The following is a 56470-nucleotide window of genomic DNA, read 5'->3' as shown; positions in this document are numbered from 1 at the left end:
GCGGTCAGGCGCAGTACATCGAACGGCCGGTGATCAACGCCGACACGGACGCATCCGTGGCCGAGGTCCTGGCCTGGGCCCTGACCTGCCTGGACCAGCCGCTGACCTTGGAGGACCTGGCCGCCCGGGCCACGATGAGCCGCCGCAACTTCGTCCGGCGTTTCCGCGAGGCCACCGGCACCACCCCGGCCCGCTGGGTCACCGATCGCCGTCTCGACGAGGCCCGTCTGCTGCTGGAGACCACCGACTGGGGAGTCGACCGGATCGCCCAGGCGTGTGGATTCGGCAGCCCGGTGACCCTGCGGCAGAATTTCGCCGCCCGCTTCGCAACGTCACCGGCCGGCTACCGCCGCTCGTTCCGCGCCCAAGCAGGTGTTTGACCACATCAAAGGTCCGGACATTTTTCGGCGCCCCGCGGGCGTTACTCTCTCGAACGTTTCACAGTCCCTCGACAGGATGTGCCATCCTGACCATCTCTGTCGATTAGGAAGGGTTTGTCCGATGACCAGCAAGAGGTTCCTGTCCGTCTCCGCGGCCGCACTCATGGCGCTGAGCCTGGCCGCCTGCGGCGGTGACAGCGACGCGGACGGCGCTTCCGGCTCGGGCGGCAGCAAGGAGCCGCTGAAGGTCGGCACCGAGGGCACCTACTCGCCGTTCACCTTCCACGAGACGGGCTCGAACGAGCTCACCGGCTACGACGTCGAGGTGGTCGAGGCGGTCGCCGAGAAGCTGGGCCGCGAGGTCGAGTTCTCCGAGACCAACTGGGACTCGATCTTCGCCGGGCTGGAGGCCAAGCGCTACGACGTGGTGGCCAACCAGGTCACGATCAACCCCGAGCGTGAGGCCAAGTACACCTTCTCCACGCCGTACACCTACTCGCAGGGCGTGATCGTCACCGCCGCGAGCGACACCTCGATCACCGACGAGGCCGGCCTGAAGGGCAAGACCGCGGCCCAGTCGGCGACCAGCAACTGGGGCGAGGCGGCCAAGGCGGCGGGCGCCAAGATCGAGGCCGTCGAGGGCCTGACCCAGTCGGTCGCCCTGCTCAAGCAGAAGCGCGTCGATGTCACCCTGAACGACAACCTGGCGGTGCTGGAGTACCTGAAGACCAGCGGCGACACCGACATCAAGATCTCCGGCACGGTCGGCGAGGTCAACCAGCAGGCGTTCGCCTTCCGCCAGGACAGCAGCGAGCTGGCCGGCGAGTTCGACACCGCGCTGAAGGAGCTGGCCGCCGACGGCACGCTGGCCAAGATCTCCGAGAAGTACTTCGGCACGGACGTCTCGGTCGAGTCCTCCGCCGAGAGCGGCTCCGGCGAGGCTTCCGAGGCCGCTACCCCGAGCCCGTCCGAGAGCTGAGCACGTAAGTGGACGAGTCGACCGTCGAGCTGATCAAGAGCTCGCTGGGCCCCCTGACCGAGGGGATGATCAAGGGCACGCTCCCGCTCACCGCGATCAGCTTCGTGCTGGGCCTGGCCCTGGCGCTGGTGGTGGCGCTGATGCGGCTCTCGCCGTTCTGGCCGGTCTCGGCGATCGCCCGGGCCTTCGTCTCGGTGATCCGGGGAACGCCGCTGCTGGTGCAGCTTTTCATCATCTTCTACGGCCTGCCCTCGCTCGGCGCGACGATCGACCCGTACCCCAGCGCGTGCATCGCCTTCACCCTGAACGTGGGTGGTTACGCCGCGGAGATCATCCGGGCGGCCATCCTGTCGGTGCCGCGCGGACAGTGGGAGGCGGCCTCCACGGTCGGGATGGACTACCCGACCACGATGCGGCGGATCGTCCTGCCGCAGGCCAGCCGGGTGGCCGTCCCCCCGCTGTCGAACACCCTGATCTCACTGGTCAAGGACACCTCGCTGGCCTCGACCATCCTGGTCTCCGAAACCATGCGCAAAGCCGCGGAACTGGCCGCCCCCACCTTCGAGTTCTTCACTCTGTACATGGTGGCGGCGGTGTACTACTGGGTGGTCTGCCTGGTGCTCTCGTTCGCCCAGACCCGGCTGGAAACCCGACTGGACAGGTACGTGGCGTCATGACCGATCTTCTCGAAGTCGCTGGACTGCACAAGTCGTTCGGCGCCAACCACGTGCTGCGCGGGATCGATCTGACGGTCCCGGCCGGATCGGTCACGGTGCTGGTCGGGCCGTCCGGCTCGGGCAAGACCACGGTGCTGCGTTCCCTCAACGCGCTGGAGATCGCTGACCAGGGCACAGTGCGAATCGGGGACGTCAGTGTGGACTTCGGCACGAAGCCGGACCGTCGCGCGCTGCGGACTCTGCGGGCACAGAGCGGCATGGTGTTCCAGAGCCACAACCTGTTCCCGCACCTGAGCGTACTGCGCAACGTCATGGAAGGCCCGCTCGTGGTGCAGAAGCGCCCGGCCGCCGAGGTGCGGGCCGAGGCGCTGACGCTGCTGGAACGGGTGGGTCTGGCCGACAAGGCCGAGCAGTACCCGTACCAGCTCTCGGGCGGTCAGCAGCAGCGGGTGGGAATCGCCCGGGCGCTGGCCATCAAGCCCCGGCTCATGTTGTTCGACGAGCCCACCTCGGCCCTGGACCCGGAACTGGTGGGCGAGGTGCTGGCGGTGATGAAGGATCTGGCCGCCGAGGGCTGGACCATGGTGGTGGTCACCCACGAGATGCGTTTCGCGCGGCGGGTGGCCGACCAGGTTCTGTTCATGGACGGCGGGGTGGTGGTCGAGCACGGCACTCCGGCTCAGGTGCTGGACCAGCCGGAGCAGGAGCGCACGCAGCGCTTCCTGCACCGGCTGAACGACCCGATCTAGTGCTCCAGCGGGCGGTCAGTGCTCAAGTGAAGGAACTCGCTCGGTCTGCTCCGGTTCCGGATCGTCCAGATCGAATCCCGGCGGCAACTGCACGTCGGGTCTGAGCGGTGATGGTTCGACCCGCAGGATCTTGGCCACCGGCGCCGGCAGCCACCAGTTGTACTTGCCCAGGATCGACACCACGGCGGGTACCAGCAACGCCCGGACCAGGGTGGCGTCCAGCAGGATGCCGGCGCCGAGCGCCGTGGCCAGCACCTTGATGTCGGTCTGCGGGGTCTGGGCCAGCGAGGCGAAGGCGAAGAACAGGATCAGCGCGGCCGAGGTGACCAGCCGCCCGGTCCGGCCCAGGCCGTGCTCGACCGCGTAGTTCGTCGAGCCGGTGCGGTCGTACTCCTCGCGCATCCGGGCCAGGATGAACACCTCGTAGTCCATCGACAGCCCGAACAGGAACGCGAAGATCATCACCGGCAGCCAGAACGTGATCGCGCCGGTGGCCTGGATGTCGAACAGCGCTTCGGAACCGTGCCCCTGCTGCCAGAAGAACACCGTGATGCCGAACACTGCGGCCACGCTGATCAGGTTGAAGAGCACCGCCTTGAGCGGCAGCAGGATCGAGCGGAACTCGCGCATCAGCAGGACGAAGACCACCGCGGCGATCAGCACCAGCACGAACGGGAAGATCTTGTAGACGGCGTTCTGCCAGTCCAGGGCCCCGGCGCCGAGACCGGTGATGCCGATGTACCCCGGCTCGTCCTTCACCGCTTCCCGCACGTCGGTCACGGTCTGGATGCTGGTGCTGTCGACGGTCTCCCGGACCGGTACCACCACGACCTCGGTGATCCCGTTCTCAGCCGGCGCGACCGCGGTGGCCGAGCGGACACCGTCCACCGATTCGGCCTTCTCCACGAAAGCCGCGGCGTCGGTGCCAGGTTCGAGCAGCATGATCATCGGAGTCAGCACGCCGTCGGCAATTCCGTTGTCCCGCAGGCTGTGCAACGTTTCGGCGGCCTCTCCCTTGGTGGCGAGCGAATCTGCGCCGGGCTGGCCGATCTGCACGCCGAAGGCCGGAATGACAGCCACCGCGAGCGCGGCCAGGCCGGTGACCGCGGCGATCCAGCGGAACCGGATAACGCCCCGGGTCCAGGCGGCCCAGCCCTTGGCGATGTGGTTCTCCTTGCGCAGGCGCGGCCAGTCCATCCGCGGGCCGATCAGGCTCAGCAGGGCGGGCAGCAGGGTGAGCACGACCAGTGTGCTGATCAGCGGGATCACCATGCCGCCGAGGCCCATGCTGCGGACCGCGGGCACGTTCACCACCACCAGCGCGCACAGGCTGATCGCCACGGTGACGCCCGAGGCGTACACCGCATGCCCGGCCGTGCGAATCGCGGTGGTCACGGCCTCGTCGTTGGCTACCCCTCGGTTGCGTTCCTCCCGCCAGCGGGTCACCACCAGCAGGGAGTAGTCGATCGCCACGCCCAGGCCGATCAGTGCGATCAGGAACTCGACGATGAACGAGACGTCGGTGACAGCGGTCATCGCGAGCACGGCCAGGAACGACGACAGGATTGAGACGGCCGCGATGACCAGGGGGACGAAGGCCAGGAAGGAGGCGAAGACGAAGAGCAGCACGACCAGCGCGCCCAACGCCCCGAGCAGTGTCTCGGTGAGAATGCTGCCCTCCTCCTCGGCCCCGGTGGCGGTGTTGCCCTCCGACAACTGGTTCATCCCGGTGACGCCGACCTCGAAGCCGTTGGCCTCGCCCGCCTCCACCAGAGCAGTTTCGACGTTTTCGGCCGAGCCGCCGAAACCGTTGCCCTCCGGGCCGTACACCAACATGTAGGTGCTGCGGCCGTCGTCGGTCAGGAACGCCTTGTCACCGGTGCTGGCGTAGTCGATGACCTGCACGCCCTCGGCGCGGATCTGGTCGGCGACCGCGGCCACCGACTTCTTGGTGATCTCGCCGGTGTAGACCGGCAGATACCCAAGCTCCGAGGAGATCCCGTACGACTCGGCCAGTTCGGCCTGGGTGTCCGAGCCTTCCTGCCCGGGCAGGGCGAAGTCGGCCGACAACTGATCGGCCACTCTGCCGGCGCTGAGCCCGCCACCGATCAGGGCGGCCACCCAGAAGGCGATCACCCACCAGCGGTGCTTGAGGACGAACTTTGCGATCTGATCCATGAGGCTCAACCCTGTTCGGGCCGGGCGCTGGTCCACCATCCGCTCAGGGATGTCAAAGCGGCCTGGTCCTGTGGGGGTAACGACGGCCGGGGTACTACTGCCCCAGGACGATGCGGTGCCGACTGGAGCACACCTACGATCGCTTCATGAACGACGAGCGCTGGTCAGCGGTGGTGACTGCGCTCCGCCGGCACCCGCTGATCGGTGATGCGGCGCTGGCCCTGGTGGTGGCGCTGGTCGGACTGGTGCTCCTGCTGGGTGATGCCGGGGTTCGCCAGGACGGGGTCGGGCTTCCTCCCGAGTCCTTCCTGGGTCCCTCCGACCTGGTCGGATTCACCTGGGCCCTGATCGCGATCACATCGCGGCGGCATTACACCGGGCCGGTGCTGGTGCTCAGTGTCGGCCTGGTGATCGTGATGTTCGCGATCACCGGAGAAGACTCCCCCGCACTCACGCTGGCCATGCTGCTGCTGATGTACACCTACGCCGACCGCACCGATCGGATGCAGGCGTGGGCTGCGGCAGGGGTGATTTCGGTGGTCCTGGTGGGTTCCGGGGCGCTGATCGGAATGGCCGACGCGGCGGTCTTCGGGATTGCGTGGGTACTGGTCGGGGCCGCGCTCGGCGATGCGACCCGGAATCGCCGGGCCTACGTGACCGAGGTGGAGGAGCGGGCGCGCCAGGCCGAGCAGTCCCGCGAGGAGGAGGCCCGGTTGCGGGTCGCCGAGGAGCGGATGCGGATCGCCCGGGAGTTGCACGACGTGGTCGCGCACCACATCGCGGCGGTGAAGGTGCAGGCCAGCGGGGCCAGGCACATCATGGCCCACCGGCCCGAGCAGGTCGGCCCGGCGCTGGAGCAGATCAGCCGGCTGTCCGACTCGGTGCTGCGGGAGATGTCGTCCATGGTGGGCCTGCTGCGGCACTCCGCTGCGGAGGGGAACGAACCGAGTACCGAGCCCACGCCGGGTCTGGATCGGTTGCCGGAGCTGCTGCGCAATTTCGGCCTGACCGGGCTGAAAGTGCAGCACCAGCAGACCGGTTCCGCCCGCGAGCTCACGGTGCTGACCGATCTGGCTGCCTACCGGATCATTCAGGAGGGTCTGACGAACGCACAGAAGTACGGCGATGGCACCGCACACCTTGAGATCGCCTACACGGCTGATGCCCTCACCATCGAGATCACGAATCCGATGAGAGCAGAGCAACGGACATCCGTGGGCACCGGGCACGGTCTGGTCGGGATGGGCGAGCGGGTGGCTTCCAACGGGGGGACGTTCGCGGCGGGTCCCACTCCCGAGGGCACCTTTGTGGTGCGGGCCAGGCTGGCATGAGCGTGCGGTTGTTACTGGCCGACGACCAGACCCTGATCCGCGCCGGTTTCCGGATGTTCGTGGATCCGGAGCCCGACATCGAGGTGGTGGCCGAGGCCGCGAACGGCCGGGAGGCGGTCGAGCTGGCCCGTTCGGAACTGATCGACGTCGTCCTGATGGACCTGCGGATGCCGGAGATGGACGGGCTCGAGGCCACCCGGCAGATCTCCCAGGCGAAAGACCTGAACGGGGTGAAGGTGCTGGTCCTGACCACGTTCGAGGACGACGACAACGTGCTGCGGGCGTTGCGGGCCGGGGCCAGCGGCTTCCTCGGCAAGCACGTCGAGCCGGCCGAACTGCTGCATGCGATCCGGGTGGTCGCAGCCGGTGAATCGCTGCTGTCCCCGGCCGCCACCAAGGGCTTGATCAGCCACTTCCTGAATCAGCCGGTGGCCGGAACGTTGCCGCCCGCCCCGGAGCTCAACGGCCTGACCGCCCGGGAACGTGAGGTGCTCGTGCTGGTGGCGCAGGGTCTGTCCAACGACGAGATCGCCGGCCGGCTGTACCTTTCGCCGCTGACGGTGAAGTCGCACCTGGCCCGGGTCATGTCCAAGATCGGCGCCCGCGACCGGGCCCAGCTGGTGGTGATCGCCTATCAGAGCGGGCTGGTCACGGTGTCGTGAGAAAGCTGTTCTACGGTAAGGGTTTTCGCGGCCGATCACGTTGTCACCCTGGACGAGTTGCTGTTCGCAGCGGTGGGCCGGGCGGGACATCGGGCGGCAACCGCTCCTCGACGCGATCGTGCCTTATCCACCGGCATCGCGATCCGCCGTCTAGCATCGCTCAGGAGAACACTTTTCGCTCCACGCGGAGCAGAAAGCAGGATCGAGAGCTACAAATAGGGCGTCTCGCCGCGGCGTCCGGTCACGATCATCCGGAGCGCGCATGCCAGAGCTCAACGACGAGCAGCCCGACGACTCGCAGCTTGAAGATGCCCGGTTCGACGAGGACAGCCCGGGCGCGTTCGACGATCTACCGCTGGGGTATGTGCTGGCGCGGCTGGCCTGGTGCGGGGCGGCGGTCCTACTCGTGGCGGTGATCGTGGCCCTGCTGACCAGGCTGAGCGGTTGAGAGGTTCCGACATGCCTGCCGACAGCATCCGGCCGGGGACCCTCTACGAGAAAGTCCCAGGCCAACGTTCTGACCTGGGACTTGATGGGTGGGCGATACTGGGTTCGAACCAGTGACCCCTGCCGTGTGAAGGCAGTGCTCTACCGCTGAGCTAATCGCCCGAATCTTGCCCGGTTCCTCCGCGAGCGGCTGACCGAACGAGAAGAACTGTACCGAACTTTCCCCCGAACCTCCCAATCGGCTCTCCGGCCGGCTTCCGAGTGCCGGTCCGGAGTGCGAGGGGGCACCTGATCACCCGTTGGACTTCAGCCCGGTCCACCCCGGGATCCACTCGGCCGGGAACCAGCCGGGGACTCCGATGATCAGGAAGGCGATCCAGAAGAAGCCGACGACGAGCGCGGCGGTGCCGGCGGCGACCAGGCCGCGGACGTAGATCGGCTGGGCCATGACCCACTTCGTCCAGGCCGAAACCTGTTTCCGGGCGAATTGCTCCAATCGGGCAGCCCAGGTGAATTCGGTGGCAAGGACCGCCAATCCGACGAAAACGATCACCCAGCCCGGTCCGGGCAAGGGCACCAGGACCAGTCCGACGACAACAATCAGGCCGCCGAGGAAGCCAACTCCTAGGCGATACATACGGTTAGTGGAGGGCCTGCGGCGCAGCGATGCCCGCCAGGCCTTGAAACGACCCACCCAGACCCGTGGATCGAGCTCTACCTCGTCCTCTTCTCGCTGGTCATGTCGGACTTCGGCAGCTTCGTCACTGGCCTTCAGCGATGCGTCACCCGGAGGTCTCACGACTCTTGCTCCCTTGACTGAGATCGAAGCTTTGACTGCGGAGGGTCACCAAAACCCCCTGTGGTATCAAGATCGGCGAACACTTATTGAGATCACCACCCGGTTGGCTGGTTTCAGTTGAGGCCCGGCAGGGAAAGATGCCGCTGTAAGCCACCTGTGTGCCCCCCGAAACGGTGACGCGCTACTTAGAGTTCCGCGTAACCCCCGGGGCGAAGATGAGGGAGATCGATGCAGCCGCAAGTAGACGTTGAGGCGTCCGTTCAGCTGCGTCTTGTGGTCGCAGACGCCGATGCCGTGCCCCTGCCGGTCAGCCTGCGGTACGGCGCGTCCGACCCGTACGCAGTGCGGGCCGTGTTCTCCGGTGACGGCATGGAGGTCGAGTGGGTCTTCGCCCGCGACCTGCTGCGCACCGGCCTCACCACGCCGATCGGCGACGGTGACGTTCACGTCTGGCCTTCCTGGGGCACCGGCCGTGAACTGGTGATGATCAGCCTGACCTCGCCCGACGGTCAGGCCGTGCTGGAGGCCGGGGCGGACGACGTCCGCACCTTCCTGGACCGGACCGCAGCCGTGGTGCCGGACGGCGAGGAGAGCCTCTACCTGGACCTCGACGCCGCCGTGGCCCGGCTGCTGACCTGATCCACACCTACGCTCCGCCCGAACCACCTGCACTACCCCGCACCTCCCAGTTCTGTCGGTCCCATCGGTTCCACCGGGGTCCCTGCCCCGAAGAACGCTGATCCGTCTTGGCCTGATCCGTTTTCCCGGCCGGCGGTCCGGCAGCCTCTCCCCGTTGAGGCCGTCGGACCGCTCCGGTGACGACGATTTCTGCTGTTCTCGATCGTAGGAACGGACCAGGCGCCTGGCTGCCTCCTGGAGGATGACTCTGCGGGCACTCGCCTACGGCTTTGGTAGTACTCCGGAGAGATCTCGCCGGAAGTTCACCCGCCGATCCGCTGGGCGCCGGGATGTTCACGGCTCGGACGTATCCGGTTGGACTTCGCGGCGGGCGGTCGGTTACCTTACTCAGGCACCGAACGACAGGGGCGGCTCCGGCCGGACCGAGTTGCCCGGCGCATGCGGACGTGGCTCAGTTGGTAGAGCATCACCTTGCCAAGGTGAGGGTCGCGAGTTCGAATCTCGTCGTCCGCTCGGTAGTGGTACATCCCTCCGGTACTAACGCAGTTCCATGGCACGAAGCAGTTCCATGGTGGAGTGGCCGAGAGGCGAGGCAACGGACTGCAAATCCGTCTACACGGGTTCAAATCCCGTCTCCACCTCCAGCACTCCGGTGCTTTGAGGGCGATTAGCTCAGTGGGAGAGCGCTTCCTTGACACGGAAGAGGTCACTGGTTCAATCCCAGTATCGCCCACCAGACAGAGCCAGGTCAGACTTCGCGTCTGACCTGGCTCTTCTCATGTCCGGACCTTTTCCGGTTACCCGCCGGGTGCACTAACTTCTTCCTGAGCGACTGCTCAAGATGAAGGACGTGATGTGAGCACCACCGCACCGCAACTGACCACCAGCCTGTCGCAGCACTTCGTGCTCCGGCTGGCGATCGCCACCGCGATGACCGCCTTCTCCGGTGGCACCACCACGGCGTGCATGTTCATCGCCATGGGAGAGAACGACGGCAACCCGGTGCGGTCGGCCTTCGGGGTCGTGCCCGCGCTGCTGGTCCTGGTCACGGTGCTGTGGTGGCTGGTGGCCGCGCACAGCCGGCAGTTGCGCACCCCCTCCAACCGGCAGTTCGCGATGGTCGCCCTGGCCGGGGCCGCGGTGGCCCTGATCAGTCAGGTCTGGTCGGAGCTGCGACTGGCCGAGGGCGGCTTCACCATGCACAACATCGGGATCCTGATGCTGCTGATGATCATCGGCTCGTTCCTGGCCCTGGTGCCGGCCGCGATCTGCCTGGTGGTGCTGGCCGGGGCGGTGCTCGGGATGCGATCGGCCGGGCGCCGGATCGGCACCCGCAACGTGCAGGTGCTGGCCACCCTGCTCGCCATGGTCGTCACCGCCGGGTACACGTTGCTGCTGGTGCGGGCCCTGCCTGGTTACAGCCCCAACGAGCTCCTCCTGATCACCGGGCTGTCCACGCTGCTGGCCGGGGCCTGCGCCGCGATCGCGGTGCGCTGGTCGCTGAGCTACCGCCGGGTGTGAGCGAGCACGTCGATCAGCAGGGTGGTCAGAAGTCCTCTCAGAGTTTGCTAGATTAGTGGTGCACCGCGAGGGAGGGCCTGGCCCGAACTACTTGGTCTTCCTTGCTTGTGGCGCATGCGGACGTGGCTCAGTTGGTAGAGCATCACCTTGCCAAGGTGAGGGTCGCGAGTTCGAATCTCGTCGTCCGCTCAGTTCAGTAGTTCTTGTCATGCAGCTAGCCGCCCTTCGGGGCGGCTTTCTTGTTTTGTCTGGTCTCGGCCGGATCGAACCGAGCGCTATCGGGAGAGTCACCACTTCTTGAGTCGCCGATCAGCAATGCCCTAGGTTCCCCCTTGAGCGCATGCTCACCTGGGGAGGGACAGCACCATGACCAGCACCACATCAAGCCCGGAAAGCGCCAGAAGCGATACCCGGCAGCCGTTCTGGCGCAAGCCGCTGCGCCTGACCCTCGCCGCGCTCGCCACCGCGGTCGTCGGTGGCTCCGGCAGCGCCAGCATGTACCTGCTCACCACCGACCTCGACACCGACGGCAACCAGCCCGCCCTGCTGGCGCTGCTCGTCGTCCCGGCCCTGGTCCTGCTTCCGGTGCTGCTGCGCCAGCTGCACGACCACGAGGTGATCGACAGCGGCGTCTCCACCCGGGCGTCCGCCGCCCTGATCGGGCTCGGCTTCGCACCCCTGGCCCTGGCCCCGCTCTGGTCGTTCCTGAACAACGGCAACGCGACCATCGCCTCCGACCTGGTGACGGTCTACGTCGGGCTGGGCCTGGCCGGATCCGTCGTCGGGCTGGTGGCGGCCGTGGTGACCCTGACCGTCCTGGCCCTCGTGCTGTGGCGGCTGCGGGCCGCCGGCCGGGCCGCCGACGACGTCACCGCGGCCAGCGTGGCCCTGGCGATCGGCGCCCTGGTGACCGGGGCAGTCTTCTCGATCGGCTTCTTCGAGGACCTCACCGGCAACCCAGTGTGGTTCCTGCTGCCCGCCCTGGCGGCGATGTCCTTCGGCGGCAGTTGTGCCTGCGTGGGCGTGCGCTGGGCATTCCGGCAAAGGTGAGCCGGCTGACCTTGAGGGTGGTCAGGACCGCCCTCAAGGTCTGCTAAGTTTATGGGGCACCGAACGGGAGGCAGGGCCGCAAGGCCGGGCCGAACGACCGGGGCAGGCGGACGTGGCTCAGTTGGTAGAGCATCACCTTGCCAAGGTGAGGGTCGCGAGTTCGAATCTCGTCGTCCGCTCGACAGTAAGCAAGCCTCACGGTACTTAGGCAGCACACCTGGTGGAGTGGCCGAGAGGCGAGGCAACGGACTGCAAATCCGTGTACACGGGTTCAAATCCCGTCTCCACCTCCAGCACTCAGGTGCTTGAGGGCGATTAGCTCAGTGGGAGAGCGCTTCCTTGACACGGAAGAGGTCACTGGTTCAATCCCAGTATCGCCCACCATCTCCTTGATGGATCAGCTCCGGAAGAATCCTTCCGGAGCTTTCGTCTTTTGCCGTTTCGGACCGGCATCGACCAGTACCGACCGATGCCGCGTGAGGAGCCCGGCCGGCTGTCAAGGCTCCCGTCATCTGAGGGTTTCCGGGACCTACCCGCGAGGCGCTGGTTCGCTCCAGCAGCCAGCCGTCGTCGGACTCTTCCGGGAGAGAACATGTCTTTCAACGATTTCAAAGGACCCCAGCTTTCCAGGCGTTCGGCCTTTCGCCTCGGGGCAGCCAGCGCAACCGCGGCGGGACTAGCTGTCGGTAGCGCGTCGTCCGCTACTGCTTCGGCCCCCGCCGCCAGGGTTCCCGCGGCAGCCTCAGCCACTCCCGCCGATCTGTACTTCATCAAGACCCAGAACACCGCTGGCACCATCGAGGTTCACCGGGCACCCGGCAGCAACTACCGAACCATCAACCTCAACTCTGGTTCGGTTTTCAAGAATGCCGCCGCCGGGGACGGCACCTGGACCATCGACGCCGGGAACCTGTACTACATCAAGACCAGGAACACGGCCGGCACGATCGAGGTGCACCGCGCGCCGGCCGGAAACTACATGCGTACCGACGTGAACCAGGCCTCTTTGTTCAAGAACGCCGACGCCGGGAACGGGGTCTGGCGCATCCAGGGCGGCAACCTCTGGTTCATCAAGACTCGCAACACCGCCGGCACCGTCGAAGTGCACCAGGCCAATGCCTCGGACAACTTCAAGGTGGGTTACCACTACCCCACGGCCTTCCCGGTCTCCGACGGGCCTCTTGGCACCTGGGTTCTGGACAAGGGGGATCTTTACTTCATCAAGACCGACACCATCGGGAGCAAGATCGAACTGCACCGGGCCAGCGGCGCCTCCGCCTTCCGGACCTTCACCCTCCAGACGGTCACCGCCTTCAGCGCCGCCGACGCCGGCAACGGCACCTGGACGGTCAAGAACGGTGATCTGTACTTCGTCAAGACGCAGAACACCGCCGGCACCATCGAGGTGCACCGGGCCCCGTCCTCCGACTACAAGAAGACCGACCTCAACCAGGTCTCGGCGTTCAAGAACTCCGACGCCGGCAACGGAACCTGGGTCATCTGAGAACCGTGAACGCGGCCGGGAACAGATCCTGCTCCCGGCCGCGCCTAGGTGGAGCCCTAGTTGCCGATGTTCGCCTGCGGCCCGGCGTACGTCTTCACCAGCGCCGGAACGTCCTTCGCGGCGTCCAGCGTGTAGGCGTAGAAGTCCGCGGGCTTGAACGTGGTGCCCACGGTCTGCTTCTTGCCCGTGCAGCTGACGCACACGCTGCCGCTCTGGCTGACCGCCGCGGTCGAGTCACCGGCGAAGTACGGGTCCTTCACCTTCTCGAAGTAGCTGTTCTCCACCACCATCTTGGTCTTGCCCCGGGCGTTGTTGCCGTAGGACTTCACGTTCTGCAGGTAGTTGTTGTAGAGGTGGGCGTACTTCACGTTGTCCACGCTGGGGTTGCGCTGGTTCACGTCGAACATCCAGTTGTGGTGGGCCGTGATCTTCGCGGTGACGTTCTCGGTCCAGCCGATGCCGAAGTTCTTGTTGTGGCCGCCCATCTTGTTCCACGACACGGTCAGGTTGGTGGTGTCCTTACGGCTGTCGATCGTGCCGTCGTTGACCTTCGTGATGTCGTTGTGGTCGATCCAGATGTGGTTCGCGGTGTCCATCTGGATGCCGTCGTAGTCGAACTCCTTGTCGTCCGGGTCGTCCTCGGCCATCTCGGTCTCGCCGATGGTGAGGTTGCGGATGATCACGTTCTTCACGCCGGCCTTGAGGATGATCCCGCCGTTCAGGATCTTTCCCTTGGTGCCGACCCCGAGCAGGGTCTTGTTCGAGGTGATCGGGATCTCGTAGCCGTAGTTCGGCACCTTGATCGTGCCGGCGACCTTGACCACGTAGGGCTCGGCGGCGGTGCCGTACTTCACCAGATCGGCGTACGTGCTCACGGTCACGGTCTGACCTGCTGCGCCACCGGTGGTGCCGCCGTCGGTCGAGGCGAACCCGTCGGCCTTGTCCGACCAAGTACGTCCAGCAGAGGACGTTGTGCTCGCCCCGGTCGCGGAGGTCGCCGAAGCGGTGGGAACCGTTGCGCCCACGGGCTTCCAGTTGTCGGAGCCGGCCAGGTACTTCTGCGGGGTGTACTCGGCGGCCTGCGAGTCGCTCAACTGCGGACGATTGCTGCCGGTACCAGCGCCCGCGCCGGTGTTCTTGTACTCGTGGAAGCGGGCGTTCTTCCAGGAGTTGCTGGACATGTCGGTCCAGGGCTGAGAGGTCTTGACGGTCGCCGAAAGGTTCGACTCACGAACCAGGACCTGACCGGCCGGGCCCCACGGACGTCCCAAGGTGGTGGTGTTGTTCTTCGCGCCGGTGATGTTCGACTTGTGGATCAGGAAGCCGTACTTGGTCCCGGCGTCCGTCTTCGCAGCGGTGAGCGGGCCTCCGGTGGAACGCTTCTCGTAGATGTCCGAGGAGTCGAACACGGCCGTGCCGCCGCCGAAGATGAAGTCGACGGTGCCCTCGACGTAGGACTTGGTGAAGTACGAACGGCCCGCGTTGATCAGCAGAGTGTCCTGGTCGCCGAGCACCCGGACGTTGCTGAACGCGGCGCGGTCGCCCCCGACGTTCAGCGCGACGGCCTGGTGCCCGTCGGCGGTCGAGGTCTCGTCGAAGTCGTTGGAGACGGTCAGGTTCGAGGCGGTGAAGTCGGCGCCGTTGACGAACATGCTGGCGCTGCCGCTGGTGCCGTACGCGCCGGCGTGGCGGTTGTTGACGATCAGCACGTCCTTGGCCGACGCGCCGGTCCCGGCCAGCGAGATGAACGGCTTGTCCTTGGGCACGGTGACGATCTCGCGGTAGGTGCCCGGCTTGATCGTGATGGTGACCCGGCTCTTGTTGCCGCTGCCCACCGCATCGATCGCGGCCTGCACGGTCTTGTACTTGCCGGTGCCGTCCTTGGCCACGGTCGCCGAACCGCCTGTCGAAGGTGCCGAGGTGGTGGTGCCCGGGTTCGGCGTGCTGCCGCCGCCCGAGGCCGGGTTCAGCTTCCACTGCATGCGGTTGTTCGTGGTGCAGGTGTCCTGGACCACCGCGCCGCCGGAGGACATCGAGCCGTCCTTGACGCTGATGCAGAGTCCGGAAGCAACGCTGAGGAGCTGATGTCCATCGCCGCTGGTCTTCGTGGTCCACAGCTGGTTGGTCTGCCCGGGAGCACACCCCCACTGCTGAAGCCGCAGGTTCGCGGTCTTGGCCCCGCCCGGCACGTCGACGCACTGGCCGCTGTTGGCGTTCTGCAGCCAGTACTGACCGGAGCCGCGATCAACCAGCTTGAACTGCTGCCAGCTGTCCTTGCTGCACCCCCACTGCTGAAGCTGCGCGCCGTTGGTCCGGGATGCCCCGGGCACATCCACGCACATCGAGCTCTTGGCGTTGACCAGCTCATACGTGGATCCGGCGACGGGGTTGGCGGCGCTGGAGGGCAGCATCTGGCTGCCGATCAGCACGGCGGCACCGGCCGCGGCCAGCCCTGCGGTCAGGACCGTATGACGTTTGCGCAGCCGCTTCAGGGGTTGCAGGAGTGCGGGCATGACAGGGAATGTCCTCTCACCGTGAGGCCGGGCTGATTCCGTCCGGCGTAGAGGTAGTCGTGCCTGGTGGCGGGCGATAACAGAAACTCGGTAGATACTTTGCGCGACTATGGACCGACGTGGGGTGGTTTGCTCCGCGTGGACGGCCTGTGTCAGGATCAGCGCCCGCCGAAAGGGCCGGTCGAAGGGCGCGAATCATGGATGGCGCGGGTGGCACTGGTCTCAGCCCGGCTCAGAGCCCTGAACCGACTCACAGCCCTGAACTGGCTCACAGCCCTGAACCGGCTCGGCAGGCCCAGCTGGTCCGCGAGGCCCAGGCCGGTGACCGGGCGGCGCTGGAACAGCTCGTCGAGGCGTGCCTTCCGCTGATCTACAACATCGTGGGCCGGTCCCTGAAGGGCAGCAGCGATGTGGACGACCTGGTGCAGGACACCATGGTCGGCATCATCCACGGCCTGCCGGAGCTGCGGGAGGCGGGGCGGTTCCGGTCCTGGGCGGTGACCATCGCCTACCGCCGTCTGCAGGAGCACTACCGGCGGCGCTACCGCAATCTGCTGCGGCTGCCCGGCCCGCGCGAGCCCGACTTCACCGACGTGGCCGATCCGGGCGCCGACTTCGCCGAGCGCACGGTGACCGAGCTGGCGCTGAAGGGGCAGCGGCGCGAACTGGCCGAGGCGGCGCGCTGGCTGGAACCGAACGATCGGCAGATCTTTTCGCTGTGGTGGCAGGAAGTGGCCGGGGAGCTCAGCCGGGCCGAGCTGGCCGCCGCGCTGGAGACCTCGCCGCAGCACGCCGCCGTGCGTCTGCAGCGGATGCGGGAACGTCTGGACGGCAGCCGGGCGGTGCTACGAGCGCTCTCGGCCGTGCCTCGCTGCCCGGATCTGGGCAAGCTGGTGAAGGGCTGGGACGGGCAGGTTGATTCCCGTTGGCGTAAGCGCCTGGCCCGGCACACCCGGGACTGTACTCAGTGCCGCCAGTACTCTCGCGATCTGGTTCGGCCGGAGGCGTTGCTGCAGGGTGTCGCGCTGATCACCGTTCCTGCGGCACTGCTGGCCAAGCTCAGCGGCATGCTGCAGACCGGCACCGAAGCTACTCCCCTGGGACCGGTTTCGGCGGTGATGCAGAGCTTGACCGGGAAGGCGGTTGTCGTCGGCGGCGCGGCAGTCATCACCCTGGGCGGCATCACCTACCCCCTTTGGACAGGTTCCGCTCCCCCGCCACCAGCCCAAAGCATCGCCCCGCTGCCCACGGCGCCACCCCCGTCCATCATTCGAAGTCCTACCCCTGAAGCCGTTTCTCTCTCCGTGCCCCCGACTTCCACAACGAAACCTCCTGCATCGCGCAGTTACGTCGGCGTGGCAGCAGCCGACTTCTACGTTGCCCCGAACGGTTCGGACGATGCGGCCGGCACGCGCAGCGACCCGTTCGCCAGCTTGAACAAGGCTGCCGCAGAAATAGAACCAGGGCAGACGATTGCGATGCGGGGTGGAACCTACCGTCCTTCGGAGCCGATCGAGATCAGGACGTCGGGCACCGAGAGGCAGCGAATCACTCTCAGCGCCTATCGCGACGAGATCCCGGTGATCGATTTCGGCGGAATCCCGTCGGAAGAATGGGGAATCACGCAGACCGGGGATTTCTGGACGGTGCGCTCACTGGAGTTCCGCAACGCGCCGAGCCATGCCTATGTGTGCGATTCCTGCAACGACAACGACTTCCGGCGCCTGGTGGCCCGGAACAATGCCGGCCTGGGTCTGCTGCTGCGCGGCGAAGGAACGTCGCGCAACGAGGTGGTGGACAGCGATTTCTCGGGCGGCCACGGCGGCCTGGGCATCATGTACGGCGACGGCCTGGGTAATCAGGTTCGGGGCGTGCGCACCTACGACAACGACAAGGACGGCGTGGATCTCGGCGGATTCACCAGTCCGGTTGCGGTGCGGGAGAGTTGGTCGTTCCGCAACGGTAACGGTTTCACCCTCGGCGGTGGGGGTACCGAACTGAAGGTCGCGCACGTGCTGAGCGGCAATTCAGCCTGGGACAATTCCGGGATCGGGTTCAACGAAGAAGGCAATTCCGGCAGTCCCGAACTCACCGGGAACACCGCCTTCGGCAATGACGTCACCGGCTTCTACCTACCCACCGCCTCGGCCGTGCTGAGCCGGAACATCGCCGTGGCGAACAAGGACGATGCCGCCCTCTCCCCCACCGCTCAGGAGACCGAAAACATTTGGGACGCGGGGACGTCCGTTTTCGTTTCGGTCGACCCGAGCGGTGCGGAAGGTGAGCGTCGAAAGAACGGCCGCCTACCCGTCACCCATTTTCTCGAGAGGTTCTGATCGCGATCTCCAGGATGTCGAGACCGGCCTGCAAGTCGCTTTCGGCGATGGTCAGCGGCGGCGCGATCCGGAAGATCCCGCCCATGCCCGGCAGTTGCACGATGTTCATGTGCAGACCACCCTCCAGGCAGGCCTGGGTGACCCTCGCGCCCAACTCGTCGCTGACGAGTTCGACGCCCTGCAGCAGCCCCCGGCCGCGCACGTCGGCCACCTCTTCGTAACGCTCGCGCAGGTCCAGAAGCCTTTCCCGGAGCAGCTTCCCAAGTTCCGCCGAGCGCTGCACCAGGCCGTCGCGCTCGATCACGTTCATCACCGTGAGCGCCACGGTCGCGGCCAGCGGGTCGGACACGTGCGTGGTGTAGAACAGGAAACCGTTCTCGTGGCAGGCCTCTTCGATGGCAGCGGAAGTCACCACCGCGGCCACGGGCAGACCGGCGCCGAGGGTCTTGGACAGCGTGATGATGTCCGGGGTCACGCCGTCACGCTCGAAGGCGTACATCGTGCCGGTGCGTCCCAGCCCGGTCTGGGCCTCGTCGAGGATCAGCAGCATCCCGCGCTCGGCGCAGTACTGCTTCAGCCGGGCCAGATAGCCCAGGGGCAGCTCGATGATCCCGCCGGAAGACAGGATCGGCTCGAGGATGCAGGCCGCGAGCGCGCCGGAGCTCTGCTGGTCGATCAGGCCGAAACCGTAGGCCAGCTCGGCCTCCCAGTCGTACGTGCCGTCGGCGTTGCGGAAGGGTGAGCGGTAGGCGTTGGGGGTGGGCAGGGTCAGACTGCCCGGAATCGTCGGGCCGTAACCCCGGCGGCCGGCCGAGAAGGTGGCGGCTGCGGCGCCGGACGTCATCCCGTGCCAGGACCGGTCGAACGCCACCACCTCGTAGCGGCCGGTGGCGAGCTTGGCCATCTTGATCGCGGCCTCGTTCGACTCCGCGCCGGTGGTCAGCAGCAGAACGCGTTCCAGCGGGTCGGGCAGTGAGGCAGCGAGCCGGGCGCCGAACTCCACGACCGGGCGGCTGAGCATGCCCGAGTAGAGGTGCGCCAGGTTGCCGACCGACTCCGAGACCGCCCGGACCACGTCCGGATGGCTGTGCCCGAGAACGGCGCTCATCTGCCCGGAGGTGAAGTCGAGGATGCGCCGGCCCTCGGAGTCCCAGACGTAGGAACCGGCCGCGCGCTCGATGATGCGTGGGGTGAAGGTGCCGCCGTAGCGGATCAGGTGCCGCCCGGCCAGATCCCAGAACTGCTCTTCGCGGTTAGCCACGTGCTCAGCGTGGCACCTAGCCGACCGGTTCGGCCCGCACCGCGTCGTGCATCACACCGCGGCAGCGCTGATAGGTCTCCAGCAGGTCCACCGGATGGCCCGCCTCGTGGGCCTCGGCCCAGCTGTCGAGGGCGACCCGGACCGTGGCGCCGACGGTCTCGACCAGCACCCGGGCGTCGAGCTCGTCGTCGTGGCCGGTGAGCCGGGTCAGCCGGGCGACCAGGGCTTCCAGGCGCTCGGCGTCCAGGCTGTTCGCGGTGGTGCGCAGGGTGGGCTCGGTGCGCATCAGCCGGCGCACCCGCAGCAGCTGGCGGCCGGGTTCGCTACGGCCGTTGTCGAAGGCGGTGAGCACCTCCACCCAGACGGCCTCCAGCTGGGGCAGCAGCGACCCGTGCGGGTGCATGGTCGCGACCATGCTCTCGACCCGGTCCTCCAGGTCACGGTGCTGCACCAGGGCGGCGCGCTCCTTGGTGGCGAAGTAGCGGAAGAAGGTGCGCGGCGAGACCCCGGCCAGCCGGGCGATCTCGTCCACGGTGGTGCCGTCGATGCCCTGTTTCTCGAACAGGGTGAGCGCGACCTCGCCGATCTCCTGCTCGGTCTGGGCCCGCCGGCGGTCGCGCAGTGGTGGTGTTTCCCCGTTGTCGTTCGACACGGCGAACACTCTAGAGGAATGGGTTCACCCTGTGCCGCGTTGGCAGCCACTGCCATACTGGCTCACAGCCGCACGGGGACAACACGAAGGGTCCGGGATTGAGCACCGAGTCGACGATCAACACTTCAGCAGGCGCCGGCGAGGTGAACAGCGTGGCGGGCGTGCGCACCGGCCCGCTGATCGCGCTGCTGACCGGCGCCGCGTTCGTGGTGATCCTGAACGAGACGATCATGGGCGTCGCGCTGCCCGACCTGATGAAGGAGTTCAGCGTCCAGGCCACCACCGCGCAGTGGCTGACCACGGCGTTCCTGCTGACCATGGCGATCGTGATCCCGGTCAGCGGCTGGCTGCTGACCCGGCTGCCGTTGCGTGCGGTGTTCGTGCTGGCGATGGGCAGCTTCACGGTGGGCACGCTGATCTGTGCGCTGGCCCCGGTGTTCGGGGTGCTGGTGGCCGGCCGGGTGGTCCAGGCGGTGGGTACCGCGCTGATGATGCCGCTGCTGATGACCACGATCCTGAACATCGTGGCACCGCAGAAGCGGGGCCAGATGATGGGTGTGGTCTCGATCGTGATCTCGGTCGCCCCGGCGATCGGCCCGACCATCTCCGGCGTGGTGCTGGACCAGCTGACCTGGCGCTGGATGTTCTGGCTGGTGATGCCGATCGCGCTGATCGCGCTGGTGACCGGCGCGGCGATGGTGCGCAACGTGACCGATCCGAAGGCCTCGCCGCTGGACGTGCTCTCGGTGGTGCTCTCGGCGCTCGCCTTCGGTGGGCTGATCTACGGTCTGAGCAGCATCGGTGAGTCGGCCTCGGGCCACACCCCGGTGCCGGTCTGGATCCCGCTGGTGATCGGGGCGGCGGCGCTGACGGTGTTCATCGCCCGGCAGCTCAGCCTGAAGAGCCGGGCGCTGCTGGACCTGCGGGCCTTCGCCACGCCGACCTTCTCGATGGCGGTGCTGCTGGTCGCGGTGAGCATGATGGCGCTGTTCGGCACGCTGATCCTGCTGCCGATCTACCTGCAGACCGCACTGGGCCTGTCCACCCTGGTCACCGGCCTGATGCTGCTGCCGGGCGGGCTGACCATGGGTCTGCTGGCCCCGCTGGTCGGCGGGCTGTTCGACAAGTACGGCCCGCAGCCGCTGGTGGCGCCGGGCGCCCTGGTGGCCAGCATCGCGCTGTGGGGCATGACCACGTTCGACATCAACACCGGCCGGGGCACCGTGATCGCCGCCCACGTAGTGCTGAGCGTGGGCCTGGCCTTCATGTTCACCCCGTTGCTGACCAGCGCCCTGGGCTCGCTGCCGCACGCGCTGTACTCGCACGGCAGCGCGATCGTGGGCACGGTGCAGCAGGTGGCGGGCGCGGCCGGCACGGCGCTGTTCGTGACGGTGATGACCCGCACCTCCACGGCCTCGCTGAACGACGGGGTGGACCCGCTGACCAGCGTGGCCGACGGGGTGCACGCGGCGCTGCTGTGGGGCGGGATCATCTCGGCCGCGGCGGTGGTGCTGGCGCTGTTCGTGCGCAGGCCCAAGGCCGTGGTGGTCGAGGCCGAACTGGTCGAGCAGGCCTGACCCAGTCCAGAGAACTACCGGCCTCGCTCCCCTTTCGACGGGGAGCGAGGCCGGGTCTTTGCCGGGCTCAGGCTGCGGCTTTGGCTCTGGCCTCCCACAGACTGGCGAAGGCTTCGGCCTCCGAGCGGGCGTAGGCGGTGAGCATCGGCAGGTCCCGCGTGCGGTTCAGGGCGAAACCCACCGAACCGGAACGGACATCGACGATCCGCGGCACTGCGTCGCAGCCCACCGAGCGCATCGCCTCACCCATGATGACCAGCGCGCCGTCGGCCGTGGACTGACTGAGCCGGGTGGCCTTCAGGTGCAGGAACCAGACCTCCTGCACCCCGCCGCGCCGTTCGACCAGCAGATGCGGCGTGACGCCGACCCGTAGATCCCGGTGCCGCCAGACTCCCGACGGAGCACCGAAAACCCGCAGCGGGCCGACCCTACGGCGAACCTTGAGCATGCCCGCAGCGATTTCGGCGTAGTGCACCGATTGCCCGCGGCAGCGCCGGTCCGACTCCTCGCGCTCCTGCGAGCGGACCACGGCCAGGTCGAGTTCGGTACGCAGCCGCTCGATCTTCTGCCGTTCGGCGGGCAGTTCGCCGGTGCGCAGACCTTTGACGACGGCCGTCACGATCGGGTCGTAGTAACGCCAGGGGTGCCGGGTGGGGTCTTCGTACATCGCGCGCAACTGCGCCGGCACTCGCCCCCGCTGCGCGCCCGGGGTGCTGATGAACTGGATGATCGACGGAAGCGAGGTCTTGATCTCGGACATCTACGACTCCTGCCGCTAGAGCGCCACGACCTGCTCTCATTCTACGCCAGATCGAACACACGTTCGAACGATTTGCCGCATTTTCCGCACCCCGGACGCCAGCGATCTCACCGGCGGTCCGGCACTGGGCACAATCCGTCGCCACTACGCTCGGATGGCCGATCAGCTACTCACGGTGTCCGCCGAGAAACATCTCAGAGCGTTACCACGCAGCCGGACCGATCGGCTGGGCGTCCCGAGACCCGGGACGTCTCTCCTGCTCCACCAGCGCCACCGCGGCCGGAAGGAAGACACGTTGTCCAACATCGACACCGTTCTCAAGGAAGCCATGCAGATCGACGGCGCCGTCGGCGTCGCGCTCGTGGACCACACCAGCGGCATGACCCTCGGCCAGGCCGGCGGCAACACCCTGAACCTCGAGGTTGCCGCGGCCGGTAACACCGAGGTGGTCCGGGCCAAGCTGCGCACCATGGACGCCCTGCGCCTGCGCGAGAACATCGAGGACATCCTGATCACGCTGGACACCCAGTACCACCTGATCCGCCTGATCACCGACAAGTCGGGGGCCGGCCTGTTCCTGTACCTGGCGCTGGACAAGCAGCGCTCGAACCTGGCGATGGCCCGGCACAAGCTGGCCAACCTGGAGCGCAACCTGGAGATCTGAGCCGGTCCGTCGATCCCGCGCTGTCCGGTCTGATCAGATCGAACGCAGGTCTGGTCAGATCGAACGCAGCGCGGGGACGACGTCCTGGGTGAACTGGGTCAGGAACCGGGACTGGTCCTGGCCCGGGCCGTGGAACACCAGATGGGTGAACCCGGCGTCGACGTAGTTCTTCACCGCGGAGACCACCTGCTCCGGTTCCGAGGCCACGATCCAGCGCTTGGCCACCTGCTCGATCGGCAGTTCGTCGGCCAGCCGGGCCATCTCGACCGGGTCGTGCACCGAGGCCTTCTGCTCCGGGGAGAGCGACAGCGGGGCCCAGAACCGGGTGTTCTCCAGCGCCCGGGCCGGGTCCTCGTCGAACGACAGCTTGATCTCGATGGTCTTGTCGATGTCCGCCTCGGTCCGCTGCGAGGCCTCCAGACCCTCGCGCAGGGCCGGCAGCAGCGTCTCGGAGTACAGGTCCATGCCCTTGCCCGAGGTGCAGATGTAGCCGTCCCCCGCCCGCCCGGCGTACTTGGTCACGCCCGGGCCACCGCCGGCGATGTAGATCGGCACCCGCTGCTCCGGACGGTCGTACACGGTTGCGTCGTGGAGTCGGTAGTAGTCCCCCTCGAAGGTGACGCGCTCCTCGTCCCAAAGCAGCTTGATCAGCCGCACCGCCTCGCGAAGGCGGGCGAAGCGCTCCTTGGGCTCGGGAAAGTTCACTCCCACAGCACTTTCGTTCAGCGCCTCACCAGTGCCGATGCCCAGGATCGCCCGCCCGGGCGCCAGACAGCCCAGGGTGGCGAACGCCTGGGCGATCACCGCCGGGTTGTAGCGCAGGGTCGGGGTGAGCACGCTGGTGCCGAGCTGGACCCGGGAGGTGCGGGCGGCCACCCAGGGCAGCCACACCAACGCTGACGGGGCGTGCCCGTCCACGTGCCGCCAAGGCTGGAAATGGTCCGAGATCCACACCGAGTCCAGTCCCTGGTCCTCGGCCTGAACAGCGAAATCCGCCAGTTCAGCCGGTGCGAACTGCTCCGCCGACGCCTTGTACCCCAGCTTCACGATCGACCTCACTCTTCCTCTAGGCACCCGCTAGCAACCTAGATCGCGATGTGAAGGCCTTCAACTCGCAGGGGATGCCCGTTCTTCCGGCGTGCCACCCGGTGCTAGTTCTTGCGACGCCACCAGGCCTGCTCGGGCTCGCTGACCGGGACCCGCGAACTGCCGCTCCCGCTGCGCTGCATCAGCCGTGGCTCCCCCGGTGCGAAGATCAGCTGGGAGATCTGCTGGTAGTGCAGGTCGGAGTCGGGGATGTAGTTGATCGTGCTGAGCGCCTGGTCCTGACCGGCCGACTCCATCACGAACTTGCCGTAGCCGAAGATCTGCCCGGTCACCGTGCGGTCGTAGCGCATGTCGGTGACCTTGGACATCGGCATGATGTCGACCTGGCGGGTGATGATGCCGTGCACCAGCATCAGCCGTTTGTCGGTGGCCACCACCAGCTCCAGCCACCATTCCCAGGCCACGATGATCAGCCGGCACAGCAGCAGCAGCCACAGCACGGTCAGGATGGTCTCGAAGGTGTCCTCCACCCGGGCGCTGACCACCGCCAGCAGCACCAGCCCGAGCATCGTGGTGATGAAGGGCTCGGCGAGGACCACCCAGTGCCTGCGCAGCAGGAACACGATCTGCTCGCTCGGAACCAGGTACCGGTCCAGCTCTTTCGGGACCCCCGGACCATGCCGTTCGGAATGCCCAGCCATGGGGTGGACCCTAGGTTGCCCACGGCAATAAGACACCCCCGGTTGCCATGTGAGTACAGTGCCCCCAGGAGAGCGGGTGCTCTTAGGAGAGCATGGGTTCTCAGGAGAACGCGGTGCTGAGCAAGGTCAGGCCCCCGAGCACGGCGATCCCCAGGGTCACCCGCCGCACCAGCCCGGCGGAGACCCGGTGGATGAAGGGCAGCGAGACGGCCAGCCCGGCCACCAGTCCCACCGCAGCCCAGCCCATCTCGCCCCATTCGGAAGCGCTCGGCAGCCCGACCGCAGCCAGCGTGAGCAGGTTCAACGGCAGCGAGAAGGCCTGCAGCGTGGCGCTCATCTCGGTCGGGGGCCAGCGGCGGCTCATCGCGAAAAGGGCCACCGGCGGGCCCGAGGCCCCGGCCAGCACGTTCAGCGAACCGCTCACTCCCCCGGCGATGATCGCCCCACCCCGGCGCTCGTAGAACGGCAAGGGCCGGCCCGCCGCGCTCGCCGCCGTGGCGGCCAGAATCGACAGGCCGGCCACCACGTTCAGCGTGGCACCCCGCAACAGGTCGCTGACCAGCATCATCGGCGCGATCACGAGCGCGGCCGGGAGCAGCAGGGCCAGGGCGTCACGCGGGCGGACCTGGTTCGGCATCCGGGCGATCACCGACAGGTTGAGCACCGCGGAAAGGATCAGCACCGTCCGCAGCCCGGCCTCGTGGCCCAGGGTCACCATCACCAGCGGTGAGACGACCAGGGCGAAGCCGGTGCCGGAGAGCACCTGGCAGACCGCGCCGAGAGCAACGACGAGGGCGACCACCACCTGCTCAGGCGCCCTCGGACCACTCCGGCAGTTCGCCCTTACGGACGCGCTCGTCCAGCGACTTCAGCACCCGGCTGAGCTCGGGGCCGGCCAGCCGGTCCACGTAGAGCAGGCCGTTCAGGTGGTCGGTCTCGTGCTGCAGGCAGCGGGCCAGCACACCGTCGCCGCGCACCCGCAGCGGCTTGCCGTTGATGTCCTGCCCCTCGACCTCGGCCACCCCGGCCCGGGCCAGCGGCGCGTACTCCCCGGGCACCGACAGGCAACCCTCCTCGTCCTCCACCGGGGGACGCAGGGCCTGCCCGGGCACCGGCCGCAGCACCGGGTTGACGATCGCGCCGGTCTGGAACTCGTCGTTCGCGTCCGGGCAGTGGTACACGAACACCCGCTGGCCGACGCCGATCTGGTTGGCGGCCAGGCCCACCCCGTTGGCGGACTCCATGCTGGCGAACATGTCGGCCACCAGCTGATGCAGGTCGGCGCCGAACTCGGTGATCTCCTGGCAGGGGGCGTGCAGCACCGGGTTGCCGCGCATGGTCACCTTGCGCACCGTGCCCTGGGGCAGGCCGGCCTGCTTCAGCCAGGCCTGGATGTCCGGATCGACCTCAGCGTGCTCATTCACCGGAGTATTCTCGCAGCATCTCGGGCAGCTCGTTCATGCTGGTGAAGATCTCCCGGGCACCGGCCTCGAGCAGCCATTCCGGTTTGCTGTGGGAGAGGCTGTCGGGCGGGCAGTACCCGAACACCGTGGCCCCGGCCGCCACCCCGGCCTGGGTACCGGAGATCGTGTCCTCGATCACCGCCGAGCGGGCCGGATCCACCTCCAGGGCTGCTGCGGCCGCCAGGTACACGTCGGGCGCGGGCTTGCTGCGGGGCATCTCCTCACCGCTGAAGACCTTGCCGGCGAACAGGTCGAGCAGCTCCACCCGGGCCAGCTGCATCTCGACCTTGCCCCGGTCGGCCCCGCTGGCGCAGGCCACCTTGCCCTCGAGGACGGCCGACAGCTCGCGGGCGGCGGCCCCGGCCCCTGGGATCTCCTCCAGGCTGATCGCCAGCTCGGCGTCGCGACGGCGGCGGAACTCGGCGAGCCAGTCCAGGTCGGGCCGGAACCCGGTGTTCTCCTCGATCACGCCGAACTCGTCCTTGAGCGAACGGCCGACGAACCGGCCGAAACACTCCACCGCGCTGATCGGCCAGCCCAGCTCGTGCAGCATCTGCCGGAGCACGCCGTTGGTGATCTGCTCCGAATCGACCAGCACGCCGTCGCAGTCGAAGAGCACGGCCTGAAAGGGGAAGGTCTGCAGCACGGGCCCGACGCTAGCAGCCTGTGACAGGCTGACCGGTATGACCGTTGACGAGATCACCGCATTCATCGAGGCGCTCGGCGGCGTCCAGACCCTGCGGCCCAGCGAGGGCGACGGCACTCCGGAGATCGCCTGGGGCGACCGCTTCTTCACCTACGCACCGGACGGCTCGGACGGTGCAGCCGCCCAGCCGTTCACCACGATCGTCACCAAGGACTACCCGGACGAGCCGCCCTCAGGCCTGGACCGGCCCGAGGCGTTCCGGGTGAACCTGCACGTGGGAACGGAAGAGTTCGTCGCCCGGATCGGCAGGGACCCGAAAGCTGCGCCTGGCGATCTGGAGCCGCTGAGCGCCACCGACGACGTGTTCTTCGCCCACCCCAGCTACGGCACCCTGGGCTGGATCGCGGTCAAGAACCCGAGCGCCGGCACCGAGCTGGCACTGCAGGAGCTGATCACCAAGGCGCACGCCCAGGCCAAGCACCGGCACGACCGCCGGGCCGGCGCCTGATCTCTTCTGTTCCTACCCGATCGGGGTGAACCGCAGGATGCGATCGTCGGCGTCCTGGACGTCCCCACGTCCGTCGGTGTTCGAGGTAGTCAGCCACAACGCACCGTCCGGGGCCACCTCAACCGTGCGCAGCCGTCCGTAGTTTCCCTCGAACTGCGCGACCGGCTCGCCGGTTTCCCCGTCCGCGAGCGGAACCGTCCACAGTCGTTCACCGCGCAACGCCGCCACGTACAAGGTGTTCCCGGCGATCGCGATACCGGACGGCGAGGCCTGATCGGTCGGCCAGGTGACCAGCGGATTGGTGAAACGTCCGTCCTCGGTGTCGCCTTCGCCCTCGACCTCGGGCCAGCCGTAGTTCTTGCCTGGCTCGATCAGGTTGATCTCGTCCAGCTCGTTCTGCCCGAACTCGGCCGCGAACAGCCGGTCTTCGCTGTCCCAGGCCAGGCCCTGAACGTTACGATGGCCAGAACTGTAGACAGGTGAATCGTTCTCCGGATTGCCCGGCGCCGGATCACCGTCCGGAGTCAGCCGAAGAATCTTGCCGTTGACGCTATCCTGGTTCTGCGAGGTGGAAGTGTCACCGGCATCACCGGTTCCGACGTAGAGCAGGCCGTCCGGGCCGAAGGCAATGCGCCCGCCGTTGTGGTACGAGTTCTTCGCGATGCCTTCGAAGATCACCTCGGGCCTGCCGCCGTCCAGCTGGAAACGCACGATGCGGTTGTCGTCGGCGGCCGTATAGTACGCGTACACCGTTTCGTCCGAGGCATAATCGGGCGAGACCGCAAGACCGAGCAGCCCGCCTTCACCGGCCGCGTCGACTCCGGGGACTTCGTAGACCGGCTCCGAGCCGGTGCCGTTCGCGGGAATCTGCAGGATCCGCGCCGAGTCCCGTTCCGCTACCAGCGCGGTACCGTCCGGCAAGAACGCGACGCCCCAAGGGACTTCGATGCCAGTAGCGATCTCTTCCGGACTTCCCAAGTCGATCTCAGAACCAGAGGACGGTGTGGTCGCCTCAGCTCCCTGGGTTGCCTGAGTCTCCTGGGGCGAATCGGTAGCAGCCGGTTCCTGGTCGGCGTTCTCGGATCCGCATCCGGATACGCCGAGGACCAGGAGACCGGCCGCGAGCCGTCGGGACCAGGGTTTCACTCGGGAGTCAGCCACCCCTGTACTCAATCAGACAACTGCGAAAGTACAAGGAAAGGCTGTGCCGCTTTACAGGATCATGGTGTTACAGCGTGCTGGTGTCGATCACGAACCGGTAGCGGACGTCGGAGGCCAGCACCCGCTCGTAGGCCTCGTTGATCTTCCCGGCCGGGATCACCTCGATCTCGGAGCCGAGCCGGTGCTCGGCGCAGAAGTCGAGCATCTCCTGGGTCTCGGCGATCCCACCGATGTTCGAGCCGGCCCAGGAGCGGCGGCCCGTGATCAGCGCGAAGGCGTTCAGCTCGAGCGGTTCGTCCGGCGCCCCGACGTTGACCAGCGTGCCGTCGACCTTGAGCAGGGCCAGGTAGGCGCCCATGTCCAGCTTCGCGCTGACCGTGTTGACGATCAGGTCGAACGTGGAACCCAGCTGCTGGAACGTCTCCGGGTCGGAGGTGGCGTAGTAGTGCGTGGCGCCCAGCTTCAGGCCGTCCTCCTGCTTCTTCAGCGACTGCGAGAGCACTGTGACCTCGGCCCCCATCGCGTGCGCCAGCTGGACCGCCATGTGGCCGAGACCGCCCAGGCCGATCACCGCGACCTTCTTGCCCGGGCCCGCGTTCCAGTGCCGCAACGGCGAGTAGCTGGTGATCCCGGCGCACAGCAGCGGCGCCGCTACGTCCAGCTCCAGACTGTCCGGAATGCGCAGGACGAAATCCTCGGTGACCACGATCGCCTGGGCGTAGCCGCCCTGGGTGACCTTGCCCTCAGCGTCGATGCTGTTGTAGGTGCCGGTGTTTCCCTTGCTGCAGTACTGCTCGTTGCCGGCCCGGCAGCTCTCGCACTCGCGGCAGGAGTCGACCATGCAGCCGACACCGACCCGGTCGCCCACCGCGAACTTGGTCACCCCAGAACCGACTTCGGCGACAACTCCGGCGATTTCGTGCCCGACCACCACCGGATAGTTCGAGGCACCCCATTCGCTGCGGGCCGTGTGGATGTCGGAGTGGCAGATACCGGAGAATTTGATGTCGATCCGGACATCGAGCTCGCCGACGTCCCGGCGCTCGACCTGGTACGGCGCGAGCGGCTCGGTCGCGGACCGGGCGGCGTAGGCGGAAACCGTGAAGGGCATTGTTCTCCCATTGATCTGTGCAGGTTGATCCGTCAGGGGCGACGAGGTACCTGCACAGTCTTACTCAATGGGAGACGATCCCGCTCACCGGATCGGGCCGCTCGGCCGGGGTGGTGATCGGGAGGGTCCGGCCTTCCTGGGCGGCCAGCAGCAGGGTCTCCATCACGTCGAGCACATGCAGCGCCAGTCCTCCAGAAACCCGCTGGGCACCACCCGAGGCCAGGGCCTGGGCCAGATCGGCGATCCCGATCCCCCGGCCGCCGTCCGCGTACCCGGCGCTCGGCTCGACCTTCTGCCACTCCGGGCTCTCCGACGTGAAAATCTCCACATCGCCGGAGAAGTTGTTCGGGTCCGGCACCGACAGGCTGCCCGAAGAACCGTAGACCTCGATCCGCGGAAGCTGAGCCGCCCAGATGTCGAAGCTCATCATCAGAGTGGACACCGCACCCGACGCGTGCACGAGCAGCCCGGTGACGTGGGTGTCCACCTCCACGTCGAAACCCGTTCCCGCACGCGGGCCGCTACCGATCACCCGAGACGAGGTAGGCCGGGCGGACACCCCGGTCACGCTCGCCACCGGACCCAGCAGATGCACCAGCGACGTCAGGTAGTAGGGCCCCATGTCGAACAGTGGACCGCCACCCGGCCGGTAAAGGAACTCCGGGTCCGGGTGCCAGCGCTCGTGGCCCGGCGTCGTCATGAAAGCCGTTGCCGCGACCGGCGCTCCGATCCGGCCGGCGTCGAGCAGAGCACGAGCCGTCTGGATACCCGTGCCCAGCACTGTGTCCGGCGCGCATCCGACCAGGACCCCAGCGTCCTGTGCTGAAGTGATCACCGCCCGGCCTTCTTCCACGGTGAGGGCCAGCGGCTTCTCGCCGTAAACGTGCTTACCCGCTCGCGTGGCCGCCAGGGCGATTTCGCCGTGCACCGCCGGAATGGTGAGGTTCAGAACCAGATCCACGTCATCGGCTTCCAGCAGGCGCTGCAGGCTGTCGACCCGGGCGCCCGGATGCTGACCGGCCAGAGCCCGGGCCCGGTCCGGATTCAGGTCGGCGACGGCGGTCACCGGCAAATGCGCAAGCCGCAGCAGCGTGCGCGAATACTGGCCGCTGATCGCTCCGGCCCCGATCACCCCGATCCGCAGGTCCTTCACCGGCTCGCCCACTGCATGCCCCTCTCGACGATGGTCTTGACCTGCGGAGTCCGAAGCACGTCGGGCGAATGACCGGGCGTGGCCACGAACACCCGGCCGGCCCCCCATTGCCGAGTCCAGACGGCCGGGCTGGTGATCGGGCTGGACCACTCGTTCCAGGACTGGGCTGCCACCGTGGTCGTGGCCAGCACCTGGTTGTAGGAGTCGGTCATCACCCAGTACTGCTCGGTGACCAGGTCGAACGACTTCAGGCCGGTGGTCACGGGATGCTCGGTGGCGAGAATGTCGATGCGGTGCGGGATGAAGTTGTCGGTCTCCCCGCCGACCCTGCTTTCCGGCTCCTTACCTGGATGACAGGCGAAGAGCCCGCCGACCAACTGCACGTAGTCGGCCGAGCCGCGGTAGGAATCGGCGATCCCGCCGTGCCAGCCGGCCAGGCCGGTGCCCGCCGCCACCGCCTTCCGCAGGCCCTGCACCTCGTCCCGCTCGATGGACGCCATGGTGACGCACTGCAGCACCAGATCGATGCTGCTCATGGTGTCCTCGTCGGCGTAGACGGCCGGCTTGTCCTCGATCTGGACGTGGTAGCCGGACGATTCGAGGAAAGGGATGAAGAGGTCGGTGGCGGCGACGGGCTGATGGCCTTCCCAGCCGCCCCGGACGATCAGTGCACGCTTCGTCGCATTCACGCGACAAATTGTTACATCTTGCGGTGTTGGTGACTAGATGGCCTGCTCGATCTACTGGGCTTGAGCCTGCTGGGCTTGGGTCTGCTGGGCTTGAGTCTGCTGGGCCTGGGCAGCCTGGACAAAGGGCAGCCGGTCGAAGGCGTAGCGGGCCACGGTGATCAGGCCGTCCTGGACGGTCAGGTACTCCGCGGCCAGCGCGCCCTGGGAGGCGTCGGTGTCGCTCTCGTAGAACAGCACCGCGCTCTCGTCGTCCGCGACGAGCTTCAGCAGTTCGATCCGGGTGATGCGCGAGGTGAAGTTGCCGACGAACCCACGGAATGCCTCGGCGCCCTCGATCCGGCCGTTCGGCGTGAGGGCCAGCACGTCGGGGGCGACGTACTTCAGCGCGGTGTCGACGTCGCCGGTGGTCCAGGCCTCGAAGTAGGCGGTGGCTGTGCTCTCGGTACGGGCGTTGCTGCTGGCAGGGACAGTGCTCATCATGCTCTCCTCAGGAGGTTTTCGGTTCTTCCGGTGAGCAGCCTCCCTCTGGTACATGACACCTTCTGTCATATTCAGTTCAGGTACTGCCGAGAAGTTTCCTGAGCTCGCCGGCCCAGCAGTTCCCGGAGCTCGGGCGGCGACAGCACCTCCACGTCGGGCCCGAACGCCAGCAGCATGTTCCCCGCGTGCAGGCCACGCAGGGCGAGCGTGGCCCGCACGTGCTCCGCGCCGTCCTCCTCCAGCTCGGTGTCCGGCGCCCGATCGGTCTCGTGAAGGCGCAGGAACAACGGTAGGACAGCACGTTTCACCCGGACCTCAACCCGTACGGGAGCCGGCGCATCGTCGATCTCCCGGCGTAAACCGTCCCAGATCTGGGGTAGAAGCCGACCGTCCGCCCGCCTCACATCCTGGTCGAGAACCCGCGCCTCACGCACCCGATCAGCCCGGAAAAGCCTGGCCTGTGAGCGATGTTCGGCAACGAGATACCAGGTTCCGGCCTTGCTGACCAGGCCGTGCGGATCCACCGTGTAGCTGCCCTCGACGTGGTCACCGCCGTGCCGGTAGCGCAACCACAGACGTTTGTCGGCGAACACTGCCTGTTGCAGCGTCTCCAATTCGACGGCCGGCTGGGCCCCGGCCCCGCGCCATCGCGAAGGGTCGACCAGGATGCGACGGCTGACCAGATCCGCGTCGGGCCGATGCACCGAGGGCAGCGCGGCCATCACCTTGCGCAGCGCCGAGGTGATCGCCTCGCCGAGCCCAAGATCGCTGTGCACCTCGCCGCTGAGCAGTACGAACAGCGCACGGGACTCGTCAGCGGTGAGGCCCGTGACGTCAGTGCGGTAGCCCGGCAGCAGCGCAATTCCGCCGTGCGGCCCGCGCAGCGAGTACACCGGCACCCCCGAGGCCGAGAGCGCCTCCACGTCCCGCATGATCGTGCGCGTAGACACCTCCAGCCGCTCGGCCAGGGTGCCTGCGCTCAGCTGCCCATGTGTCTGGAGGAGCAGCATGATCGACAGGAGACGCTCCGACCTCATCACTTACTCCTTGGTGCGGTGAACCTTGTGCTGAGCGGCCTGGGCGCGGGGACGCAGGACCAGCAGATCCACGTTGACGTGCCGCGGCCGGGTGATCGACCAGACGATGGTGTCGGCCACGTCGTCGGCGGTCAGGGGCTCGGCCACACCGGCGTACACCGCATCGGCCTTGGCCTGGTCACCGCCGAAACGATTGAGCGAGAACTCGGGCGTGGCAACCATTCCCGGCTGGATCTCGATCACCCGGATCGGCTCGCCGCACAGCTCCAGCCGCAGCGTCCCGGCCAGGGCATGCTCACCGTGCTTGGCCGCGGTGTACCCGCCGCCGCCCTCGTAGAGCACATCGGCCGCGGTGGAGGTGAGCACCACGATCACGCCGTCGTCGGTGTGCTTCATCTTCGGCGCCAGGGCCTGGGTCAGCTGCAGCGGACCGATCACGTTGACCTCGTACATCGCCCGCCAGTCGGCCGGGTCGGCGCTCAGGACCGGGTCGGCGCCGACCGCACCGCCGGCGTTGTTGACCAGCACGTCACACCGCTCGACGGTCTGTGCGAAGGCCTTGACCGCCTCGGCATCGGTCACGTCCAGCACGTGGTCGCTGGCCTGCTCACCGATCTGCGCGCACAGCTCCTTGAGGCGCTCTTCCCGGCGGGCCAGGAGCACCACGTCGTAGCCGGCCCGGGCCAGCCCTCGCGCGGTGGCCGCGCCGATCCCGCTGCTGGCCCCACTGATCACCGCAACTTTCGTCATCTGGCCACGGTACTCCCAGCGCAGGTTGCTCCAGCGTGCCCACTGCGGTGGTGGGTCGATCAGAAGTCGGGTTCGCCGAGTTCTGGGTAGATGCCGGTTGCTTCGCCCCAGGGGGCATGCGGTGGCCTGGGGACGGGTGGGAGGGGCGGATGAGGTTTAGCTGAGCGCTCATTCTGACTCTGTTTCGGGTGGTTGAGGTATCGCTGAAGTTCGCGTTCCCAGCGGCGGGTGCGGCGGGCGGTGCGGTCGGCTGAAGGCATGCGGTCTGCGGCGGATTGGCGGTCAGAAGCTGTTCCGCGGTCGGTGGCTGAACATGCTGCGGTTTGAGGCTGTTGCGGGATGGCGTTCAGGCTCCATCCGGGCATGCCGGGGAGGCAGGGCGGCGGGTTGTGGTGGTCGGTACCGTCGGGAGTGGTCCAGACGATGGTGCCCGGCGGATACGGCTCGTCCGGGTGGGCCGATCGAGCTTGCCAGGCGCCGAAGGTCTTCAGGCGATGATGCCCGCGGCATGCCGGATGCATGTTGCACACGCACGAATAACCGCCCTGTTGAAAGGGTTTCATGTGGTCGAAGTCGCAGCGCTCGGCGGCGACGGTACATCCTGGGAAGGTGCACTCGCGGTATCGGGAGACGATCTGCCGAGCCAGAGCCGGCCCAGGACGGTAGCGGCGGGCCTGGGGTAGGTCATGGTCCAGGCCTGCCGGACAAGTGCTGGGCCGGACAAGGTTGCTGGGCTGGGCAAGGTTGCTGGGCTGGGCATGGTTGCTGTCGGTACCGGTGTGGACCATGGAGTCGGGGTGTGCGCAGGCTCCGGGTAGGACGATCACGGTGATCCGCTCGGGGTGGGCGGCCAGTTGCCGGGCGTGCCCGGCGCTGATCACGCCGTACCGGTGGAGCAGAGCGGGGATGTTGTCCTGCCTGAACAGGGTGGTGTCGGTGATGGCCACTTCCAGATGCACCTTGCCGGTCTTGGCCTTGAGTGGGTTCTGTAGCTGCCACCAGGCCGGGATCATCCCTTCGGGCACGGGTGGAAAACCGAGGCTGGTGAACACCTGCTGCCGATGGGCTTCCATCTCGTCCAGATCTGCTTCGTGCTCACGGCGAAAGGCATCGGGAACCGAAACGGATGAACTTGCTGGATCGGAGCTCTCGTCTTCTTCGGATGCTTCCCTGCGTTGAGGCTCGTTGCCCTGGTCAGCTGTGCCTTCGTGGTCCGGTTCGGCCTGGGACTCGTGGCGGGGATCGGGAACCAGCGGGATGGCCACGCCGTCGGTCAAGGCCAGGAGCAGCGCGGCCAGCACATCGGCCCGGCGCTGGGAATGGGTGCGCTCGTCAGGTACACCGTCGGCCTCGGCCTGATCGCGAGCGGCGTCGGCAGCTGCATCCAGAAACCCGTCCAGCAACTGACCGGCCTCGGCCGAGACCAGTCCGGTGATCAGGGCCATGCCGTGGGGTGCGGCTTCCACCTTGATGTGACGGCCGCGCATCTCCTGGGCATGAGCCGCGTCGCCGCCGTCTGGAAGCAGTTGGAGCAGCAGTCGCTTGATGAGCCGCTTCAGCGCGCCGTAGGTCAGGGCCGGAGCCTGCGCCGCCAGGGTGGCTTCCAGCAGAATCCATTCGTCGCTACCTGGTTCCAGCTGAGGAAGGTCGTCGCAGGCCTGACGCAGGGCGCGGGCGATCAGGTCGGCTCGGGGCTGGTCCAGACGCCCTTGGTCGAACAGGGCCATGATCCGGGGCAGGTCGTGCACCAGGCACAGCGCTACGGCCACGTCGCCCGCGGCGGTCAGTGGATGGCGGGTGAACTCGGGGGCCAGACGCGAGGCCACGAGCTTCTGCGACGAGATCGAGCCTGCTCCGGCATTGTCGAGATCAACTTCACGCTCGGCACTGGCATCTCCATCACTCCGGGTATTGGCGCTGACATCGGCGGGAGGCATGGCGCCGTCCCGGGCCCTTGGAGCCTGCGGGAACGCGCGGTACTTCGAAGACCCGTTGTGGAATGGCTTTTTCGCCACGCTTCGCCGAGCCTCGGGCACCTCCTCGACCGCCCGGGCCAGCGAACGGGCTTGGTCCGCCTGCAGACACCGGATCAGAAGCTCGCGGGCGAGCGTTTCATCCACCCACCCGTACATGTCGGCTGCTTTGGACGCCGATTCGAGTCGCGCTCCGCCCGGGTCTCCAGCTATCGCGCCGTGAGATTGCGAGGAAGGCGCGCACAACGTCTCTAATTGGTGTCGTAGTTGCTCGAACATCCCGACGACCCGCTCCGGGACGGAGTGCCTCAGACGCCCTTCAGCCAGTGCCCCCACGCTGAACACCCCCACCTCAAGGTACTTTTCGCGGCCCCCACCGCGACACCATTGATACTAGACGACACCACCGACAGAACCGCAAAGTCGCTGGAAGCGAGCAGAATACGTGGACCAGCGGCCGATTAACCTCTCCAAGAGGAGAGCCTTTCATGGGCGAGCGCCCCCGGTAAGCGGTTGGGCTGCAGCCCTTCACCGCTCGGAAGTCGTGAGATAATCAGACCGGCCCCGGCGATCTCGCCGGCCAGGAGGATGACCAGGGCCTCGTCGATGGCCACCGTGCGGTATTAGGAGCCTGCCCAGGAATCGGCCCAGCCGCGCCCCCTGTGCACACGATCACCACCACGCCATCAGCGCCCCGCGCGCCACTTGGGCGAGCAGCACACGCAGGCGCTGGCCCCGGGAATCCGCTGTGGGTGAGCAACCCTGCTCACGTGCCGCCGATCGTGGGCTCAGGGACCTGCGATCAGGGGCGTAACAGGCGATGCACCGCGTCGATGAGCATGGCCCGTTCGGCGACCGGGTCGAACCGGGCGGCGCTCGCTGTCCTGCTGATGTACCCGTCGAGCAGGACCGCGACCCAGACTGCGAGGCGCTCGGGACTCTGGTCGGTGCGAACCTCGCCGCGCTCGGCCGCGGACCGGATGAGCGGCTCCAGACCCTGTTGAATGGCGTTCTCGTCGCGCTCGAGGGCAGCTGCGACGTCTTCGTCGTTCATCACCGCACCGACCGAGCGGACGAAGCCCGGTAGCCGCGGGTCGTCGCACTGGTCGGCGTGGTGATGTGCGTATTCGACGATGATTTCGCCCGGCTCGGTACTGCCCAGCCGGGCTGCGAACCACTCCTCGGTCTCGCCGGTGCCGAGCTCCAGTACCGCCAGCAGCACGTCCCGCTTGGTGGGGAAGTAGTGGAAGAACGTGCCGGAGCCGATACCCGCCGTCTTGCAGATCGCCGTGGTGGTGGCACGGTCGAAACCGTCCTCGCTGAACCTGGTGATGGCGGCGTCGATGATCTGCAGCCGGCGGGCCTGGTAGCGGGCCGGATCGACGGTGCGGGCCATGGGATCCCTCTCGCGGCGGGTCGGATCCGACGGGTGACGGATGACGTGGGCGCTTCTGGCGTCTATATTAATGGAGTAGCCACTCCACTAATAGCCCCGACCTTACGGATGAGCGCCGATGTCGAAGGAACCGGAACGCTGGCACCTGACCCAGGACGGTCACGAGCACACGGTCGAGATCTCGAGCAAGGGCGTGGGGTGGGTGCTGCGCTGGACGAGCGACGGCACCGAGGTGGCCACGCAGAAGACGTCCGAGAGCACGGTGGTGCTGGACGGCAAGGAACACGGTGCGGTGCGGTTGAAGCTGCCTTCGGTGAGCGGGCCGGCCCGGCGGGTGACGCTGTACCTGGGTGAGGCCGATACGGCGGGCAGTGCTGGCGCTGATGCGGGTACGGATGACGGCGCGGGTACGGTGGACGGCTCCAGTTCGGTGGACGGTCGCGGTTCGGTGGACGGCCCAGGTTCGGGTGGGAAGGCTTCTTCCAAGGGCAAGAAGAGCGGCAAGAAGGCGCGTAAGGACGTCGGTGAGCAGGTGGGTGCGGCGGGTCAGGCCCATCTGGGTATGGGCGGGACCGACTTCGTACCCGAAGAGGGCAGCAAGGCGGCCAAGCGGGAGGCCTGGATCCGTGAGCACCCGCATCAGTACGCGGCCCGGCGTACCGTCACCGCGCTCGCCGGGATGCTCGTACCGATCGGGCTGATCTGGCTGCTGCGGCAGATCACCTGGCGGCCGGACATCAACTGGCCGGACATCGATCTGCCGCAGATCAACTTGCCGCGGATTCCCTGGCCGGACATCCCGTGGCCGGACATCCCCTGGCCCGAGTTCAACATCAAGCTTCCGGACATCGATCTGCCGGACCTGCCGGGCTGGGTGCAGTACGTGTGGCCGGTGCTGATCGCCTTCGTGCTGGCTCAGTCCGAGCTGCGGCGGCGGAAACAGCAGGACGAGAAACGCAAGGCCGCCGAGGCCGCCCGGGAGGCCGAGTTGGCCCGCGAGGCGGAGTTGAAGGCGGCCAACGAGAAGAAGCCGCTACGGAGCAAGATCGCGGATGCGCTGCCGGGCCGGCCGAAGGAGGACGGCTCGAAACAGGGCCTGGGCACGCGCCGGGAGGAACCGGAGAAGGACGAGAAGACGACGCAGGCCTGCCGGACGACAGAGGCTGTCACGGCGGAGGCAGTCACGGCGGCCAAAGCAGTGAAAGCCAAGGCGGTGAAGGCCAAGAGCTCTTGAACGGGAGGTCTTTGGGAAACGAGGCGCTCAGCCGAAGGGCTTGTCGGCCATCCAGTAGAACTGGGAGAACTGGTGGGCCCGGTCCAGGTTCAGCTGGTTCTTCAGGACCGGGCGGAGGTTCTTGATCAGGCCTCGTTCGCCTGCGGCCCAGGCGAAGAGGTTCTGCTCTTGGGCAAGCTCTTGGGCCCGCTCCTGGGCAAGCTCTTGAGCCAGGCCTGCTACTGCTTCGGCCAAGGCTTCGCCGGGGGTGTTGCCGGGGGCGATCCATTCCCAGGTCAGGTTGGGGTGTGCCGCTCGGGGCAGGCTGCTTTGCTCGGGGTGTCCGTCTTCGATGAGGACCGTCACCGATGTCGTGGGAGGCAAAGCCGCCAGCCAGGTGTTCACCGCAGGTAGAGCAGTGACATCGCCGACCAGCAGCATGGAACCTACCTGGGTCGGCAGTTTCACCCGGGCCGGAGTCATGGCGATCTCCAGCCCGTCTCCGGGCTGCGCCTGCCTGGCCCAGTCGCCGGCCGGGCCGCCGGCCTCGTGCAGCACGAACTCGACGGTGAACGTGCCTGCCGTCTTGTCCGCCTCGACGATCGTGTAGGCGCGCTGGGCCAGCTTCCCGCCAGCCTGATTACCGCCGGCCGGTACCCAGAGGCGGACCCACAGGGTCGGGAAGAGCTCGAGGTCGGCGACGAAAGCCGGTGCCGTGAAGACGATCCGGCGGTACCAGGGCGTGATGTCCACAACCTGATCCACCTTCACCGGGTGGTTCGCGATGCCCATCAGGCGCATCACACCGCGCTGCCAGTTCCCGGCCATGACCTTACCCTCCACGTGATTAATTAGGTAAGGCTTACCAAACTTAATCCTGTGAGGTCAACGCCCGGGTCGCCGCCAGGCTGCCGAGCAGCCGCAGGGCCTGGGCATCGGCGGAGCCCGGCTCGGCGTGGTAGATCACCAGTTCCTGGCCGGGGGCGCCGCGCACCGCGAAAGTCTGCATGGTCAGCGTGAGCAGGCCGGCCTGAACATGGTGGAAACGCTTCCGGTCCAGTGACTTCCCGCGCACGTCGTACCGGCTCCACAGATCGGCGAAGGCCTTCTCCCGCAACAGCCTGGTCAGGGTCTGGCGCACCCGGGGATCGTCCGGCGCCTCGCCGTGCGTCAGCCGGAAACCGGCCACGGAGTTGCGCGCGACCTCGGCCCAGTCCACGTAGAACGAGCGGGCGTCCGGGGCGCAGAAGACGAACTCCAGCAGGTTGCGCGTCGGCTCCCAGTGGGAGAACAGCTCGTCGGCGACCAGGTTCGCGGCCAGCACGTCGTAGGCCCGGTTGTAGACGATGGCCGGATTGTCCGGCCAGGTGTCCATCAGCTGCCGCAGGCTGGGATGCACGCGATCGGTACCCACAGCACCTGATTCAGAACCAGCACCTGATTCAGAACCAGCACCCGATTCAGAGCCCGAACCGGAGGACCCAGCGCCCGAACCCGGCCCGGCAACCCCGGCGAGCCGAAAGAGATAGCCGCGGGCATCGTCCTCAAGCAGGAGAGCCGCCGCGAGCGCCCCGATGACCTGTGCGGACGGATGCCGCTCGCGTCCCTGCTCCAGTCTCACGTAGTAGTCGACGCTGACTCCGGCCAGGGCTGCCACCTCCTCGCGGCGCAGGCCCGGGACCCGGCGCAGTCCGTCGGTGGGCAGGTTCACATCAGCCGGTTTGACCTGGGCGCGGCGGCTGGTGAGGAAGTCCCCGATCGGTGAGCTGGCCATGGGTCCGATGGTATTTCTGATCAACCGCCGGTGCCTGGGTGCAGCACTCCCACCTGACTCCCGCTTGGCTGGGGCACCGGTAGCGCCGTGATCAAATAGGGCAATGACGACCGCCCAGTCCGTCCCGCTCCCCCGCAGCACGCCCTCCGCCCTGGGGGTGAGCGCATCCGGTATCGCGGCCTTCGTCGAAGCTGCGGCCAAGCGCAGTGGCGTCGAACTGCACAGCCTGATGGTGGTGAAGTCGGGGCACGTCGTCGCTGAGGGCTGGCTGGCGCCGTACACCGCGCCGCGTCCGCACCTGGTCTACTCGGTGAGCAAGAGCTTCACCGCCACCGCGCTGGGCCTGGCGGTCGGCGAGGGTCTGGTGGATCTGGACGCCCCGGTGCTTTCGTACTTCCCCGAGCTCGATGCGGACGTCACCGATCCGCGCTCGCGGTCGATGAAGGTGCGGCACGTGGCGGCGATGGCCAGCGGTCACCAGGAGGAGACGTACGGCGCGGCCGAACTGGACGAGACCGGCAACATCATGCGGGGTTTCCTGCGGCTCCCGCCGGACCAGGAGCCGGGCACGGTCTTCGCCTACAACCAGCCCTGCTCCATGGCGCTGGCGCAGATCGTGCAGCGCACCTCCGGCCAGGGGCTGCTGGAGTACCTGCGGCCGCGGCTGTTCGAGCCGCTCGGCGTGCACGACGACGCACTGGGCTGGATCAAGGACGAGCAGGGCCGGGAAATCGGTTTCTCCGGGTTCCACGCGCCCACCGAGGTGCTGGCCAAGCTGGGGCTGCTGTACCTGCAGGACGGCGTCTGGGAGGGCCGGCGGGTGCTGCCGGAGGGCTGGGTCGCACTGGCCACCCGTGAGCACATCTCCAACGCCGACCCGGACGAGGACAAGCCGGACTGGACGCTGGGTTACGGCTTCCAGTTCTGGCGCAGCCGGCACGGCTACCGGGCCGACGGCGCGTTCGGCCAGCTGATCATGGTGCTGCCGAAGCAGGACGCGGTGGTCACGATCACCTCGCAGTCGCCCGAGCAGCAGGCCCTGGTGGACCTGGTGTGGGAGCACCTGCTGCCCTCGCTCACCGCCGGCGCGGAGGGCGAAGAGGCAGATCGGGCGCTGGCCGGGCAGTTGGCCGGGCTGAGTCTGCCGGTGGTCACCGAGCTCGGTGAGGCCCGTTTCGGGGCAGCCCGTTTCGAGGCGGTGGACGTGGCCCAGGTCTCCAGCGTGTATGCGGTGGTCGGCGCCACCGAGGCCCGGGCGGTCTTCGACGTGGAGATCCGTGAGGGTGGGCCGACCGGCTGGGAGGTCCTGATCGGGGACGGCGGTGAGGACGTGGTGGCCTCGCTGGCACCTTCGGACTGGGTGACGACCGGCGCGGTGGCCACCCAGACCACGCCGGCCAGGAACCGTGAGGGCCTGCGGGTGGACGTGGTGTTCCTGGACACGCCGCACGGTCTGGTGCTGGAACTGGACACGGCCGCGCAGAAGTTCGGTGCGGTCTGGGAGACCGAACCGCTGCACATGCTGCCCCTGGCCGAACTGCGGGTGCCTCAGGGGTAACTTGGGCGGGCCATGCCTGAATCAACACAGCCTGAATCAACACCGAAGTCTTTTGTCCCGGCCGCGGCCGGGGTGTTCCTGCTGGCGGTCTGTCTGCGCCCGGCCATCACCTCGGTGGGGCCGGTGCTCGAGCGGATCGGGCTGGAGGAGAACCTCGGCGAGGGCGCCCAGGGCGTGCTCGGGGCGATCCCGTTGCTCGCGTTCGCGGCTATCTCGCCGTTCGTGCACCGACTGGCCGGGCGTACCGGCATGGAGCGCACCGTCGTCCTCTCCCTGGTCGTTCTGGGATTGGGGACGCTGGTGCGCTCCTGGTCGGGGCCCGGCCAGATGACGTTGTGGTTGGGGACGGCGGTGGTCGGCGCGGCCATCGCGGTCGGGAACGTGCTCGGGCCGGCTCTGGTGAAACGCGACTACGCCGGACGGGTGTCCGGCGCGATGGGCGTGTACACCGCCTTCATCACCGGGGCCGCGGCAACCGCGAGCCTGGTCGCGGTGCCGCTCGCAAACGTCTCCAATTGGCGTACTGCTCTGGCGGTCTGGGCCGTGCCGTCGTTCCTGGCCGCGGTGCTCTGGCTGCCCCGCGCCCGGGCGGCCGCCCGGCCGGTCCCGGTCTCGCCGGGTTCCGCGGAAACTGCCACGAACGTCTGGAAATGGCCCACCGCCTGGCTGGTCACGGCGTACATGGGGCTGCAGTCGACCACGTTCTACATCACCATCACCTGGCTGCCCTCGATCGAGACCGAGCACGGCGTGAGCCCCGAGGTGGCTGGGGTGCATCTGTTCATCGCCTCCGCCGCGGGCATCATCGGTGGGCTGCTGGTGCCGTTCCTGATGCGCGGGCGCAGTCAGGTCCTGGCCGCGGTGGCGGCGGCCGTCCCGGTGATCATCTGGTCGTTCGGCGTGCTCTTCGCGCCCTCACTGTTCCTGCTCTGGGCGGTCTGCTCGGGTATCGGCACCGGGGCCGCCCTGGTGGTCGCGCTGGCCCTGATCAGCCTGCGCGGCCGAAGCCAGCACGAGACCACGCGGCTGTCCGGAATGGCCCAGTCGCTGGGGTATCTGCTGGCCACGGCCGGGCCGATCGCCGCCGGGTTCCTCACCGAGCACACCGGCAACTGGGACGCAGCCGTGATCATGGTGGCGGGGATCGCGACCGTACAGATCCTGGTGGCGCTCAAAGCCGGGCAGCCCCCGAAGGCTTCGCTCACGAAGCCCGCTGTCGTCCCGGGGTGATACCGAACTCGCGGGTGAAGGCAACGATGAAGGCGGACGTGCTGGCGTAACCGACTCGGTGCGCCACCTCGGTGACCGGGGTGGTCTCCAGCAGCACCCGGGAGGCCAGCAGGCGCAGCCGGGTCCGCCACTGGGAGTAGGAGATGCCGAACTCCCGCTCGAAGTCGCGTTGCAGCGTCTTCACGCTCACGTGCAGGCGCCGGGCCCACTCCTCGAGGCTGGTCTGGTCGCCGGGGTTCTGGGTCAGCGACCGGGCCACCCGCATCGCGTAACCGGCTCCGTTGGAACTGCTTCCGGTCAGCTCCCGGGTGGTCTCACCGATGCCGGCCAGGATCCGGGCTCGGGCCTTCAGCGCCCGCGCGGGCGGAATTCCGGGACCACCCAGCGCCCGCAGCAGCGCCGCGGCCTCCCCCGAGATGGTCGCCGCCCCCACCCGCAGTTTGCTCAGCAGGGGCGGGGCCTCGCGCAGGCAGACCCGGTACACGATCTGCCGCTCCCCCGCCGTGACCTCGTGCGCCACCGCCCGCCGGGCCCAGAAAACCTCGTGCGGGCCGACGAACTGAGCCTGGCCGCCCTGCCGGCAGCTCAGCAGACCGCCGGGCGAGAAGTACAGCTGGTGCACGAAATCCTGCCGGCCCTCGCCCAGTTCCAGCACCCCGGCCGCCCGGTAGCGCAGCACCGTGATGCCTTGTGGACTGCCCGGGCCATAGCTGAACTCCTCGCAAGACACGGCCGCGGTACGCGTGATCTGACCTGTGCCCGACATCGGGATGCCTCTCCCTCGCCCATTTCTTCAGCAGAGGTAAGGCTAACCTAACTCGAGTGATCGCGCTGGGCCGACCTCCCCGAGCCTGAGCAGCCTGTCCAGAGCGGTCCAGGTCACACCGAGAGGCATTCCGGGCCTTCTGTCCGTCCGACGATCCTGATATCCCTGAGGTACCGCTGGTCGTCGATGATCGGATTTGTCTGTGCCTGAAGAAACCGTTCCTCTGCGGATAGGGGTCGTCGCCGAGTCCGCTCCCGGGGAAACCCGGGTCGCGGCCACCCCGAAGACCGTCGAGCAACTCACCGCGCTGGGCTACGAAGTGCTGGTCGAGGCCGGTTCGGGGGCTCGGGCGGCCTTTCCCGACGAGGCCTTCGCGCAGGCTGGGGCCCAGGTCGGTGAACGGGCACAGACCTGGGACGCGGATGTCGTGCTCAAGGTCAATGCCCCCAACGCCGAGGAACTCGCCCGGCTGCACGACGGGGCCACGCTGCTTGCGCTGATCGCACCGGCGCTGAATCCGACGTTGGTCGAGCAGCTGGCCGCGCGGCGGATCACGGTGCTGGCGATGGACGCGGTGCCGCGGATCTCCCGGGCCCAGTCGCTGGACGTGCTCAGCTCGATGGCCAACATCGCGGGGTACCGCGCGGTGGTCGAGGCGGCGAATCTGTTCGGCCGGTTCTTCACGGGCCAGGTGACCGCCGCGGGGAAGGTCCCGCCGGCGAAGGTGCTGGTGGCGGGGGCTGGAGTCGCGGGGCTGGCGGCGATCGGCACAGCGGCGAGCCTGGGCGCGATCGTGCGGGCGACCGACCCCCGGCCTGAGGTGGCCGAGCAGGTGGGTTCGCTTGGTGGGCAGTTTCTTTCGGTGGCGGTGGAGCAAGAACGCAGTACGGACGGGTACGCGCGGGCCACCACCGACGACTACAACCGGGCGGCTGCGGCGTTGTACGCCGAGCAGGCCGCCGACGTGGACATCATCATCACCACCGCGCTGATTCCCGGTCGCCCGGCACCGCGGCTGATCACGGCCGAGCATGTGGCCGCGATGCGCCCGGGCAGCGTGATCGTGGACATGGCGGCTTCGCAGGGCGGGAACGTCGAGGGCACGGTGGCCGGAGAGGTGGTGGTCACCGGCAACGGGGTCAGCATCGTCGGGTACACCGATCTGGCCGGGCGGCTGCCCACCCAGGCTTCCCAGCTGTACGGCACCAACCTGGTCAACCTGATGAAGCTGCTCACCCCGGCCAAGGACGGGCAACTGGTGCTCGACTTCGACGACGTGGTGCAGCGTTCCATGACAGTGGTGCGCGACGGCGTGAAGACGTGGCCGCCTCCCGCGGTGGAGGTCTCGGTTGCCGCCCCGGCCGTTGCGGTGGTCAAAGAGCCAGAGCAACGGACGCCCGCCGGCCCTGGTCGGGTCTATGCGGCTACCGGTGTGGCCGGGTTGCTGATCTTCCTTCTGGCCGCCTTCTCGCCGGCCCAGCTGATCGGTAATCTCACCGTTTTCGCGCTGGCGGTGGTGATCGGCTACTACGTGATCGGCAAGGTGCACCACGCCCTGCACACCCCGCTGATGTCGGTGACCAACGCGATCTCCGGGATCATCGTGGTCGGCGCCCTCCTTCAGATCGGCCACGAGAACACCGTGGTCACCGTGCTGGCCGCGCTGGCCGTGTTCCTGGCCAGTATCAACATCTTCGGCGGATTCGCCGTCACCCGCCGCATGCTCAGCATGTTCTCGAAAGGCTGATCCGCGATGACCGCCGAAAGCGCCGCGCAGGCCGCGTACATCGTCGCCGCCCTGCTGTTCGTGCTCAGCCTGGCCGGCCTGTCCCGGCACGAGACCTCACGCTCCGGTGCCCTTTCCGGGATCATCGGGATGGCGATCGCTCTGGTGGCAACGGTCGCGCTGGCCGTGGACCACCTCGATCTGGACGACGGCAAGGCCCTGGTGGGGCTGCTGCTGATGGCGATCGCCGTAGCCGGCGGGGCAGCGGTCGGCCTGGCCCGGGCCCGCAAGGTCGAGATGACGGCGATGCCCGAACTCATCGCGGTGCTGCACAGTTTCGTCGGCCTGGCCGCGGTGCTGGTGGGCTGGAACGGCTACTTGCAGGAGGACGTCGCACCCGACATGCGCACGATCCACCACGCCGAGGTGTTCATCGGGGTCTTCATCGGCGCCGTGACCTTCACCGGGTCGATCGTGGCGTACGGAAAGCTGGCCGGGCGTCTGCGTTCGGCGCCCTTGATGTTGCCGGGAAAGAACCTACTGAACCTGGGCGCCCTAGGCGCGCTGGGCGTCCTTACGCTGGTTTTCACCGCATCGCCCAACCTGGGGCTGCTGACCGCGGGCACCCTGATCGCCCTGATCCTGGGCTGGCACCTGGTCGCGTCGATCGGCGGCGGGGACATGCCGGTGGTCGTGTCGATGCTGAACTCGTACTCCGGATGGGCCGCGGCCGCCTCGGGTTTCCTGCTCAACAACAACCTGCTGATTGTCACCGGTGCGCTGGTCGGTTCCTCCGGCGCGTACCTGTCGTACATCATGTGCCAGGCGATGAACCGCTCGTTCATCTCGGTGATCGCCGGTGGATTCGGTATGGAGCAAAAGGTTTCGGACGGGCAGGACTACGGCGAGCACCGTGAGATCCTGGTTGAGGACGCGGTGCAGCTGCTGAAGGAAGCGTCATCCGTGATCATCGTGCCGGGTTACGGGATGGCGGTGGCGCAGGCTCAGTACCCGGTGGCGGACCTGACCAAGCGGCTGCGCGAGCGGAACATCCAGGTGCGGTTCGGTATTCATCCGGTGGCCGGGCGGCTGCCGGGGCACATGAACGTGCTGCTGGCCGACGCCCGGGTGCCGTACGACGTGGTGCTGGAGATGGACGAGATCAACGACGACTTCCCGCAGACCTCGGTGGTGCTGGTGATCGGGGCGAACGACACGGTGAACCCGGCGGCGCTGGACGACCCAGGCAGTCCGATCGCCGGCATGCCGGTGCTGCGGGTGTGGGAGGCGTCCGACGTGATCGTGTTCAAGCGGTCGATGGCGGTGGGTTACGCGGGGGTGCAGAACCCGTTGTTCTTCAAGGAGAACACCCAGATGCTGTTCGGCGACGCCAAGCAGCGGGTGGAAGAGATTGTGCGAGCCCTGTGAGCGTTGCTTACTCCTTCCGGCCCATTCCCGCCACGACGTAGCTGCTGGAGGGGTCCACGCCGACCTCGTCGGGCCAGTCCGGGTGCCATTCGGGGACCCAGACCAGGCCCGGCTCGACCATCGGCCAGCCGGTGAACAGCTCTTCCAGGCGGGAACGGGTCCGCAGGACGATCGGGTCGGCGGTGCGGTACTCGCCCAGCACCTTCTGGCCCGCACCGGCCAGGCGGCGGCTGAGCTGGTCGGGGCCGGCCGCCTCCAGCCGGGCGTCGTAGCCGTGCGAGATGACCAGGTGGCTGCCGGGGGCCGCGACGCTGCCGAGCTCGGCGATGATCTGGTCCGGATGGTCGGACTCGGGAACGAAGTGCAGCACGGCCACCATCAGGAAGCCGACCGGCTCGGAGAAGTCGATCAGCTCGGCCAGTTCCGGGCGGGCCAGGACCTCCTTGGGCCGGCGCAGGTCGGCGTTGATCACCGTGGCGTTGTGGACGCCGTGCAGGATCAGCTCGCTGTGCGCCACCGCTATCGGGTCGATGTCCACGTAGACGACCTTGGCCTGCGGGTCCTCCCGGTGGGCGACCTCGTGCACGTTGCCCACCGTGGGGATGCCCGAGCCCAGGTCGACGAACTGGCGCACACCCTGGTCCAGCAGGTAGCGCACGGCGCGGTGCAGGAAGGCGCGGTTGGCCTGGGCGTTGGCCTCGGCCGAGGGGTGCAGGTCGAGGATCCGGCGGGCCATCTCGCGGTCGGGGGCGAAGTTGTGGGCGCCGCCGAGGAAGTAGTCGTAGACGCGGGCGGCCGAGGGCGTGGTCAGGTCGATGTTGCGGGGGGCCCAGTCCGGGAGCTCTTCCATGCGCGCTGATCCTCCGTGAAATCCGCCGGTTCTTCCCGCATACCTCGCGAAACGGACTCTATCGAGGTGACTGCATCCGGGGGAACTCCTACCGGCCGGAAACCCTGGCCCGCTCGACAGGCCGACAAGAGCGGCGCACCCTGACGGCGAGGCCTGGTTTCAGACCTGTTTTCAGCTCCAGGGTTGGGCTCAGGAGGACACGATGAAAGACGTCCGGGAACTTCAGGAAAAGCTGGACCATCTGCGCGACACCATTCAGGAAGCGCGGACCCAGGCCAGCAAGCTGGCCAACGACCGGCTGATCGACCCGAGCTCGATCCCGAAGCGCAAGCTCAAGCTCCGGGACATGCTGCGCGACTTCTAGTGACGGTTCCTCAGCTGCTGACCGGGGTTTCGCAGCGTTCGGCGGCCCAGGCGCTGCGGTAGGGCGGATAGCCGGCGATCAGCTGGTCGTGTGTGCCGCGGGCTGCCACCACCCCACCGTCGATCACCAGCACCTCGTCGGCCAGGGCCAGCGGGGTGAGCCGGTGAGTGACCACCACGGCGGTGCGGCCCGGGTCGGGCGCGGCCAGGACTTCGGCCACCAGGTCGTCGGCCGTGCTCGGGTCGAGGTGCTCGGCGGGCTCGTCCACCAGCAGCACGGGGGCGCCACTGGCGAAAGCCCGGGCCAGCAGCAGCCGACGGCGCAAACCACCTGACAGCAGGTGGGTTCCGGCGCCCTGGCCCGGACCGGCCGGGTCTCCGACCACTACGTCCAGGCCCTTCGTGTCGCCCTCGGACAGATCGGCGATCCAGGTGCCGAGCCCGGCCCGTTCCAGCGCGGTGAGAAGCTCCTCGTCGCTGGCGTCCTTGGCTGCCACGCGCAGGTTCTCGCGCACCGTGGTGCCGAACACGTGGGCGTCGTCGGCGGTCAGGTGGACCTGGCGGCGCAGGCTGCGGGTGTGCACGTCGACCAGGTCGATGCCGTCGCCGACGTCGGTGGCGTCCATCATCATCCGCCCTCCGGCGGGCGGCAGCAGCCCTCCGAGGGTGCGCAGCAGGGTGCTCTTGCCCTGGCCGCTGGGGCCGACGATCGCGATCCGGCGCCCGGCGGTCAGGTCGAGGTCAAGGCCGCGCACGGCCGGTTCGCGGCCGGGCCAGCCGGCGCTCAGGTTCTGGGCGCGCAGGTGCAGGCCGGGCAGGTCCCGTACCAGCCGCAGCGACTTGCCGCCCAGGTAGGCGCTGTTCGGCACCGGCCGGGCCTGCAGCACGTACGGCTGGTCGGCGCCGGTCTCGAGCAGCGGGGCGACCCGGCGGGCCGCCTCCGCCGCCCGGACCAGGCTGACCGAGGCGGCGGGCAACGCCTCGATCACCTCGGCGAGGGCCAGCGGCACGAAAGCCAGCACAGCGAGCCAGACCTCACGGATCTCGCCCGCCGCCACGGCGTGCACGCCGACCATCAGACATCCCAGCACCGCGGCGGACATCACCGCGGAACCGAGTCCCGCGGCCCAGGCAGCGGGCCTGGCCGCCCGGTCCAGACCGCGGGACAACTTGTCGTCGCTGCGCGCGATCGCCGCCATCCGCTCACCGGTGCGGCCGGCGACGGTGAGCTCGGGCAGGCTGTCGAGCAGCGCGAGCACGTTCTCGGACATCTCGCTACGGGCGCGGGCGGTGCCGACGACATCGCGCCGGCCACCGGTCCCGGCCAGCACCGGTACTGCGATCAGGCCCACCAGGGTGGCCGCGGCCAGCACCAGACCGGCCTCGGGCAGGATCAGCCAGAGCGCCACGACCGACGCCGCACCGGTGATCACCGCGGTGATGAAGGGCAGGATGCCGCGGACGATCACGTCGCCCAGCTCGTCCGCGTCGGCGCCCAGGCGGGCCAGCAGGTCGCCGCGCTTCAGGCCGGCCGCCACCGTGTCGTCGGCGGTGGCCAGGCGGGCGAAAAGGGTTTCGCGCAGCCGGACCACGCCGCGCAGGGCCACGTCGTGCGAGATCAGCCGCTCGCTGTAGCGCAGCACCCCGCGGCCGATGCCGAAGGCCCGGACCCCGACGATGGCGACCATCAGGAACAGCACCGGGGGCTGCTGGGCGGCCCGGGTGATCAGCCATCCGGAGACCCCGAGCAGGGCGATCGCCGCCCCGACCGCTGCGGCGCCGGTGAAGGCACCGAGCAGCAGACGCCACGGGTGCGGGCGCATGGTCCGCAGCACCACGATCAGCGCCTTCATGCCGGAACCCCCATCTGCGATCCAGTTTCCAGACCAGGCGCCTCGGTCTTCAGACCAGAAGGCACCCCGGCCAGATCTATCGTACGGTCCGCCGCCGCGACCAGAGCCGGCCGGTGAGCCACCATCACCACGGTACGGCCCCGGCGGCGCAGTTCGGCAAGCAGCGCCAGCACAGCTTGTTCGGAGCCGGCATCAAGGTGCGCGGTCGGCTCGTCCAGCACGATCAGCTGGGCCTCGCTCAACAGTAGCCGGGTGAGGGCCAGCCGCTGCCGTTGCCCGGCCGACAGGCCGGTTCCACCCTGACCCACGCGGGAGTGCCACTCCCCCGGGACGGTGCGCACCACGTCCTCAAATCCCGTAACCTTGGCCGCTTCGGCAATTTCGGCATCGGTCGCGGACGGGCGAAGCAGAGTGACGTTCTCGCGCAGCGTGCCGGGCACCAGCACGGGATGCTGCGGGCACCAGGCGATCTGCGCCCACCAGCTCTGCGGGTCGACATCGGCCAGGGCGAAGGCCGGCATCCCGGCCGGGGCCAGCCCGATCTCGCCGGTGGTCGGCTCCCGCAGCCCGAGCAGAACAGCGACCGCGCTGGTCTTTCCACAACCGCTCGGGCCGGTGAGAGCGACGATCTCCCCCGGGCGGACCGTGGCGGTCAGTCCGTCCGGAGTAGCAGTGGGGACGCCCTCGTGCTGCACGCTGACGTCTTCGAAAGACAGCTCGGTCCGGGCCAGATCGGGTGCACTACGGGTACCACGGGCGGGGACCGGCTGCTCCAGCACATCGAAGGCCTGCTGGGCGGCGGCCAGCCCGTCCTGACTGGCGTGGAAGTGCGTACCCACGGCGCGCAGCGGGGCGTAGACCTCGGGGGCGAGCAGCAGCACAGCCAGACCGGTGTGCAGATCAAGCGAACCGTGCACCAGCCGCAGGCCGATCCCGACCGCGACCAGGGCCACGGACAACGTGACCAGGATTTCCAGGGCCAGTGCGGAAAGGAAGGCGGTGCGCAGAGTTTTCATCGTGGCGCGGCGGTGGGCGTCACCGGCCGAGCGGACCATCCGGGCCTGGGCGCCGGCGGTACCGATGGCCCGCAGCGTGGGCAGACCGGCGATCAGATCGAGCACGTGGGTGCCCAGGCGCTGCAGCGAGTTCAGGCTGCGGTCGGCCTGGTCCTGGCTGGCCATCCCGATCAGCGCCATGAAGAACGGGATCAGCGGCAGGGTGAGCAGCACGGTCAGCCCGGCGATCCAGTCCTCCCACCAGATCACCACCAGGATGGCCGGGGTCAGCGTGGCGGTGAGCAGCAACTGCGGCAGGTAGCGGGTCAGGTAGCCGTCGAGGGCGTCGAGTCCGCGAGTGGCCAGAAGAGCCATCTGGGCGCCGTTCTTGCCTGCGGACGATGGTGGGGCCGGTTTGCGGCCCGGGCCCAGTTCGCGGGTGGCGTGTTCGAGCAGCCGCTCCCGCAGCTGACGAACCACGGCCGTGGCGGCGCGGTGCCCGAAGCGCTCCTGAGCGCCGGTGAGCACCGCGCGGACGGCCAGCACGATCCCCAGCCAGACGACCTGATTCTGGACGTCTGCGAACGACTCTCCGTCCATCGCCACGTCGGCGATGATCCGGGCCAGCAGGAGTGCCTGCACCACGAGCAGAGCCGTGGTGGCCACTCCCAGGCCGGTGGTGAGAACGACGTACCGGCGGGCCGCGCGGGCCTGCTCGAGCAGCCGGGGATCGAGCGGTTTCATCAGCTGGCAGCTTCCTGCGGGGTGGCCTTGGCGGCGTTCCAGGGCAGTCCGTGACCGGGCGGGATCTTGGCGACCCCGATCCGGTGCCGGAAGACCCAGTAGGTCCAGCTCTGGTAGAGCACCACGACCGGCACCATGAACGCCGCCACCCAGGTCATCACGACCAGCGTGTAGTGGGTGGAGGAGGCGTTGTCCACAGTGAGCGAGAAGGCCGCGTCGGTGCTGGAGGGCATCACGTTCGGGAACAGCGAGCCGAACAGCAGGATCACCGCGGCGGCGGTGGCCAGGCTGGTCATCCCGAAGCCCAGGCCCTCGTTCTGCCTGAGGGCGGCGTACCCGGCGGTGACCAGGGCGGCCGCCGCGATCACGACCAGCGCCCAGGTCCAGCCCTTGCCGTGGGCGAGCTGGGTCCACAGGGCGAAGGCACCGGCCACCACGATGGTCGGCACGGCGAGCTTGGCGCCGAGCGCGATCGAACGGGTGCGTACCTCGCCCTCGGTGCGCAGGCCCAGCCAGAGCGCGCCGTGGAAGGCGAACAGCAGCAGGGTGGTCAGACCGCCCAGCAGGCCGTACGGGTTCAGCAGGGTGAACAGCGTTCCGGTGAACTGCTTGTCGGCGTCGATCGGCACGCCCGCCACGATGTTGGCGAAGGCCACGCCCCAGAGCAGGGCCGGGACGGTGGAACCGACCACGATGGCCCAGTCCCAGTTCCGGCGCCACTTCTCGGACTCGATCGTGCCCCGGTACTCGAACGCCACGCCCCGGATGATCAGGGCCGCCAGGATCAGCAGCAGCGGCAGGTAGAAGCCCGAGAACAGGGTGGCGTACCACTCCGGGAAGGCGGCGAAGGTGGCGCCGCCGGCCACGATCAGCCAGACCTCGTTGCCGTCCCAGACCGGGGCGATGGTGTTGATCAGGACCCGGCGTTCCTTGTCGTTCCGGCTGACCAGGGGCAGGAGCATGCCGACGCCGAAGTCGAACCCCTCGAGCACGAGGTAGCCGATCCACAGCACGGTTATCAGGATGAACCAGACGGTGACGAGTTCCACGTCAGTGCCTTTCAGTACGCGAAGCTGAGGGGACGATCGGCGTCGTCGTCGGTGTGGGCGGGTTCCTCGATCTCGGCGGCCCCGGCCGCGGCGTAGCGCCGGATCAGGCCGAACCAGACGATCCCGAGGGCGCCGTAGAGCAGGGTGAACACCACCAGCGAGGTCCCCACGGTCCACGGGCCGACCATCGAGACGCCCTGTTCGGTGAGCATCCGGATGGCCGGGTCACCGTCCGGGGCGGGGGCGACGATCCACGGCTGGCGGCCCATCTCGGTGAAGATCCAGCCGGTCAGGTTGGCCAGGAACGGCGCGGGGATGGCGACCAGGGCGAACCGGCCGAACCAGCGGCCCGGGGTGCGGCCGCCGCGGGTGACGAACAGGCCGACGATGGCCAGCGCCGCGGCGAGCACGCCGAAGCCGATCATCAGGCGGAAGTTCCAGTAGGTCATGGCCAGGTTCGGCACGTAGTCCTGACCGTCGCCGTAGTCCTCGGCGTAGGCCTTCTGCAGGTCGTTGACGCCTTCCACGGTGGCGCCGAAGTCGTTGGTGGCCATGAACGAGTACAGGCCGGGGATGGTGACGGTCCAGACGTCGCAGTGGCCCGGGCCCGGGTTGCCGATCGCGAACAGGCTCAGCCCGGCGCCCTCTTCGGTCTCGCACAGGCCCTCGGCGGCGGCCATCTTCATCGGCTGCTGCTCGAACATCAGCTGGGCCTGGCCGTGACCGGTGACCGCCACGCCGATGCCGGCGACCAGCAGCACCGAGCAGGCCAGCCGGAAGACCGGGCGGTAGAGCTCGACGTTCTTGATCTTGCCGTCCGTCTCGGCCTTTTCGGTGGCCTTGAGCTCGGCCCGGGCCTGGTACTTGGCCTTGACCATCCACCAGCCGGCGATCCCGGCGACGAAGGTGGCGGCGGTCATGAAGGCCGCGGTGATCTGGTGCGGGAACGCCCACAGCACGGTGCTGTTGGTCAGCAGCTCGAAGATGCTGGTGAGTTCCGCGCGGCCGGTCTCCGGGTTGAGCTCCACGCCGACCGGGTGCTGCATGAACGAGTTGGCCGCCAGGATGAAGAAGGCCGAGAGGTTCACCCCGATCGCGGCCAGCCAGATCGCGGCCAGGTGGATCTTCTTCGGCAGCCGGTCCCAGCCGAAGATCCACGCCCCGATGAAGGTGGACTCCAGGAAGAAGGCGGCCAGGCCCTCCATCGCCAGCGGGGCGCCGAAGACGTCGCCGACGAAACGCGAGTACTCGCTCCAGTTCATCCCGAACTGGAACTCCTGCACGATGCCGGTGACGACACCGATCGCGAAGTTGATCAGGAAGAGCTTGCCGAAGAACTTGGTCATGCGCAGCCAGCGTTCGTCGTTGGTGCGCAGCCACAAAGTCTGCATGATCGCGACCATCGGGGCCAGGCCGATGGTGAGCGGAACAAAGATGAAGTGGTAAACGGTAGTGATACCGAACTGCCATCTGGCCAGGTCGAGGGCGTCCATGCTGCCACCCTGGCGGCGCATCTACTACAAGCTGTAGTGACAAAGGTCCCGGGCGGGCGGGACTGTCCTACTCACTCCATCCGGTGAGCCGTCCAGTCACGCAGTTGACCAGGCGCAACGAGGCCAGCGAGAGACCGGCGAAGACGCCCGCCACGACCACCATCTGATCGACCAGGGTGTACAGCAGGGTCTGGTTCAGGGCCCAGCCGAGGCCGGACTGGATGCCGTAGAGCTCCGAGGCCAGGACGCAGGCCCAGGCAGTGCCGGCGGCCAGCATCAGGGCGCCACGCAGGGCCGGGAGTATCGCGGGGAGGACTATCCGGATGCTGATCTGCAGCGGGGTAAGGCCGAGCGTGCGGGGGTACTCGGTGAGCGGAGCAGGCAGGGAGTTCACCGCGTTGGCAGTGGCCAGCAGGACCACCCAGAAGGCGCCGAAGGTCACGAACGCGATGCTGGCCGTGGTGGTGGCGCCGAACCAGAGCGCGAACAGCGGGGACATGGCCAGCACGGGGAGCATGCGCAGCAGTCCGGCGATGCCGCTGACGGCCTGGCGAAGGGGCCTTACGGCGGCGACGGCCAGGCCGATGGGTAATCCCAGGGCGACCGCCAGGAGGTATCCGGCCCAGGCGCGGACCAGGGTGGCCAGGCTGTTCTGCAGGACGGCGAGGGCGGCCAGAGGGACGGAGTCCTCGGCGCCTTGGAGAGTGGTCTCGGGGCCCCACCCGCCCTTGTAGAAGTGGCTCAGCCCGGTGATGCCGGTGGTGAGGACCTGTTGCAGCGGGGGAACGACGTTCTGGCCCTGGCTGGTGGTGGCGCCGACCAAGAGCGAGAGCAACTGCCAGAGGACGAGTCCCGCCAGGACGCCGGCGAGCAGGGCCCGGTTGCGGGGCCGGGTCCGCAAGGCGACACCGAACCGGCGCGTGCCGACGTCCTCAATCACTTGAGGCTTTCAAGGAGAGCTGCGCGCAGAAGGTTCGCGTCCACGTCCATCCGCAGGTTCTCGCCCCGGGGCCGGGGGAAGGTGACCGGGACGTCGGCCCGTACTCCCCCGCGGCCCACGATCACGATCCGGTCGGCCAGGGTGATCGCCTCGTCCACGTCGTGGGTGACGAAAACGATGGTTTTGCCGGTCTCTTCCCAGAGCTGGAGCACGGTTTCGTGCAGGCCGGTGCGGGTGAGGTGGTCGAGCGAGGAGAACGGCTCGTCCATCAGCAGGATGTCGGGGTCGTTGGCGAACACTGCAGCAATCGCGACGCGCTTGCGCATGCCTCCGGAAAGCTGGCGCGGCCAGTCCTTTTCTCGCCCTTCGAGGCCTACTGCCCTGATGAAGTGCGCTACTTGCTCGTCGGTGCTGCGCGAGCCGAGCGCGACGTTGTCCCGGACCCTGAGCCAGCCGGGGATGGCATCCTGTTGAAACACCATTCCCCGGCTCGCGTCCGGGCCTTCGACGGGTTTGCCCTGGGCTCTGATCACGCCTTCGGTGGGTACGAGCAGACCGGCCAGGCAGCGCAGCAGGGTGCTCTTGCCCTGGCCGGAAGGTCCCAGCACGCAGAGGAACTGGCCATTGGGCACGTCCAGGTCGAGGTTCTTCAGCGGGGTGATGCCTGGCTGGTACTGCACGGTCAGGCCGCGGATCTCGAAGGCGTTCACCCTTGCCACCTCAGGGCGGGTCTTGTTGCTGCCCGGATGACAAGATCGAGGACCAGCGCCACCAGGCCGACGGTAATCGCGAGCGCCAGTACTGCGGCCACATTTCCCTGCTGAGCTCGCACCGCGATCAGCCGGCCGATTCCCACCCTTGAGCCCAGCAACTCGGCGCTCACTTCCAGACTGATACCTGTGGCCAGGGCCAGCCGCAGGACGGCCACAATGGGCGGGAAGGCTGCGGGCAGTACCACCGCGCGAAAGCGGGCCTTGCTGTCCAGACCGAGGGTGGCGGCGTATTCCTCTGCGGTGGGCGGGATGTTGAGCGCGGCCGACTGGGCCACCACACCGACCACGACGAAGCAGTAGAAGGCGACCAGCAGAAGCTTGCTCAGCGGGCCAGCGCCGAACCAGACCAAGAAGAGCGGCGCGGCAACCAGAACAGGCACGGCACCGAAGACGAACAGGACGGGCTCAGTCACGTCGCGAAGCCACTGCCGCCGGGCTGCTTTTAGACCGGCCACGATGCCCAGCGCGCTACCGATCAGCCACGCGACGGCAGCTGTGCCTAGCGTCCAGGCCAGATTGACGGGGTAGTCGGAATGCCGGATGCCGAGGTACTCCAGCCCCCTGTCACCGAAAAAGCCGTGCTGGAACTCCCAGAGGACGACGCGGGGGCCGGGAAGGACTGCGTCCTTCCCGGTGAAGAACGCGACTGCCTCCCAGGCACACCAGAAGACGAGCACACCGATGGCGCCCCAACGGCCCGCCCGGGCGACTTCCGTGACTGACTGGCTCACAACGTCCTTTGTTTGCCGATTGCCGCTTTACTGGTTGGCCGCCGCCGCGAAACGGTAGGCGTCCAGGTAGTTGCGCGCGTCATACTGTTCCTGAGCCTGCTTCTTCAGCTCACCGTCCGGCGCGGCGGCCAGCGCCTTGTCGGCCTCCTTCTTGTACCGCACCAGCGCCTCGTAGACCTTCCCGGCGATA

At 67.9% G+C, this 56470-nt stretch carries 53 protein-coding genes and 8 tRNA genes (2 of these 61 cut by a window edge); 28 read left to right on the top strand and 33 right to left on the bottom strand.

Features of this window, described 5'->3' with window-relative positions; translation table 11 throughout:
• The 4 genes from LR394_RS25730 to LR394_RS25715 all read left to right on the top strand — a co-directional run.
• On the top strand, positions 1–380 hold the 3' portion of the coding sequence (locus LR394_RS25730) for a GlxA family transcriptional regulator (RefSeq protein ID WP_231446718.1). It extends 574 nt beyond the left edge of the window; 380 of the gene's 954 nt are visible here — the last part of the coding sequence; the start codon falls outside the window, past its left edge; it ends in the stop codon at positions 378–380.
• A gap of 121 nt (positions 381–501) precedes the next feature.
• On the top strand, positions 502–1359 hold the full coding sequence (locus tag LR394_RS25725) for a transporter substrate-binding domain-containing protein (RefSeq protein WP_231446717.1): 858 nt from the start codon (positions 502–504) through the stop codon (positions 1357–1359).
• 8 nt (positions 1360–1367) lie between these two features.
• A complete protein-coding gene (locus LR394_RS25720; protein ID WP_231446715.1) occupies positions 1368–2036 on the top strand; it encodes an amino acid ABC transporter permease in 669 nt (222 codons plus the stop codon).
• Complete coding sequence (locus LR394_RS25715) at positions 2033–2785, top strand: amino acid ABC transporter ATP-binding protein (RefSeq protein ID WP_231446713.1); 753 nt, start codon at positions 2033–2035, stop codon at positions 2783–2785. Before LR394_RS25720 ends, LR394_RS25715 begins: the two co-directional genes overlap by 4 nt.
• Positions 2786–2800: 15 nt before the next feature.
• Here LR394_RS25715 and LR394_RS25710 read toward each other — a convergent pair whose 3' ends face one another.
• On the bottom strand, positions 2801–4963 hold the full coding sequence (locus tag LR394_RS25710; protein WP_231446710.1) for an MMPL family transporter: 2163 nt from the start codon (positions 4961–4963) through the stop codon (positions 2801–2803).
• A 146-nt stretch (positions 4964–5109) separates the two neighbouring features.
• Here LR394_RS25710 and LR394_RS25705 point away from each other — a divergent pair, with 146 nt between their 5' ends.
• The 3 genes from LR394_RS25705 to LR394_RS25695 all read left to right on the top strand — a co-directional run bounded on the left by LR394_RS25705 (position 5110) and on the right by LR394_RS25695 (position 7404).
• Complete coding sequence (locus tag LR394_RS25705) at positions 5110–6294, top strand: sensor histidine kinase (protein WP_231446708.1); 1185 nt, start codon at positions 5110–5112, stop codon at positions 6292–6294.
• Positions 6291–6956: a response regulator gene (locus LR394_RS25700; protein ID WP_231446706.1), complete on the top strand. Its 666-nt coding sequence runs from the start codon at positions 6291–6293 to the stop codon at positions 6954–6956. Before LR394_RS25705 ends, LR394_RS25700 begins: the two co-directional genes overlap by 4 nt.
• A 262-nt stretch (positions 6957–7218) precedes the next feature.
• Positions 7219–7404 (top strand): hypothetical protein, encoded by a 186-nt coding sequence (locus LR394_RS25695; RefSeq protein ID WP_231446704.1) that lies wholly within the window; start codon positions 7219–7221, stop codon positions 7402–7404.
• An 89-nt stretch (positions 7405–7493) separates the two neighbouring features.
• On the opposite strand, the gene LR394_RS25690 is transcribed toward LR394_RS25695, so the two are convergent.
• Positions 7494–7565, bottom strand: a tRNA-Val gene (locus tag LR394_RS25690).
• A gap of 130 nt (positions 7566–7695) precedes the next feature.
• Positions 7696–8097, bottom strand: a complete 402-nt coding sequence (locus LR394_RS25685) for a TIGR02611 family protein (RefSeq protein WP_331283105.1) — start codon at positions 8095–8097, stop codon at positions 7696–7698.
• Between the two features lie 333 nt (positions 8098–8430).
• Between LR394_RS25685 and LR394_RS25680 the strand changes: the two genes are divergently transcribed.
• The 11 genes from LR394_RS25680 (at position 8431) to LR394_RS25630 (ending at position 12916) form a co-directional block, all read left to right on the top strand.
• Positions 8431–8841 carry an SsgA family sporulation/cell division regulator gene (locus LR394_RS25680; protein WP_231446700.1) on the top strand — a complete coding sequence of 137 codons (411 nt, stop codon included), beginning with the start codon at positions 8431–8433 and terminating at the stop codon, positions 8839–8841.
• Positions 8842–9281: 440 nt separating this feature from the next.
• Positions 9282–9354: transfer RNA gene (locus LR394_RS25675), tRNA-Gly, on the top strand.
• Positions 9355–9411: 57 nt separating this feature from the next.
• Positions 9412–9485, top strand: a tRNA-Cys gene (locus LR394_RS25670).
• A 17-nt stretch (positions 9486–9502) separates the two neighbouring features.
• A tRNA-Val gene (locus tag LR394_RS25665) sits at positions 9503–9577 on the top strand.
• 119 nt (positions 9578–9696) lie between these two features.
• Positions 9697–10362 carry a hypothetical protein gene (locus LR394_RS25660; RefSeq protein ID WP_231446698.1) on the top strand — a complete coding sequence of 222 codons (666 nt, stop codon included), beginning with the start codon at positions 9697–9699 and terminating at the stop codon, positions 10360–10362.
• A gap of 116 nt (positions 10363–10478) precedes the next feature.
• Positions 10479–10551: transfer RNA gene (locus tag LR394_RS25655), tRNA-Gly, on the top strand.
• 177 nt (positions 10552–10728) lie between these two features.
• Positions 10729–11412, top strand: a complete 684-nt coding sequence (locus LR394_RS25650; RefSeq protein WP_231446696.1) for a hypothetical protein — start codon at positions 10729–10731, stop codon at positions 11410–11412.
• A gap of 106 nt (positions 11413–11518) precedes the next feature.
• Positions 11519–11591, top strand: a tRNA-Gly gene (locus LR394_RS25645).
• A 40-nt stretch (positions 11592–11631) separates the two neighbouring features.
• Positions 11632–11705 (top strand) — tRNA-Cys (locus LR394_RS25640).
• 16 nt (positions 11706–11721) lie between these two features.
• Positions 11722–11796 (top strand) — tRNA-Val (locus LR394_RS25635).
• A gap of 208 nt (positions 11797–12004) precedes the next feature.
• On the top strand, positions 12005–12916 hold the full coding sequence (locus LR394_RS25630; RefSeq protein ID WP_231446694.1) for a hypothetical protein: 912 nt from the start codon (positions 12005–12007) through the stop codon (positions 12914–12916).
• A gap of 56 nt (positions 12917–12972) precedes the next feature.
• Here LR394_RS25630 and LR394_RS25625 read toward each other — a convergent pair whose 3' ends face one another.
• A complete protein-coding gene (locus LR394_RS25625) occupies positions 12973–15429 on the bottom strand; it encodes a pectinesterase family protein (RefSeq protein ID WP_231446692.1) in 2457 nt (818 codons plus the stop codon).
• A gap of 197 nt (positions 15430–15626) precedes the next feature.
• Here LR394_RS25625 and LR394_RS25620 point away from each other — a divergent pair, with 197 nt between their 5' ends.
• Positions 15627–17765 (top strand): sigma-70 family RNA polymerase sigma factor, encoded by a 2139-nt coding sequence (locus LR394_RS25620; RefSeq protein ID WP_231446690.1) that lies wholly within the window; start codon positions 15627–15629, stop codon positions 17763–17765.
• On the opposite strand, the gene LR394_RS25615 is transcribed toward LR394_RS25620, so the two are convergent.
• Together LR394_RS25615 and LR394_RS25610 are read right to left on the bottom strand one after the other, a co-directional pair.
• Positions 17740–19026, bottom strand: a complete 1287-nt coding sequence (locus LR394_RS25615; protein WP_231446688.1) for an aspartate aminotransferase family protein — start codon at positions 19024–19026, stop codon at positions 17740–17742. The genes LR394_RS25620 and LR394_RS25615 overlap by 26 nt on opposite strands.
• Before the next feature lie 16 nt (positions 19027–19042).
• Positions 19043–19678, bottom strand: a complete 636-nt coding sequence (locus LR394_RS25610) for a TetR/AcrR family transcriptional regulator (protein ID WP_231446686.1) — start codon at positions 19676–19678, stop codon at positions 19043–19045.
• Positions 19679–19776: 98 nt separating this feature from the next.
• Here LR394_RS25610 and LR394_RS25605 point away from each other — a divergent pair, with 98 nt between their 5' ends.
• Positions 19777–21255: an MDR family MFS transporter gene (locus tag LR394_RS25605; RefSeq protein ID WP_231446685.1), complete on the top strand. Its 1479-nt coding sequence runs from the start codon at positions 19777–19779 to the stop codon at positions 21253–21255.
• 67 nt (positions 21256–21322) lie between these two features.
• On the opposite strand, the gene LR394_RS25600 is transcribed toward LR394_RS25605, so the two are convergent.
• The gene (locus LR394_RS25600; RefSeq protein ID WP_231446682.1) at positions 21323–22015 is read right to left on the bottom strand and encodes a hypothetical protein; all 693 of its coding nucleotides are present in this window, start codon (positions 22013–22015) and stop codon (positions 21323–21325) included.
• A 328-nt stretch (positions 22016–22343) separates the two neighbouring features.
• On the opposite strand from LR394_RS25600, the gene LR394_RS25595 reads away from it, so the two are divergent.
• Positions 22344–22679, top strand: a complete 336-nt coding sequence (locus LR394_RS25595) for a hypothetical protein (RefSeq protein ID WP_407937129.1) — start codon at positions 22344–22346, stop codon at positions 22677–22679.
• A gap of 54 nt (positions 22680–22733) precedes the next feature.
• On the opposite strand, the gene fgd is transcribed toward LR394_RS25595, so the two are convergent.
• The 5 genes from fgd to LR394_RS25570 form a co-directional block, all read right to left on the bottom strand.
• Positions 22734–23729, bottom strand: a complete 996-nt coding sequence (gene fgd, locus LR394_RS25590; protein ID WP_407937128.1) for a glucose-6-phosphate dehydrogenase (coenzyme-F420) — start codon at positions 23727–23729, stop codon at positions 22734–22736.
• A gap of 101 nt (positions 23730–23830) precedes the next feature.
• Positions 23831–24427, bottom strand: coding sequence for a PH domain-containing protein (locus LR394_RS25585; RefSeq protein WP_231446677.1), 597 nt, complete (start codon positions 24425–24427; stop codon positions 23831–23833).
• 100 nt (positions 24428–24527) lie between these two features.
• Positions 24528–25232: a TSUP family transporter gene (locus LR394_RS25580; RefSeq protein ID WP_231446676.1), complete on the bottom strand. Its 705-nt coding sequence runs from the start codon at positions 25230–25232 to the stop codon at positions 24528–24530.
• Between the two features lie 4 nt (positions 25233–25236).
• On the bottom strand, positions 25237–25851 hold the full coding sequence (gene def, locus LR394_RS25575) for a peptide deformylase (RefSeq protein WP_231446674.1): 615 nt from the start codon (positions 25849–25851) through the stop codon (positions 25237–25239).
• A complete protein-coding gene (locus LR394_RS25570; protein WP_269329786.1) occupies positions 25844–26533 on the bottom strand; it encodes an HAD family hydrolase in 690 nt (229 codons plus the stop codon). Before LR394_RS25570 ends, def begins: the two co-directional genes overlap by 8 nt.
• A gap of 40 nt (positions 26534–26573) precedes the next feature.
• Between LR394_RS25570 and LR394_RS25565 the strand changes: the two genes are divergently transcribed.
• Positions 26574–27044: a DUF6194 family protein gene (locus LR394_RS25565; protein ID WP_231446670.1), complete on the top strand. Its 471-nt coding sequence runs from the start codon at positions 26574–26576 to the stop codon at positions 27042–27044.
• Between the two features lie 12 nt (positions 27045–27056).
• Here LR394_RS25565 and LR394_RS25560 read toward each other — a convergent pair whose 3' ends face one another.
• From LR394_RS25560 to LR394_RS25520, 9 genes are all read right to left on the bottom strand, one after another.
• Positions 27057–28154 (bottom strand): PQQ-dependent sugar dehydrogenase, encoded by a 1098-nt coding sequence (locus LR394_RS25560; RefSeq protein WP_407937127.1) that lies wholly within the window; start codon positions 28152–28154, stop codon positions 27057–27059.
• 118 nt (positions 28155–28272) lie between these two features.
• On the bottom strand, positions 28273–29316 hold the full coding sequence (locus tag LR394_RS25555) for an NAD(P)-dependent alcohol dehydrogenase (RefSeq protein ID WP_231446665.1): 1044 nt from the start codon (positions 29314–29316) through the stop codon (positions 28273–28275).
• Positions 29317–29380: 64 nt separating this feature from the next.
• Positions 29381–30481: a Gfo/Idh/MocA family protein gene (locus LR394_RS25550; RefSeq protein ID WP_231446663.1), complete on the bottom strand. Its 1101-nt coding sequence runs from the start codon at positions 30479–30481 to the stop codon at positions 29381–29383.
• Positions 30466–31158 carry a ThuA domain-containing protein gene (locus LR394_RS25545; protein WP_231446661.1) on the bottom strand — a complete coding sequence of 231 codons (693 nt, stop codon included), beginning with the start codon at positions 31156–31158 and terminating at the stop codon, positions 30466–30468. Before LR394_RS25545 ends, LR394_RS25550 begins: the two co-directional genes overlap by 16 nt.
• Before the next feature lie 51 nt (positions 31159–31209).
• Positions 31210–31635 carry a nuclear transport factor 2 family protein gene (locus tag LR394_RS25540; RefSeq protein ID WP_231446660.1) on the bottom strand — a complete coding sequence of 142 codons (426 nt, stop codon included), beginning with the start codon at positions 31633–31635 and terminating at the stop codon, positions 31210–31212.
• 74 nt (positions 31636–31709) lie between these two features.
• A complete protein-coding gene (locus tag LR394_RS25535; RefSeq protein ID WP_231446658.1) occupies positions 31710–32675 on the bottom strand; it encodes a helix-turn-helix transcriptional regulator in 966 nt (321 codons plus the stop codon).
• Between the two features lie 3 nt (positions 32676–32678).
• The gene (locus LR394_RS25530; RefSeq protein WP_231446656.1) at positions 32679–33425 is read right to left on the bottom strand and encodes an SDR family oxidoreductase; all 747 of its coding nucleotides are present in this window, start codon (positions 33423–33425) and stop codon (positions 32679–32681) included.
• 59 nt (positions 33426–33484) lie between these two features.
• Positions 33485–35362, bottom strand: coding sequence for an HNH endonuclease (locus tag LR394_RS25525; protein ID WP_231446654.1), 1878 nt, complete (start codon positions 35360–35362; stop codon positions 33485–33487).
• Positions 35363–36200: 838 nt separating this feature from the next.
• Complete coding sequence (locus tag LR394_RS25520; protein WP_231446652.1) at positions 36201–36794, bottom strand: TetR/AcrR family transcriptional regulator; 594 nt, start codon at positions 36792–36794, stop codon at positions 36201–36203.
• Between the two features lie 118 nt (positions 36795–36912).
• Between LR394_RS25520 and LR394_RS25515 the strand changes: the two genes are divergently transcribed.
• Positions 36913–38028 carry a hypothetical protein gene (locus tag LR394_RS25515; protein WP_231446650.1) on the top strand — a complete coding sequence of 372 codons (1116 nt, stop codon included), beginning with the start codon at positions 36913–36915 and terminating at the stop codon, positions 38026–38028.
• Between the two features lie 27 nt (positions 38029–38055).
• Here the strand turns inward: LR394_RS25515 and LR394_RS25510 are convergent, their stop codons facing one another.
• Both LR394_RS25510 and LR394_RS25505 read right to left on the bottom strand, forming a co-directional pair.
• Complete coding sequence (locus tag LR394_RS25510) at positions 38056–38835, bottom strand: siderophore-interacting protein (protein WP_231446648.1); 780 nt, start codon at positions 38833–38835, stop codon at positions 38056–38058.
• Positions 38836–38878: 43 nt separating this feature from the next.
• Complete coding sequence (locus LR394_RS25505) at positions 38879–39781, bottom strand: helix-turn-helix domain-containing protein (RefSeq protein WP_231446646.1); 903 nt, start codon at positions 39779–39781, stop codon at positions 38879–38881.
• A 103-nt stretch (positions 39782–39884) separates the two neighbouring features.
• On the opposite strand from LR394_RS25505, the gene LR394_RS25500 reads away from it, so the two are divergent.
• Positions 39885–41339 (top strand): serine hydrolase domain-containing protein, encoded by a 1455-nt coding sequence (locus LR394_RS25500; RefSeq protein ID WP_231446644.1) that lies wholly within the window; start codon positions 39885–39887, stop codon positions 41337–41339.
• 12 nt (positions 41340–41351) lie between these two features.
• On the top strand, positions 41352–42569 hold the full coding sequence (locus LR394_RS25495) for an MFS transporter (RefSeq protein ID WP_231446642.1): 1218 nt from the start codon (positions 41352–41354) through the stop codon (positions 42567–42569).
• Here LR394_RS25495 and LR394_RS42025 read toward each other — a convergent pair.
• Positions 42541–43335, bottom strand: coding sequence for a helix-turn-helix transcriptional regulator (locus LR394_RS42025; protein WP_269329739.1), 795 nt, complete (start codon positions 43333–43335; stop codon positions 42541–42543). The genes LR394_RS25495 and LR394_RS42025 overlap by 29 nt on opposite strands.
• Positions 43336–43537: 202 nt before the next feature.
• Here LR394_RS42025 and LR394_RS25485 point away from each other — a divergent pair, with 202 nt between their 5' ends.
• Both LR394_RS25485 and pntB read left to right on the top strand, forming a co-directional pair.
• Positions 43538–45082 carry a Re/Si-specific NAD(P)(+) transhydrogenase subunit alpha gene (locus LR394_RS25485; protein WP_231446640.1) on the top strand — a complete coding sequence of 515 codons (1545 nt, stop codon included), beginning with the start codon at positions 43538–43540 and terminating at the stop codon, positions 45080–45082.
• Between the two features lie 6 nt (positions 45083–45088).
• Complete coding sequence (pntB, locus tag LR394_RS25480) at positions 45089–46489, top strand: Re/Si-specific NAD(P)(+) transhydrogenase subunit beta (protein ID WP_231446638.1); 1401 nt, start codon at positions 45089–45091, stop codon at positions 46487–46489.
• A 7-nt stretch (positions 46490–46496) separates the two neighbouring features.
• On the opposite strand, the gene LR394_RS25475 is transcribed toward pntB, so the two are convergent.
• Complete coding sequence (locus LR394_RS25475; RefSeq protein ID WP_231446636.1) at positions 46497–47339, bottom strand: SAM-dependent methyltransferase; 843 nt, start codon at positions 47337–47339, stop codon at positions 46497–46499.
• 202 nt (positions 47340–47541) lie between these two features.
• On the opposite strand from LR394_RS25475, the gene LR394_RS25470 reads away from it, so the two are divergent.
• A complete protein-coding gene (locus LR394_RS25470) occupies positions 47542–47703 on the top strand; it encodes a hypothetical protein (RefSeq protein WP_231446634.1) in 162 nt (53 codons plus the stop codon).
• Between the two features lie 10 nt (positions 47704–47713).
• Here the strand turns inward: LR394_RS25470 and cydC are convergent, their stop codons facing one another.
• The 8 genes from cydC to LR394_RS25430 all read right to left on the bottom strand — a co-directional run.
• On the bottom strand, positions 47714–49555 hold the full coding sequence (gene cydC / locus LR394_RS25465) for a thiol reductant ABC exporter subunit CydC (RefSeq protein WP_231446632.1): 1842 nt from the start codon (positions 49553–49555) through the stop codon (positions 47714–47716).
• Positions 49552–51294, bottom strand: a complete 1743-nt coding sequence (gene cydD / locus LR394_RS25460; RefSeq protein WP_231446630.1) for a thiol reductant ABC exporter subunit CydD — start codon at positions 51292–51294, stop codon at positions 49552–49554. Before cydD ends, cydC begins: the two co-directional genes overlap by 4 nt.
• Positions 51294–52343, bottom strand: coding sequence for a cytochrome d ubiquinol oxidase subunit II (gene cydB, locus LR394_RS25455; protein ID WP_231446627.1), 1050 nt, complete (start codon positions 52341–52343; stop codon positions 51294–51296). The genes cydD and cydB overlap by 1 nt, the downstream gene beginning before the upstream one ends.
• Positions 52344–52354: 11 nt before the next feature.
• Positions 52355–53836: a cytochrome ubiquinol oxidase subunit I gene (locus LR394_RS25450; protein WP_231446625.1), complete on the bottom strand. Its 1482-nt coding sequence runs from the start codon at positions 53834–53836 to the stop codon at positions 52355–52357.
• 67 nt (positions 53837–53903) lie between these two features.
• Positions 53904–54776 carry an ABC transporter permease gene (locus LR394_RS25445; protein ID WP_231446623.1) on the bottom strand — a complete coding sequence of 291 codons (873 nt, stop codon included), beginning with the start codon at positions 54774–54776 and terminating at the stop codon, positions 53904–53906.
• Complete coding sequence (locus LR394_RS25440) at positions 54773–55486, bottom strand: ABC transporter ATP-binding protein (RefSeq protein ID WP_231446620.1); 714 nt, start codon at positions 55484–55486, stop codon at positions 54773–54775. Before LR394_RS25440 ends, LR394_RS25445 begins: the two co-directional genes overlap by 4 nt.
• Positions 55483–56280 (bottom strand): ABC transporter permease, encoded by a 798-nt coding sequence (locus LR394_RS25435; RefSeq protein ID WP_231446618.1) that lies wholly within the window; start codon positions 56278–56280, stop codon positions 55483–55485. The genes LR394_RS25440 and LR394_RS25435 overlap by 4 nt, the downstream gene beginning before the upstream one ends.
• Before the next feature lie 27 nt (positions 56281–56307).
• Positions 56308–56470, bottom strand: partial view of an ABC transporter substrate-binding protein gene (locus tag LR394_RS25430; RefSeq protein WP_231446616.1) — the end only. It continues 1145 nt past the right edge of the window; 163 of the gene's 1308 nt are visible here — the last part of the coding sequence; its start codon lies beyond the right edge, outside the window; its stop codon occupies positions 56308–56310.

The organism is Kineosporia babensis (assembly GCF_021129305.1).
Taxonomy (GTDB): Bacteria; Actinomycetota; Actinomycetes; order Actinomycetales; family Kineosporiaceae; genus Kineosporia; species Kineosporia babensis.
Note: the sequence above shows the minus strand (reverse complement) of the source record. Positions and strands in the feature narration are given on the sequence as shown.

What these genes read in the sequence shown, in the direction of transcription:
- LR394_RS25535 (WP_231446658.1), bottom strand. Translation starts at nt 32,675, where the DNA reads ATGAGGTCGGAGCGTCTCCTGTCGATCATGCTGCTCCTCCAGACACAT.
- cydC (WP_231446632.1), bottom strand. Translation starts at nt 49,555, where the DNA reads ATGAAGGCGCTGATCGTGGTGCTGCGGACCATGCGCCCGCACCCGTGG.
- LR394_RS25540 (WP_231446660.1), bottom strand. Translation starts at nt 31,635, where the DNA reads ATGAGCACTGTCCCTGCCAGCAGCAACGCCCGTACCGAGAGCACAGCC.
- LR394_RS25520 (WP_231446652.1), bottom strand. Translation starts at nt 36,794, where the DNA reads ATGGCCCGCACCGTCGATCCGGCCCGCTACCAGGCCCGCCGGCTGCAG.
- LR394_RS25530 (WP_231446656.1), bottom strand. Translation starts at nt 33,425, where the DNA reads ATGACGAAAGTTGCGGTGATCAGTGGGGCCAGCAGCGGGATCGGCGCG.
- LR394_RS25600 (WP_231446682.1), bottom strand. Translation starts at nt 22,015, where the DNA reads ATGTCCGAGATCAAGACCTCGCTTCCGTCGATCATCCAGTTCATCAGC.
- LR394_RS25505 (WP_231446646.1), bottom strand. Translation starts at nt 39,781, where the DNA reads ATGGCCAGCTCACCGATCGGGGACTTCCTCACCAGCCGCCGCGCCCAG.
- LR394_RS25705 (WP_231446708.1), top strand. Translation starts at nt 5,110, where the DNA reads ATGAACGACGAGCGCTGGTCAGCGGTGGTGACTGCGCTCCGCCGGCAC.
- LR394_RS25650 (WP_231446696.1), top strand. Translation starts at nt 10,729, where the DNA reads ATGACCAGCACCACATCAAGCCCGGAAAGCGCCAGAAGCGATACCCGG.
- LR394_RS25475 (WP_231446636.1), bottom strand. Translation starts at nt 47,339, where the DNA reads ATGGAAGAGCTCCCGGACTGGGCCCCCCGCAACATCGACCTGACCACG.
- LR394_RS25725 (WP_231446717.1), top strand. Translation starts at nt 502, where the DNA reads ATGACCAGCAAGAGGTTCCTGTCCGTCTCCGCGGCCGCACTCATGGCG.
- LR394_RS25565 (WP_231446670.1), top strand. Translation starts at nt 26,574, where the DNA reads ATGACCGTTGACGAGATCACCGCATTCATCGAGGCGCTCGGCGGCGTC.
- LR394_RS25495 (WP_231446642.1), top strand. Translation starts at nt 41,352, where the DNA reads ATGCCTGAATCAACACAGCCTGAATCAACACCGAAGTCTTTTGTCCCG.
- LR394_RS25500 (WP_231446644.1), top strand. Translation starts at nt 39,885, where the DNA reads ATGACGACCGCCCAGTCCGTCCCGCTCCCCCGCAGCACGCCCTCCGCC.
- LR394_RS42025 (WP_269329739.1), bottom strand. Translation starts at nt 43,335, where the DNA reads ATGTCGGGCACAGGTCAGATCACGCGTACCGCGGCCGTGTCTTGCGAG.
- LR394_RS25585 (WP_231446677.1), bottom strand. Translation starts at nt 24,427, where the DNA reads ATGGCTGGGCATTCCGAACGGCATGGTCCGGGGGTCCCGAAAGAGCTG.
- LR394_RS25470 (WP_231446634.1), top strand. Translation starts at nt 47,542, where the DNA reads ATGAAAGACGTCCGGGAACTTCAGGAAAAGCTGGACCATCTGCGCGAC.
- LR394_RS25680 (WP_231446700.1), top strand. Translation starts at nt 8,431, where the DNA reads ATGCAGCCGCAAGTAGACGTTGAGGCGTCCGTTCAGCTGCGTCTTGTG.
- LR394_RS25630 (WP_231446694.1), top strand. Translation starts at nt 12,005, where the DNA reads ATGTCTTTCAACGATTTCAAAGGACCCCAGCTTTCCAGGCGTTCGGCC.
- pntB (WP_231446638.1), top strand. Translation starts at nt 45,089, where the DNA reads ATGACCGCCGAAAGCGCCGCGCAGGCCGCGTACATCGTCGCCGCCCTG.
- LR394_RS25625 (WP_231446692.1), bottom strand. Translation starts at nt 15,429, where the DNA reads ATGCCCGCACTCCTGCAACCCCTGAAGCGGCTGCGCAAACGTCATACG.
- LR394_RS25695 (WP_231446704.1), top strand. Translation starts at nt 7,219, where the DNA reads ATGCCAGAGCTCAACGACGAGCAGCCCGACGACTCGCAGCTTGAAGAT.
- LR394_RS25510 (WP_231446648.1), bottom strand. Translation starts at nt 38,835, where the DNA reads ATGGCCGGGAACTGGCAGCGCGGTGTGATGCGCCTGATGGGCATCGCG.
- LR394_RS25710 (WP_231446710.1), bottom strand. Translation starts at nt 4,963, where the DNA reads ATGGATCAGATCGCAAAGTTCGTCCTCAAGCACCGCTGGTGGGTGATC.
- LR394_RS25595 (WP_407937129.1), top strand. Translation starts at nt 22,344, where the DNA reads ATGCAGATCGACGGCGCCGTCGGCGTCGCGCTCGTGGACCACACCAGC.
- LR394_RS25700 (WP_231446706.1), top strand. Translation starts at nt 6,291, where the DNA reads ATGAGCGTGCGGTTGTTACTGGCCGACGACCAGACCCTGATCCGCGCC.
- LR394_RS25515 (WP_231446650.1), top strand. Translation starts at nt 36,913, where the DNA reads ATGTCGAAGGAACCGGAACGCTGGCACCTGACCCAGGACGGTCACGAG.
- LR394_RS25555 (WP_231446665.1), bottom strand. Translation starts at nt 29,316, where the DNA reads ATGCCCTTCACGGTTTCCGCCTACGCCGCCCGGTCCGCGACCGAGCCG.
- LR394_RS25525 (WP_231446654.1), bottom strand. Translation starts at nt 35,362, where the DNA reads ATGCCTCCCGCCGATGTCAGCGCCAATACCCGGAGTGATGGAGATGCC.
- LR394_RS25715 (WP_231446713.1), top strand. Translation starts at nt 2,033, where the DNA reads ATGACCGATCTTCTCGAAGTCGCTGGACTGCACAAGTCGTTCGGCGCC.
- cydD (WP_231446630.1), bottom strand. Translation starts at nt 51,294, where the DNA reads ATGAAACCGCTCGATCCCCGGCTGCTCGAGCAGGCCCGCGCGGCCCGC.
- LR394_RS25620 (WP_231446690.1), top strand. Translation starts at nt 15,627, where the DNA reads ATGGATGGCGCGGGTGGCACTGGTCTCAGCCCGGCTCAGAGCCCTGAA.
- LR394_RS25450 (WP_231446625.1), bottom strand. Translation starts at nt 53,836, where the DNA reads ATGGACGCCCTCGACCTGGCCAGATGGCAGTTCGGTATCACTACCGTT.